The following is a 56,335-nucleotide window of genomic DNA, read 5'->3' on the forward strand; positions in this document are numbered from 1 at the left end:
TCGACCTGAGCGATCAGGAGCGCGACACCCTCGCGCGTCTCGGTGAGACGCTCCAGCAGCTGGTGGACGCATTCCCCGGGACCAAGCTCGAGGTCAAGCCGGTCGGCTTCGGCGTGCACTACCGCACGGTCGAGGGCGACCGCGGACCCGAGGTGGTGCGCCGCGCGTACGACGCGGCCGCGGCCGTCAGCGACGCGCTCACGGTGCGCGACGGCAAGGACATCATCGAGTTCTCCGTCCGTGGCGCCGACAAGGGGGACGGGATCGAGCGGCTGCGGGAGTACACCCGGGCAAGCGCGGTCCTCTTCGCGGGAGACGACGTCACCGACGAGGACGGCCTGCGCGTCCTGCGGCCTCGGGACGGCGACGTGGGCGTCAAGGTGGGCGCGGGGGAGACCGCGGCCGAGTACCGGGTGGCGGACGAGCGGGCGATCGCCACGCTGCTGACACTGCTCGCGGAGGCGCGCGCGTCCTTCACCGCCTGAGCCGCGGCCGGCCCTCTCCACCGATCCCGCGCCGCATGGTCGGAGCGGCATGCGAGAAGTCCTAGAGTTGTCCCATGCCAGAGATCGATTGGAAGCCGCGCTCGCGCGTCGTCACCGACGGAATCGAAGCCACGACGAGCCGGGGCATGCTCCGCGCCGTCGGCATGGGCGATGAGGACTGGGAGAAGCCGCAGATCGGCATCGCCAGCTCCTGGAACGAGATCACCCCCTGCAACCTCTCCCTCGACCGCCTCGCGCAGGGCGCCAAAGAAGGCGTGCACTCCGGCGGAGGATACCCGCTCCAGTTCGGCACCATCTCCGTCTCCGACGGCATCTCGATGGGCCACGAGGGCATGCACTTCTCGCTGGTCTCGCGCGAGGTCATCGCCGACTCGGTCGAGACGGTCATGATGGCCGAGCGCCTCGACGGGACCGTGCTGCTCGCCGGCTGCGACAAGTCGCTGCCGGGCATGCTCATGGCGGCCGCCCGACTCGACCTCTCCGCGGTCTTCCTCTATGCGGGCTCGATCGCGCCCGGCTGGGTCAAGCTGTCGGACGGAACTGAGAAGGATGTCACGATCATCGACTCCTTCGAGGCCGTCGGCGCCTGCAAGGCGGGCAAGATGAGCGAGGAGGACCTCAAGCGCATCGAGTGCGCCATCGCCCCGGGCGAGGGCGCCTGCGGCGGCATGTACACCGCGAACACCATGGCGTCCGTCGCCGAGGCGCTCGGTATGAGCCTCCCCGGTTCGGCCGCCCCGCCGTCGGCCGACCGTCGCCGCGACTACTTCGCGCACCGCTCGGGCGAGGCCGTCGTCAACCTGCTCAAGCTCGGCATCACCGCCCGCGACATCCTCACCAAGAAGGCGTTCGAGAACGCGATCGCGGTCGCGATGGCGTTCGGCGGCTCGACCAACGTGGTGCTCCACCTGCTCGCCATCGCGAACGAGGCCGAGGTCGAGCTCACGATCGACGACTTCAACCGCATCGGCGACAAGGTCCCGCACATCGGCGACCTCAAGCCGTTCGGCAAGTACGTGATGAACGACGTCGACCGTCACGGCGGCGTCCCGGTGGTCATGAAGGCCCTGCTCGACGCGGGACTCATCCACGGAGACTGCCTCACGGTCACCGGCAAGACCGTCGCCGAGAACCTCGCCGAGATCAACCCGCCCGCTCCGGACGGCGAGGTCATGCGCACGCTCGACAACCCGATCCACGCCACGGGCGGCATCACGATCCTCAAGGGGACGTTCGCGCCCGAGGGCGCCGTGGTGAAGACGGCCGGGTTCGACGCCCAGGTCTTCGAGGGCCCGGCCCGGGTGTTCGAGCGCGAGCGCGCCGCGATGGACGCCCTCACGGAGGGCCGCATCAACGCCGGCGACGTGGTGGTCATCCGGTACGAGGGACCCAAGGGCGGCCCGGGCATGCGTGAGATGCTCGCCATCACCGCGGCCATCAAGGGCGCGGGGCTCGGCAAGGATGTACTACTATTGACGGACGGACGATTCTCAGGCGGCACAACCGGCCTGTGCATCGGCCACATAGCACCCGAAGCGGTGGACGCAGGTCCCATCGCCTTCGTGCGCGATGGTGATCTGATACGGGTCGATATCGCGGCTCGCTCCCTCGACCTACTTGTCGACGAGTCAGAGCTGACCGCCCGCCGTGACGGCTGGGCTCCTCTTCCTCCGCGCTATACCCGTGGCGTTCTCGCGAAGTACTCCAAGCTCGTGCGTTCTGCAGCAGAAGGCGCGGTCACGGGGTAGCCCTTCGCTCTCCAGCAGTATCAACCGTTTCGTACGTAAGGGACCGATAAAGGCATGTCCTCGGATGCAACCCCCCACACCGTGTTGCCCTCCGCGACGCCCGGCAAGGCGTCGCCCGAACAGCTGACCGGATCGCAGTCGGTCGTCCGCACCCTCGAGCTCCTGGGCGTCACCGACGTCTTCGGACTCCCGGGCGGCGCGATCCTCCCGATCTACGACGCGATCGTGGACTCGTCCAAGATCCGTCACATCCTCGTCCGCCACGAGCAGGGCGGCGGCCACGCCGCCGAAGGCTACGCGGCCGCCTCGAACAAGGTCGGCGTCGCCATGGCGACGTCCGGCCCGGGCGCGACGAACCTCGTCACCGCGATCATGGACGCGCACATGGACTCCGTCCCCGTCGTGTTCATCACCGGCCAGGTGTTCTCGACCCTCATGGGGACGGACGCCTTCCAGGAGGCGGACATCGTCGGCATCACCATGCCGATCACGAAGCACTCCTTCCTGGTGAAGCGCGTCGAGGACATCCCGGCCACCATCGCCGCGGCCTACCACATCGCCGGGACGGGTCGCCCGGGTCCGGTGCTCGTCGACATCACCAAGGACGCGCAGCAGAACACCGCGCCGTTCGTCTGGCCGCCCAAGGTCGACCTCCCGGGCTACCGGCCGATCACCAAGGCACACGGCAAGCAGATCGTCGCCGCGGCCCAGCTGCTCGTCGAGAGCAAGAAGCCGGTCCTCTACGTGGGCGGCGGCGTCATCCGCTCGCGCGCATCGCAGGAGCTGCTGGAGCTCGCCGAGACGATCGGCGCCCCCGTGGTCACCACGCTGATGGCGCGCGGCGCCTTCCCGGACTCCCACCAGCAGCACCTCGGAATGCCGGGGATGCACGGCACGGTCCCGGCCGTGCTGGCGCTCCAGGAGTCCGACCTCATCGTGTCGCTCGGCGCGCGGTTCGACGACCGCGTCACCGGCAACACCTCCCTCTTCGCGCCCAACGCGAAGATCGTGCACGTCGACGTCGACCCGGCCGAGATCTCCAAGATCCGCGTCGCCGACGTCCCCATCGTCGGCGATGCCAAGGACGTCATCGTCGATCTGACCGCCGCGTTCCAGGACGCGTCCGCGTCGGCCGGTGCGCCCGACATCGTCGAGTGGTGGACCTACCTGAACGGGCTCCGCGAGGAGTTCCCGCTCGGGTACAGCGAGACGAGCGACGGCCTCCTGGCTCCGCAGTTCGTGATCAAGCGCATCGGCGAGCTGACCGGCCCGGAGGCGATCTACACCGCCGGCGTCGGACAGCACCAGATGTGGGCCGCGCAGTTCATCAAGTACGAGCGTCCCAACTCGTGGCTGAACTCGGGCGGCGCCGGCACCATGGGCTACTCGGTGCCCGCCGCGATGGGCGCCAAGGTCGCCCAGCCCGACCGCACGGTGTGGTCGATCGACGGCGACGGCTGCTTCCAGATGACCAATCAGGAGCTCGCCACCGCCACGCTCAACAACATCCCGATCAAGGTCGCGATCATCAACAACTCGTCGCTCGGCATGGTGCGGCAGTGGCAGACGCTGTTCTACGACGGTCGCTACTCGAACACCGACCTCAACACGGGGCACGACACCGTGCGCGTCCCGGACTTCGTGAAGCTGGCCGAGGCGTACGGCGCCCTCGGCATCCGCGTCACGAAGGAGGAAGAGGTGGATGCGGCCATCACACTCGCCCTGGAGACGAACGACCGCCCGGTCGTGATCGACTTCGTGGTGAGCGCCGACGCCATGGTGTGGCCGATGGTGCCGCAGGGCGTCAGCAACAGCTACGTCCAGTACGCCCGCGACCACAGCCCCGCCTTCGGAGAGGAGTGACCCCCGTGAGCACGACCGGTATCACCACCCATGTCCTGAGCCTCCTCGTGGAGGACAAGCCCGGCCTGCTGACCCGCGTCGCCGGCCTGTTCGCCCGGCGCGGGTTCAACATCCACTCGCTCGCGGTGGGCACCAGCGAGGTCGAAGGGCTCTCGCGCATCACCGTGGTCGTCGACGTCGAGGGCCTGCCGCTCGAGCAGGTCACCAAGCAGCTCAACAAGCTGATCAACGTCATCAAGATCGTGGAGCTCGACCCGGCCCAGTCGGTGCAGCGCGAGCACCTGCTCATCAAGGTGCGCGTCGACAACTCCACCCGCTCCCAGGTCCTGGAGGCGGTCAATCTGTTCCGCGCCCGCGTCGTCGACGTGGCCACGGACGCGCTCGTGATCGAGGTCACGGGCGACTCCGGCAAGACCCAGGCACTGCTCAAGGTGCTCGAGCCCTACGGGATCAAGGAGATGGCCCAGTCGGGTCTGCTCGCGATCGGACGCGGTTCGAAGTCGATCACCGAGCGCGTCTTCAAGAACTGACCCGCCTCCCCGGCGGCGGCAGAAGCAGTCCGAACTCAGAAGCAGTCAGAAACACGTACGAAGGAGAATCCCCCAGTGGCTGAGATCTATTACGACAACGACGCAGACCTCTCGATCATCCAGGGCAAGAAGGTCGCCGTCATCGGCTACGGCTCGCAGGGTCACGCGCACGCGCAGAACCTCCGCGACTCGGGCGTCGAGGTCGTCATCGGCCTGAAGGACGGCTCGAAGTCGAAGCCGAAGGCCGAGGAGGCGGGCTTCCGCGTCCTCAGCGCCGCCGACGCCGCCCAGTGGGCCGACGTGGTCGTCATCCTCGCCCCGGACCAGGTGCAGCGCCACCTGTACGCCGAGGACATCCAGCCGAACATCGAAGAGGGCAACGCGCTCGTCTTCGGTCACGGCTTCAACATCCGCTTCGGCTACATCGAGGCCCCCGAAGGCGTCGACGTCATCATGGTCGCGCCGAAGGGCCCGGGCCACACCGTGCGCCGCGAGTACGAGGCCGGCCGTGGCGTCCCCGTGATCGTCGCCGTCGAGAAGGACGCCACCGGCAACGCGTGGCCCCTCGTGCTCAGCTACGCCAAGGGCATCGGCGGACTGCGCGCCGGCGGCATCAAGACCACCTTCACCGAGGAGACCGAGACCGACCTGTTCGGCGAGCAGGCCGTGCTCTGCGGCGGAGTGTCGCAGCTCGTCCAGTACGGCTTCGAGACCCTGACCGAGGCCGGCTACCAGCCGCAGGTCGCCTACTTCGAGGTGCTGCACGAGCTCAAGCTCATCGTGGACCTGATGTGGGAGGGCGGCATCGCCAAGCAGCGCTGGAGCGTCTCCGACACGGCCGAGTACGGCGACTACGTCTCCGGACCGCGCGTCATCGACCCGCACGTCAAGGAGAACATGCAGGCCGTTCTCGCCGACATCCAGTCCGGCGCGTTCGCCGAGCGCTTCATCGCGGACCAGGACGCCGGTGCGCCGGAGTTCCTCGCACTGCGCAAGAAGGGCGAGCAGCACCCGATCGAGGCGACCGGCCGCGAGCTGCGCAAGCTGTTCGCCTGGAACGCGTCGAACGACGACGACTACGTGGACGGCGAGGTCGCGCGCTGACCCAGCGCACCGACCGCTGCCGCATGACGGCAGGCTAGCCTGAGGGGTGCCGCGTTCCTTCCGTTCCGACGGGAGCGGAGCGCGGCACCCCTTCGTCGTCGAGAGGATCCACCATGCCCCGTCCGGCCGTCGAGATCGCCGTGCAGGATGCGCCCGGCGTGCGCATCGCCCTCGCGGAGGGCGCCGACCGGGTCGAGCTCTGCTCCGCGCTCGGACTCGGGGGGCTGACGCCGTCGGCCGGCCTGCTGCGCAGTGCCGTCGAGCTGGCCGAGTCGGCCTCCCGCCCTCGCTTCGTGCACGTGCTGGTTCGCCCCCGCGGCGGGGGATTCGTCTACGCGGAGGACGAGCTGGCGACCATGCTGGCGGACGTCCGCTTCGCCCGTGAGGCGGGGGCCGGCGGCGTCGTCGTCGGCGCCCTCGACGACCGGGGCGCGCTCGACCTGCCTGCGATCGAGCGACTCGTCGCCGCCGCGGACGGCCTGGAGGTGACCTTCCACCGCGCCCTGGACATCGTGGCCGACCCCGCGACCGCCGTGGCGACGCTGGCCTCCCTCGGGGTGACCCGGGTGCTGACCTCGGGCGGTGCGCCGCGCAGCATCGACGGCGCGGCGGTGCTCGCCGGACTCGTCGCGCGGGCGGCGGGCCGCGTGCAGATCATGGCGGGCGGGGGAGTGCGGGTCGACGACATCCCGGCCCTCGTCACCGCGGGGGTCGACGCGGTGCACCTCTCGGCGCGCGACACCGTGCACGGCGCCCCCAGCGGTCCGGGCGGCGGCGACACCGCCTACGACATCACCGACCCGTCGGTCGTGCACGCCGCGGTGGCCGCCGCCGGGCTCGCGCGCGGGTAGACGGTCACGCGCAGGCACTCCGTCCCGGCACCGCGCCCACCCCTCAGAGCGCGCAGACGACGCAGAGACCGATCAGCAGCAGCTGCAGGAGCGCGCGCGGGACCAGGGGAGTCCCGAACGCGCCGAACCGTTGCGGGTGCCGGGCCGCGTAGGCGTTCGCCGGGAACACGGCGATGAGGAACACGACCAGGCAGACCGCCGCGGCGACGCGCGTGGCCGGCACGAGGAGACCGACGCCGCCCGCCAGCTCGCAGACGCCGGTGAACGCCACCAGCACCGGAGGTGCGAGCACGCCCGTCCCGCGCAGGGCCGGCGGGATCATGGCGGCCATCCCGCGCGCGGGCCCCGGGACGAAGTGCAGGGCGCCCATCACGACGAAGACCACCGCCAGAGCCACCCTGGTCACGAGTTGGACGATCTCGAACACGCTCATCGCCCCATCCTCCCCCGGGCGGCCGTAACGCGGCGAAAGCAGGCCCCGCGTGGCCGCTAGAGTTAAGCCGGACCCGCGCCCCAACGCCCGTGGCGCTCTTCATTCCCAAGCCAGCCCTGCACTCGAAGGAATCTGCCACGTGACAAAGCCGGTCGTCCTGATCGCCGAAGAACTCTCGCCCGCCACCGTCGACGCCCTCGGGCCCGACTTCGAGATCCGCTCTGTCGACGGGACCGACCGTCCGGCACTGCTCGCCGCGGTCGCGGATGCCGATGCGATCCTGGTCCGCTCCGCCACCAAGGTCGACGCCGAGGTCATCGCCGCCGCACCGAAGCTCAGGGTCGTCGCCCGGGCCGGCGTCGGGCTCGACAACGTGGACATCAAGTCGGCCACCACCGCCGGCGTCATGGTCGTGAACGCCCCGACCTCCAACATCATCTCGGCGGCCGAGCTCACCGTCGGCCACATCCTGAGCCTCGCCCGCCACATCCCGGCCGCCCACAGCGCGCTGGCGCAGGGTCAGTGGAAGCGCTCGAAGTACACCGGCGTCGAGCTGTATGAGAAGACCATCGGCATCATCGGCCTCGGCCGGATCGGAGCGCTCATCACCGCCCGCCTGCAGGCGTTCGGCACGAAGGTGATCGCGTACGACCCCTACGTCACGTCGGCGCGCGCCCAGCAGCTGGGCGTGCAGTTGGTGACCCTCGACGAGCTCCTCGCCGAGGCCGACTTCATCACCATCCACATGCCGAAGACGCCCGAGACGACCGGCATGATCAGCGACGACCAGCTCGCGCTCATGAAGGAGACGGCGTTCATCGTCAACGTCGCCCGTGGCGGCCTGATCGACGAGGACGCACTCCACCGCGCCCTCACCTCCGGCTCGATCGCCGGCGCCGGCCTCGACGTGTTCGTCAGCGAGCCGCCGACCGAGTCGCCCCTGCTCGCCCTCGAGAACGTCATCGTCACGCCGCACCTCGGCGCGTCCACCGATGAGGCCCAGGAGAAGGCCGGCGTCTCGGTCGCGCGCTCGGTGCGCCTCGCCCTCTCGGGCGAGCTCGTCCCGGACGCGGTCAACGTCGCCGGCGGCGTCATCGACCCGTACGTGCGCCCGGGCATCCCGCTGGTCGAGAAGCTCGGCCAGGTGTTCTCCGGTCTCGCCCACAGCCCGCTCACCAGCATCGATGTCGAGGTGCGCGGCGAGCTCGTCGACTACGACGTGAGCGTGCTGAAGCTCGCGGCCCTGAAGGGCATCTTCACCAACATCGTGAGCGAGACCGTGTCGTACGTGAACGCTCCGCTGCTCGCCGAGCAGCGCGGCATCGAGGTGCGCCTGATCACCGACTCGGTGAGCGAGGAGTACCGCAACCTGATCACGCTGCGCGGGGCGCTGAGCGACGGATCGCAGGTCTCGGTCTCTGGCACGCTCACCGGAACGAAGCAGATCGAGAAGGTCGTCGAGATCAACGGCTACGACGTCGAGGTGCCGATCGCCGAGCACCTCATCGTCATGGTCTACGACGACCGGCCCGGCATCGTCGCCGTCTACGGCCGCGAGTTCGGCGAGTCGTCGATCAACATCGCCGGCATGCAGATCGCCCGCACCTCGGCCGGCGGCAAGGCGCTCAGCGTCCTGACCGTCGACTCGCGCGTGCCCGAGGGGCTGCTCGAGAAGGTGCGCGTCGCGATCGACGCCGACCTCATGCAGGAGATCGACATCACCGAGTCCTGATCGCTCCCGATCGACCGTTCGACAGCCCGCCGGAGAAGTTTTTCCGGCGGGTTGTCGATTTCCGCGGTTGACTGACGTCGTACTGGTGTTCACATCAGAGCGCGCAGGCGCGCGAGACGCAAGGAGACATCATGTCCGAGGAGTACGTCCTGCTCATCCGGGAGCCCAACTGGGATCCGACGGCGATGACCGCCGAGGAGTGGGAGGCCGGGATGGCCGGCCACCGGGCGTTCCAGGAGGCGGTGGAGGCGGCGGGGGAGAAGATCCTCGCGAGCAACGCCCTCCAGCCCGTGAGCGCCGCGACGAAGATCACCCCGCGAGCCGGCGAAGCACCCCTGATCACCGACGGGCCGTTCGGCGAGACCCGGGAGGTCGTCACGGGCTTCTACGGCTTCACCGCGTCGAGCCCGGAGCAGGCGAAGGAACTCGCCGCGCTCGTCCCGACGGAGGGCTGGATCGAGCTCTACCCGGTGCTCGTCCTGGATCGCGTCAACTGATTGTGCCGGTGGTCGCAGCTTGTTTGAATGAGCTGTGACCACCGCCATCGAGCGCGCGTACCGCACCGAGGCGCCGCGCATCCTGGGCGCCGTCGCACGTTCCGTCGGCGACCTCCAGCTCGCGGAGGACGCGGTGCAGGAGGCGTTCGCCCGCGCCCTCGCGGAGGCCGCCGCGGGTCGCGAGCCGTCGAATCCCGCAGCGTGGATAACCACGGTCGCGCGGCGGATCGCCGTCGACCTGCGGCGCCGCGAGGCCACGGCGGCGCGCGCCCTTCCTGTGCTCGCGGCCGAGGAGGCGGGGCGCGAGGCGGCGGCGCGAGCGGCGGAGGCCGACATGCGGACGGACGACGTGTTCACCGGGGACGAGCGGCTCGAGCTCATCCTGCTGGTGTGCCACCCCGAGGTGGCCGAGGAGACGCGGGTCGCCCTCGCGCTGCGGTTCGTGTGCGCGGTGCCGACGGCACAGGTCGCCGAGGTCTTCCTGGTGCCGGAGCCGACGATGGCGGCGCGGCTGACACGGGCGAAGAAGAGGATCCACGACTCGCGACTGCGCTTCGCCGCGGACGATCCCCGCGAACGGAGCGCGCGGCTGCCGGACGCGCTGACCACGGTCTATCTGCTGTACACGGTCGGTCACGCCCGCGCCGACGGCCGGTTGCGGACGGACGCGATCGAGCTGGCACGCGACGCGCGACGCATCCGTCCCGGAGACCCGGAGGCTGCGGGGCTGCTCGCGCTCCTCCTGCTGACCGAAGCGCGCCAGACGACGCGGCTGTCCGCCGTCGACGAGTTCGTCACGCTCGCGGAGGCGGACCGGTCGCTCTGGGACCGCGCGATGCTCGACGAGGGCGAGCGACTGGCGACGCTCGCGCTGACCGGCACGCCCGGCGGGCTGCCCGGCCGGTTCGCCCTGCAGGCCGCGATCGCCGGCCTCCACGGCATCGCGCCGACGTGGGCCGCGACCGACTGGCCGGCCATCGCGCGCCTGTACGACGGGCTGGTGCTGGAGTGGCCGTCCGCGGTGGCGCAGCTCGGCCGGGCCGTCGCGCGGGGGTACAGCCCGGACGTCGGACCGGACGCCGCGGTCGCGGAACTGGACGCACGGCCCGAGCTGTTCGACGGCGTCGTCGCCGCCCAGACCCTCGCCGTTCGAGCGGATCTGCTGCGTGCGGCGGGCAGGGCGGAGGCGGCAGCGGCCTACGCGCACGCGATCGACGCGACGGCCGACGAGCGTGTCCGGCGATTCCTCACGCGCCGCCTGGCCGAGCAGCGGAGTACGTGAGGCCGGTCCCGGCCCGGATCAGTCGGGATCAGTCGGGATCAGTCGGCGGGGTCGTCTGCCAGCCGCTTGACCAGCTCGATCACCCGGTCGAGGTCGGTCTCGCCCCGCAGCACGGCGTTCGTGTCCGGGAGCAGGGCCGTGTTGTAGTACATCCCGTCGCCGATGAGCATGATGATCCGTGCGACGAGCGGGTCGCCCACCGAGGACTCCAGGATGCCGAGCCAGGCGCGCTGCATCGAGGCGAGTGCATCCCGCGCCCGGTTGTCCGCGCTCTGCGCCAGGCGGGCGACGGCGACGATGGAGCGCTCGAGGTCGTTGTCGGTCGGGATGGAGGTGCGGATGAAGTAGTCCACCGGTCCTTCGGGCGCCGAACGCATCCGTTCCAGGTCCGCCTCCACATGGCCGCTCAGCCGGGCGAGGACGCCGTCCACCATCGCGTCCTTGGAGGCGAAGTGGTAGAGCAGGCCGCCCTTGGAGACGCCGGCGCGCGCGGCGACGGCGTCGAGCGTCGCGGCCCGTTCGCTCTGCTCGCCGAGCAGCTCCTCGAAGGCGTCGAGGATGCGGTCGCGGGCGGAGGGGATTTCGGCCATGCCGCCATGCTAGCCGTTCGGGGTTGATTACTGTACCGTCCAGACGGTACAGTAGAGGTCATGTCCACGCCGAACTCCACCCTGCCCGCGACCACCGCCGCCCCGCGCGCCGGTGCGCGCGAATGGGTGGCGCTCGCCGTCCTGATGCTCCCCGTCCTCCTGGTCTCGGTCGACAACACCGTGCTGAGCTTCGCGCTGCCCGCCATCTCGCAGGCGCTCGAGCCGAGCGGCACAGGGATGCTCTGGATCATCGACGCCTACCCGCTCGTCCTCGCCGGCCTGCTCGTCTCGATGGGCAGCCTGGGGGACCGCATCGGCCGCCGGAAGCTGCTGCTGATCGGCGCGACCGGCTTCGCGCTCGTCTCCGTGGGCGCGGCGTTCGCTCCCACCACGGAGCTGCTGATCGCCGCCCGCGCCAGCCTCGGCTTCTTCGGCGCGATGCTGATGCCGTCCACGCTGTCGCTGCTGCGGAGCGTCTTCGTCGACCGCGAGCAGCGGCGGCTGGCGATCGCCGTGTGGGCATCGGGCTTCGCCGCCGGCTCGGCCCTCGGCCCGATCGTCGGCGGACTGCTGATCGAGCACTTCTGGTGGGGCTCCGTCTTCCTGCTCGCCGTGCCGGTGCTCATTCCGCTGCTCGTGCTCACCCCGCTGCTGGTGCGCGAGTCGCGTGACCCGAACCCGGGGCCGATCGACGTGCCGAGCATCCTGCTCTCGCTGCTCGCCATGGCTCCCGTCGTCTACGGCATCAAGTCGCTGGCATCGGAGGGGCTCTCGGTCGTCGGCGTACTCGCGATCGCGATCGGTGTGGTCGCCGGCTGGCTGTTCGTGCGTCGGCAGCTGCGCCGCCCGATCCCGATGCTCGACATGCGTCTCTTCCGGCGCGCCTCGTTCAGCGGTGCGGTGCTCATCAACCTGCTGAGCGTGGTGTCGCTCGTCGGCTACCTGTTCTTCGTCTCGCAGCACCTGCAGCTCGTGCTCGGGCTCAGTCCGATCGAGTCGGGACTCGTGCTGCTCCCCGGGCTCGCGGTCATGATCGTCGCCGGCCTCGTCGTCGTCCCGATCGCACGGCGGGTGCGTCCGTCGATCGTCGTCCCGGTCGCGCTTTCGATCTCGGCGGTCGGCTATCTGGTCATCGCGCTCTCCGGAGGCGACGCGCAGACCGGCACCCTGATGCTGTCGTTCATGCTCCTCGGGCTGGGGATCGGTGCGGCGGAGACGGTGTCCAACGAACTGATCCTGACCAGCGCGCCCGCCGAGAAGGCGGGGGCGGCCTCCGCGGTCTCCGAGACGGCGTACGAGCTCGGAGCGGTGTTGGGGACGGCGACGCTCGGCACCATCCTCACCGCCTCCTACCGCTCGGCGGTCGTGCTGCCGAGCGGCCTGACCGGGGCACAGACGCACGCCGCGGGAGAGACCCTGGGTGGTGCGACGACGGTCGCCGGCCAGCTCCCGGCCGAGCTGGGGGAGCAGCTGCTCGCCTCGGCGCGCGCCGCCTTCGACTCCGGCGTCGGCCTGACCGCCGGGATCGGGGTCGGGCTGATGGCGGCGGCCGCGGTGCTCGCGGTGGTCTCGCTCCGCCGCCTCCGCGGCTGACGGGCGGCACTCGGCGGCGCCGCCCGACGGGCGCCGTCCGGCCGGTAATGTGGGGGTGTCCGCCATCGACCACGCAGGAGTGCCATGTCCCAGACCGTCAAACTCGCCGTCATCCCCGGAGACGGGATCGGGCCGGAGGTGATCGCCGAGGCGGTCAAGGTCCTCGACGCGGTGAGCGCCGACAGCGGTCTCGCCTTCGAGAAGACGCACTTCTCGCTCGGCGCCGACCGCTACCTGGCCACCGGCGACGTTCTGACGGACGACGACCTGGCGGCCATCGCCGCGCACGACGCGATCCTCCTCGGTGCGGTCGGCGGGAAGCCCGGGGATCCGCGGCTCGCCGGCGCGAACATCGAGCGCGGCCTGCTGCTGAGACTGCGCTTCTCGCTCGACCACTACGTGAACCTGCGGCCGACCACGCTGTTCCCCGGCATCGCCAGCCCGCTGGCCGATCCCGGGGCGGTCGACTTCGTCGTCGTCCGCGAGGGCACGGAGGGACCGTACGTCGGCAACGGCGGCGCCATCCGCCAGGGGACGCCGCACGAGATCGCCAACGAGGTCTCCGTCAACACCGCGTTCGGGGTGGAGCGCGTGGTGCGGTTCGCCTTCGAGCAGGCCGCGGCCCGGCGCAAGACGCTGACGCTCGTGCACAAGACGAACGTGCTCACCTTCGCGGGCGGTCTGTGGAAGCGCATCGTCGACGAGGTCGCCACCGAACACCCTGACGTCACGGTGGACTACCTTCACGTCGACGCGGCGACGATCTTCCTGGTCACCGACCCTGCTAGATTTGACGTGATCGTCACGGACAACCTCTTCGGCGACATCCTCACCGACCTCGCGGCCGCGATCAGCGGCGGCATCGGGCTGGCAGCGTCGGGCAACATCAACCCCGCCGGCGCATTCCCGAGCATGTTCGAACCGGTTCACGGATCGGCTCCGGACATCGCCGGCCAGCAGAAGGCCGACCCCACCGCCGCGATCCTCTCCGTCGCACTCCTCCTCCGCCATCTCGGCGCCCAGGACCAGGCGACCCGCGTGGAGCAGGCGGTGTCCGCCGACCTGGCCTCCCGCAGCGGGGCGCAGCGCACGACCGCCGAGATCGGCGACGCGATCGCCGCCCGGGTGGCGCAGAATTAGATCACCCTGCTTCACCGCAGGCAGGCAGCGCAAAGGACTCTCATGACTTCTACCAGCATCTCCCTCACCAGCGGCCCCACCGAGACGAGCGGCCTGCTCTGGCAGGTCACCCGCAACGAGGCGGCGCGCGACGCCGCCGAGCGCGAGGAGATCCTCGCCGATCCCGGTTTCGGCAACCACTTCACCGACCACATGGTCGACATCTGCTGGTCGGCGAAGGGAGGCTGGCACCGGCCGCGCGTCTCCCCGTACGGCCCGATCCAGCTCGACCCGTCGGCCGCCGTGCTGCACTACGCGCAGGAGATCTTCGAGGGGCTGAAGGCGTACCGCCACGAGGACGGCTCGATCTGGACATTCCGCCCGGAGGCCAACGCCGCCCGCATGCAGCGCTCGGCCTACCGCCTGGCGCTGCCCGAACTCCCGGTCGAGCACTTCCTCGACTCGTTGAAGCAGCTCGTCGCGGTGGACGGCGATTGGGTGCCGACCGCGCCGGAGACCAGCCTCTACCTGCGTCCGTTCATGTTCGCCAAGGAGGCGTTCCTGGGCGTGCGCCCGGCGAACAAGGTCGCGTACTACCTGATCGCGAGCCCGGCGGGCGCCTACTTCTCGGGCGGCGTCGCACCCGTCTCGATCTGGCTGTCCGACCGCTGGTCGCGCGCCGGCCACGGCGGCACCGGGGCGGCGAAGACCGGCGGCAACTACGCCTCCAGCCTCCTGCCGCAGGCCGAGGCGGCCGAGCACGGCTGCGCGCAGGTGCTGTTCCTCGACTCGGTCGAGGGCCGATACCTCGAAGAGCTCGGCGGGATGAACGTGGTGCTCGTCTACAAGGACGGCACGGTGGTGACCCCGGAGTCCGACAGCATCCTGGAGGGCATCACGCTGGACTCGATTCTGCAGCTCGCGCGTGATCGCGGCCACCGGGTCGAGCGCCGCCGGGTGACGATCGACGAGTGGCGCGACGGCGTCGAGAGCGGCGACATCGTCGAGGTGTTCGCCTGCGGCACGGCCGCGGTGATCACCCCGATCGGCGAGCTCAAGTCGGACACCTTCACCGTCGGCGACATCACCGCGCCTCCCGGTGAGCTGACGATGGCGCTGCGCCAGGAGCTCACCGACATCCAGTACGGCCGCGTCCACGACCGGCACAACTGGATGACGCGCCTCGACGCGTAGCCCGGAGGCCATCGGAGGAGTCCTCGCCCGGCACGCCGGACGAGAGCAGTCAACGGAGGAGATCGCGGCCCGGACGGCCGCGGTCTCCTCCGTTGCCGTTGGATCGGGGGGATGACGCTCGGGAGTTCCTCCGATGCCGCCCGCCGATCAGCGGAGCAGGCGCAGGGCCGCCTCGACGTCGTCCGTGGTGTTCCAGAGGTGGAACGCGACGCGGGCGCGCCCGGCGCGTCCGGAGGCGCGCAGCCCGCCGGCGGTGAGGGCGGCGAGCGCCGTGCCCTCGGCATCCGGCCAGGTGACGATCGCCCGCCCTCGCACATCGAGGCCGAGCCCGTCGGCGAACGCGTCGCCCAGCCCGGTGGCGTGGGCGTGGACCTCCGTCGGGTCGAGCTCGTCGAACAGTGCGAGAGCGGCAGCGGTCCCCGGCCAGACGGGCCAGGCCGGCGAGACGTCGAAGCGGCGCGCGCTGGAGGCCGGCTCCGCCAGCGGCCCGTAGCACGAGCTCCACGGGTCCTCCCCGGCGAACCAGCCGGCGTGCACCGGGACGAGCGCGGTGCGCATCCGGTCCCCGACGGTGAGGAAGGCCGAACCGCGCGGGGCGCACAGCCACTTGTAGGCGTGGGTCGCGGTCACGTCGAAGCGGGAGGCGTCGACCGGGAGCCAGCCGAGCGCCTGCGTGAGGTCGGCGAAGGTGCGGGTCCCGGTGCGCGCGCATGCCTCGAGCAGCGCGTCGGCGTCGGCGATCGCCCCGGTCGCCGACTGCACCAGGGAGAACGCGACCAGCCAGGTGTCGTCGTCGACGGAGTCGGGCAGAGCCTCGAGCGGGACGGAGCGCACGACGACCCCGCGATGCGCCTGGGCGTGGAAAGGAGCCACCATCGACGCGAAGTCGCCGTCGGCGCAGAGCACCGTGGCCCCGTCGGGGACCGAGGCGGCGACGAGGCCCGCCAGGACGGAGACCTGGGATCCGATCGCCACCGCCTCCACCGGGACGCCGGCGAGGCGGGCGAAGGAGGCGCGGGCGCGGCGGACGGCGTCGTCGTAGTCGACGGGGGAGGACGCCCCGGCCGCCCAGCGCTCCAGGTCGGCGCGGCCGGCCGCGACCGTCTCGTGCGTCGGCAGGCCCTGCGTGCAGGCGGCGAGGTAGCCGGCGCCGGCGGGGAAGCGGTCGTGCAGTGCGGTCATGGTTCCACGGTGAGGCATCGTCATACATCGCACCAGAGCAGGTATTGAATCGAAAACATACGGATCGCTTATGATTGCCGTATGCTCCCCGACGACCTCGACTCGCACAGCCTGCGGGTGGTCCGCGCGATCGCCGACGAAGGCTCGATCACCCGTGCCGCGGACGCGCTCGGCTACAGCCAGCCCGCCATCAGTCAGCACCTGCGCCGGCTGGAGGCGCGCATCGGGCTTCCGGTGGTCACCCGCGCCGGACGCGGGGTGCGGTTGACCGAGGCGGGCCGCGTGCTCGCCCGCCACGCGCTCACGGTCACGACGGCACTCGATGCCGCGGCGGGCGAGCTCGACGACCTGCGCGGGCTGCGCACCGGCCGGGTGCGCCTCGCCGGATTCCCGTCCGCGTCGTCGTCGATCGTGCCGCGGCTGCTGAGCACGATGGAGGCGACGCATCCCGGAGTGCGCATCACCTACCTCGAGGCGGAGCCGCCCGAGGCGGTCGCCGCGGTGCGCGCCCAGACCGCCGACCTCGCGATCACGTTCGGCTATCCGGGAGACCGGGTCGACCCGCACCGCGAGAGCGCCCGCGGCCTCGCGGTCGCACCGCTCTGGCGCGACGAGATGCTGGTCGCCCTGCCGGCCGGTCACCGGCTGGCCGGGCACGAGCGCGTCGACCTGGCGGACCTGGCGGCGGAGGCGTGGATCGGCGGCTGCCCCCGCTGCCGGGGTCACCTGCTGGAGCTGACGGCCGGCCGCGGCTACGAGCCGCGCATCGCGTACGAGACCGACAACTTCGTCGCAGTGCTGCGGATGGTGGCCGAGGGGATGGGCGTCGCCCTCCTCCCGGGACTGGCCGTCGGGTCGGCGGGGGCGCAGGCGGGCGTCGTGCTGCGCTCCACGGGCAACCGGGACCACCGCACCATCAACCTCGTGGGAGCGGCGGGAGCCGACGTCGTCCCCGCCATCGCCACCACCGCCGCGGCCATCGCCGGGCTGGAGGTCGACGAGTGGCGGCTAGCATCGGTGGCATGAGCGACGACACGGTATTCGCGGTGGTCGGTCCGGGCGCCGTCGGCGGCCTGCTGGCCTGGCTGCTTCATCGGGCGGGGCACGACGTGATCGCGGTGGGCCGGCCGGCGACCGTCGCGGCACTGCGCGCGGACGGCATCGAGGTGCGCAGCGCGCAGTTCGGCGACGGCGTCGAACGGGTGCCGGCCGACACGGTCGTCCCGGCCGGAGCGAGCGTCATCCTCGCGACGAAGGCCTACGGTCTCGAGGCGGTCCTCCCCGACATCGCGGCGTCGCGGCCGGTCGAGGTCGTCTCGTTCCTGAACGGCGTCGAGCACGTCGGCCCGCTGCGTGCGGCGCTGCCGGACGTCCCGGTCGCGGGCGCCTCCGTCGCCGTCTCCGCCCTGCGGATCTCGCCGACGGTGATCGACCACCGCAGCCCCTTCGTGAACGTCGAGGCGCCGGAGGCGGCATCCGGGTTCGCCGCAGTGCGTGCGCTCGACGGAGCCGGTCCGCGGGTGCGCGCCCAGGGCAGCGAGGCCGAGGTGCTGTGGGCCAAATTCCGGATGCTCTCCAGCCTCGCCCTCCTCACCTCGTACTGGCGGCAGCCCGCGGGCACCGCCCTGAGCGAGGACCCGGAGCTCACGGAGGCGGTCGTCGCCGAGATCGCCGCCTGCTCCACCGCCGAGGGCGTGCCGGCGACGGCGCTCGACCTGATGCGGGTGCTCGGGAGCGTTCCGGGCGGGATGCGAACCTCGCTCCAGGAGGACCTCGCCGCCGGCGCCCCGAGCGAGCTCGACGCCATCGGGGGAGCGTTGCTGCGCATCGGAGAGCGCGACGGCGTGCCGACGCCCGCGATCGCCCGGATCGTGGCGGCGCTAGGCTCGTAGGGTGAAGATCGCACGATTCAGCCACGATGGCGCCATCGACTACGGGATCGTCGACGAGGACGCCCTCGTCGTCCTCGCCGGGGACCCCATGTTCGCCGGCTTCGACACCACCGGCGAGCGCGTGCCGCTCGGCAAGGTCGGCGCGCTGCTCGCGCCGGTCATCCCGCGCTCGAAGGTGGTGGCGGTCGGCAAGAACTACCGCGACCACGCCGCGGAGATGGGCGGAGAGGCGCCGGCGGAGCCGCTGCTCTTCCTCAAGCCGAACACGTCCGTGATCGGCCTCGGCGACGCCATCCTGCTGCCGCCGCAGTCGGAGCGCGTGGAGTTCGAGGGCGAGCTGGCCGTGGTCATCGGCAAGATCGCCCGCAACGTGCCGGAGGCGAAGGCCCACGAGCACATCTTCGGGTACACCGTCGCCAACGACGTGACCGCCCGCGACCTCCAGAAGACGGACGGCCAGTGGACGCGCGCGAAGGGCTTCGACACCTTCTGCCCGCTCGGCCCGGTGATCGAGACCGAGCTGGACCCGGAGGCGTTCCTGCGCACCCGCGTCAACGGCGAGCTGAAGCAGGAGGCGCGCATCTCCGAGATGGTCCACGACATCCCGTCGATCATCGCCTACGCCTCCAGTGTCTTCACCCTGCTGCCCGGCGACGTGATCCTGACCGGCACGCCGGCCGGGGTCGGGCCGATCGTCGCGGGCGACACGGTCGAGGTGGAGGTCGAGGGCGTCGGCTCCCTCGTGAACCCCGTCCGCACCCCCAAGTAGAGACGACCGGGACGACCGCTCCCCGGTAGGATTGGGAGCGGTATGTCAGACAACGCCTCGCACCCCTTCTCCACGGCCACCGGCTCGGACGTCCGCGTCCGCTTCTGCCCGTCGCCGACCGGCACCCCGCACGTCGGGCTGATCCGCACCGCCCTGTTCAACTGGGCGTACGCGCGGCACACCGGCGGCAAGCTCATCTTCCGCATCGAGGACACCGACGCGGCCCGCGACAGCGAGGAGAGCTACGGGCAGATCATCGACGCCCTCACGTGGCTGAAGCTGGACTGGGACGAAGGCGTGAACGTCGGCGGCCCGCACGGACCGTACCGGCAGTCGCAGCGCGGAGACATCTACCGCGACCTGATCGAGCGCCTGGTCGCCTCCGGCCACATCTACGAGAGCTTCGCCACCGGCGAGGAGATCGAGGCGCGCAACGTCTCCCTCGGCCGCGACTCGAAGCTCGGCTACGACAACTTCGAGCGCGACCTCACGGACGACCAGAAGGCCGCCTACCGGGCCGAGGGCCGCGAGCCCGCCCTGCGCCTGCGGGTTCCCGACGACGACCTCAGCTTCGACGACCTGGTGCGCGGCGAGATCACCTTCCCCGCCGGCTCGTTCAGCGACTTCGTCGTGGTGCGCCCCAACGGCCAGCCGCTCTACACGTTCGTGAACCCCGTGGACGACGCGCTCATGGGCGTCACGCACGTGCTCCGCGGCGAGGACCTGCTCTCGTCCACCCCGCGCCAGATCGCGCTCTATCACGCGCTGATCGATGCCGGCGTGACGACGTTCGTGCCGCGCTTCGGCCACCTGCCGTACGTGATGGGCGAGGGCAACAAGAAGCTCTCCAAGCGCGACCCCGAGTCGAACCTGTTCCACCACCGCGACCGCGGCTTCATCCCCGAGGGCCTGGTGAACTACCTCGCCCTGCTCGGTTGGTCGCTCAGCCACGACCGCGACGTGTTCTCGACGGCCGAGATGGTCGCCGCCTTCGACGTCGCCGACGTGAACCCGAACCCGGCACGCTTCGACCTGAAGAAGGCCGAGTCGATCAACGGCGACCACATCCGCCTGCTCGAGGTCGGCGACTTCGCCGAGCGCACCATCCCGTATCTGGTGGCCGCCGGCGTGCTCACCGAGCCCCTCAGTGACGCGCAGCGCGCCATCCTCGCGGAGGCCGCTCCGCTCGTCCAGGAGCGCATGCAGCTGCTCGGCGAGGCGCCGGGGATGCTCGGCTTCCTGTTCACGGACGCCGCCTCGCTGGTCGTCGAGGACGACGCCCGCGCCTCCCTGCCCGCCAACACCGGAGAGGTGCTCGCCGCCTCCCTCGGCGCACTGGAGGACATCCCCGAGGCCGAGTGGACCCACGACGCCATCGAGGGCGCCCTGCGCGACGCGCTGATCGAGACGATGGGCCTCAAGCCCCGCGTCGCCTTCGGCCCGCTGCGGGTCGCCGTCTCGGGTCGTCGCATCTCGCCTCCGCTGTTCGAGTCGATGGAGATCCTCGGCAAGGCCGACACCATCGCCCGGCTCGACCGGCTCTCGGCGTCCCTGGTCTAGGGGGAGCGGTGCCCGAGCAGAGCGAGCACGCCTCCGTCGAGGTCGTCGTCGTCGGCGGAGGCCCCGCCGGCCTCTCGACCGCCCTCAACCTCGCGCGCGCCCGCCGGCGCGTGCTCGTCGTGGACGGCAATCGCCCGCGGCACGCGGCCACGCTCATCGCGCGCGGCTTCCTCACCAGGGACGGCGTGCCGCCCCTGGAACTGCGCCGGCTCGGCCGCGAGGAGGTCGACGCCTACGACAACGCGGAGGTCGTCTTCGCTCAGGTCGGCTCGGTCGAGGTGGAGGGCAGCGGCTTCCGGGTGCGCGCGCGGGGCGTGCGCGGCGGCGCCGACGTCGACGTCGTGGCGGACACGCTCGTGCTCGCGACCGGCGTGACCGAGACCATGCCGGCCATCCCCAGCCTCCGTGCCTACTACGGCACGCAGCTGCACAGCTGCGTCGAGTGCGACGGCTTCGAGAAGGCGGACACGCCGCTCGCCCTGATCGGCGAGTCGGCCGACCTCGCCGAGCGCGCCCTGCTGCTCACCCAGTGGACCGACGATCTGGTCGTCTTCACGAACGGCGTCGCACCCGTGAGCGCCGACGAGGAGCGCGCGCTCGCCCGCCTGGGGGTCGTGGTCGAACGCCGCCCGATCGACGACGTGGTGGGCGACAAGGGCGTCATGACCGGCGTGCGTCTGGCCGACGGCGCCGTCATCGACCGCGTCGGCGGATTCGTCCGTCCCGCCTGGGCTCCGGCCCTCGCCTTCGTCGACGATCTCGACCTCGACCGAGACACGGACGGCTATCTCGTGACCGACCGGCAGGGCCGGACGTCCCTGCCGGGCGTCTACGCCGCCGGTGAGACGACGGCCCCCGGCCCGCAGCAGCTCATCGTCGCGGCGGGCTCCGGAGCGGTCGTCGCGGCCGCCGTCAACCGCGATCTGATCGGCATGCAGGTCGACGAGCGCGCCGTTTTGTAGTTCGTCGCGCGCGTAGGCTAGAGTTGTTTCTCGTGCCCGGGTCTAGGCCCGAAGCCCTTGGGGTATGGTGTAATTGGCAACACGGCGGTTTCTGGTACCGTTGTTCTTGGTTCGAGTCCAGGTACCCCAGCAAAATCAAGCTCCGGTTTTTCCGGAGCTTTTTTGCTGCCCGGCGCGACTAACCGATGGGCGATTCGTGCCGAATGTGGGGTTTGGGCGTTGCGTTGTCGACATTCGGCACGAATATGCGCGCGAAGGAGGTCCGCCGTGATCCCTCGTCCCACGAGACGTCGCCGTTCCCGTTCCGTCGCCGCGGTCCTCGCAGCGGCCGCGATGGTCGGCCTGGCCGCGTCCGCTGCGGCCCCGGCCGCCGCGGTGGACGCGACACCGGCGCCGGTCGTCCGGATGACGCCCGCGCTGCACGACGAGATCCAGCGGAGGGTGGAGGCGTTCCGCACCGACAACGGGCTCCCCGGTCTGTCCGTCGCCGTGGTCACGCCGGACTCAGACGGGCAGGGGCCGGTGATCACGACCTTCGCCGCGGGCGTCCCGACGCTGGGATCGCCGACACCGGTCGACGCCTCGACCCAGTTCGAGCTCGGCTCGGAATCGAAGATCTTCACCGCCGACCTGCTCGCCTTCCTCGTCGCGTCCGGCCGGGTGGCGCTCGACGACCCGGTGCAGGACTTCGCGCCGCCCGGGATCATTGTTCCCGAATGGACGGACCCGGACACCGGGGCGAAGACCCGCATCACGCTGCGCGATCTCGCCACCCACCAGGCGGGGCTGTCGGATCTGCCGCCGAACTTCGAGCGCGGGTGCGAACCCGCCACGACGTGCGCGAACCCGCGCCCGGGCTACACCCAGTCCATGCTCTGGGACGCGGTGCAGGGGTACACCCTGCCGTGGCGGCCGGGCACCGACTGGCTCTACTCGGACTGGGGCTTCGGCCTGCTCGGGACGATCCTGGCGAACGTGGTGCAGGCCGTGCCCGAGCCGCAGCCGCCGGCCTACCAGGCGGCGCTCGACGGCGTGTTCCTGGATGCGCTGGGGCTGTCCTCCACGATGCTCGAGACTCCGGGACCGCGCCTTGCGACGCCGTACACCGACGACGGACGGCCGGCATTCCCCTGGGATAACACCAACGCCTTGAGCGGAGGAGGCGGGCTCATCTCCGACGCGACGGACATGGGCACCTGGGTCGCCGCGCACCTCGGGTACCTCCCGGCCGGCGCACCGCTCGGCGTGCGGACGCTGGAGGACACGCTGCAGCCGGTCAGCACCATCACGCGGTCGTGCACCTCCACCATGCCGCCTCGCGGCTGCACGACGGTCGACTTCCGGATGGGCCTGGGGTGGGAGCTCAAATCGGCCGCCTCCTGGCAGGTCGGCGTTCCGTGGGCATTCAAGGACGGCGACACGGCCGGCTCCAGCACCGACACCGCCCTCGCCCCGAGCCTGCGCGCGGGTGTCACGACCATGTTCAACAAGCACCGGGAGACGGGTGAGCAGCTCGCCATCCCGCTGCTCGCCCTGCTGGTCGCCGACGGGACGCCCGGACCGGAACCGCAACCGACCACCCCGGCGACCGACCCGGCGGCACCAGCGGCGCCCGCGGAGCTGGCCGCGACGGGGGCGACGACCTCCGGGCTGATCGGCCACGCCCTCGGCGCCGTGGCGATCCTGGCGATCGGGATCGCGGTGCTCCGGCGGGACCGCAGACGGCGCGCGACGCGGGACGGCGCTTCCGCCCGTTGACGGTCGCCTAGGCTCGAGGGATGACCTCGACCTCGCGACCCCTCGCCCTCGTCACCGGCGCCTCCCGCGGCATCGGCGCCGCCATCGCCCGCGATCTCGGCCGCACCCATCACGTCCTCGTCGGCGGCCGGGATGCGGCGGCGGTGGACGCGGTGGTGGCCCAGCTGCCGTCGGGGGAGCCGTTCGTCGGTGATCTGGCCGCGGACGATCTGCCCGGGCTGCCGGAGTTGCCGGAGCGACTGGACGTGCTGGTCCACTCGGCGGGTCTCGAGGACGGCGGGACGGTGCAGGACACCGATCTGGCGACCTGGCGGCGGCTGTTCGAGGTGAACGTGTTCGCGGTGGCCGAGCTCACCCGCCGCGCGCTGCCCGCGCTGCGCGCCGCGCAGGGCCTGGTCGTCGTGATCAACAGCGGCTCCGGCCTCACGAGCGGGGCCGGAGGCGGACCGTACGCGGCGTCGAAGTTCGCGGCGCGAGCCCTGACGGATGCGCTGCGCGAGGAGGAGAGGCCGCACGGCGTGCGCGTCAGCAGCATCCATCCGGGCCGCGTGGACACGGACATGCAGCGCGCACTCGTCGCCCGGGAAGGACACGCCTACGACGCGGCGTACACCATCACGCCGGAGATGGTCGCGGCGACGGTGCGGACCGTCGTCGACCTGCCGCCGGCGGGGACGGTGGAGTCGCTCAGCGTGCGGCCGATGCGGCGCCGCTGAGCGATCCGGCCCGGCCCCGAGGGGCCGCTGTCAGCCGATCAGGCTCTGCACGGCCGCGAAGCCGCCGAACGCGATCACGAAGATCGCCAGCAGGATCCAGACGCCCATCGCGAGCAGGTTGAGGGCGATGCCCCAGCCGGCGCGGCCGCGGGCGTACGGCTCGCGACCCCGGGACGAGACGCCCAGGATCAGCCCGATGACGGGCGCGAAGAAGGTCCAGCCGACCAGCAGCGAGCAGATCCCGAGCACGAGGCTCGCGGTCCCGCGCCCGGTGCCCGGCTGGGGCGCGATGCCGGCCGGGGGCCGGGTGCCGGAGGGGGCGGATGCAGTGGGGTTGGGTGCAGTAGTGGTGGTCATGTCTTCCACGGTACGCAGGACCGCCGCCGGCCGGATCGGCCGAGGGTGCCGTCGCCGTCGTACCGGGAGACGACCGATGCGGCCGACCGCGTCATCCCGGCGATCGAGGTTCACGTCGTTGCGCCCATTCCGCGGTCATGACCGCAACGACGTGAACCTCGGGGCTAGTCCAGGTGGTCGAGGTAGCGGAGGATGACGCCTTCGCGGAGGGCCCACGGCACGACCTCCAGCTGGTCGACGCCGAAGGCCCGCATCGTCTCGCGCAGCACCACGCCGCCCGCGACGATCTGGAAGGTGCGGTCGGCGGTGATGCCCGGCAGTGCGGTGCGCGACTCGGCGTTCATCCGGGCCAGGCGCGGCACCCAGTCGGCGAGCTCCGACCGGCGCAGGACGGTGCGCTCCGTGCCGCCGGGGCCGGCGACGGTGGAGCCGGCCAGGCGGGCGAGGGAGCGGATGGTCTTGGAGGTGCCGATGACATGCTCGTCCGAGCGGCGCTGCGAGAAGAGCTCGACCGCGCCGGCAAGGGTCGCCCGGGCGTGGTCGCGGAGCGCGTCGAGCTGGTCGTCGCGGGGCGGGTCGTCGGGGAGGAAGCCGATCGTGCTGCGCCCGGCGCCGAGCGGAACCGACACCGCGACCTCCGGATACTCGTCGGAGCCGGACGCGATCTCCAGCGAACCGCCGCCGATGTCGAGGAGCAGGATGCTGCCAGACGACCAGCCCGACCAGCGCCGGACGGCCAAGAAGGTCAGGCGCGCCTCGTCCTCGCCGGAGAGCACCTGCAGGTCGACGCCGGTCTCGGTGCGGATGCGCTCGAGGAGCTCCGGGCCGTTGGCGGCCTCCCGGATGGCCGAGGTGGCGAACGGGAGGAGTTCGTCGATGCCCTCCTGCTCGGCGACCCTCATCGAGGCCGCGATGGCGTCGAGGATGGCGGCGCACCCCTCCGGGCTGATCGATCCGTCGGCGGTGATGTAGCGCATCAGCCGCAGTACCGACTTGTGCGTGGCCGCAGGGATCGGGCGCGCACCGGGGTGCGCGTCGACGACGAGGAGGTGGATGGTGTTCGAACCGACGTCGAGGACTCCGAGGCGCATGGTTCGACAGTAGTGGCCTCCCGGCATACCGAAATACATGCGCGATACGATCGAAAACATGACCCTTCCGCTCTCCGACGCCCGTCCGCCGCGCCCCGTGCGTTCGCAGCACGTGTTCGAGGTGGTGCGCACCGAACGGCTGACCCCGCACCTGGTGCGCGTGGTGCTGGGCGGCCCGGCGTTCGACGCCTTCGTGGCGCAGGCGGACCCGGCGACGCTGGCGAAGACGGACAGATACGTCAAGCTGCTGATGGCGAAGCCCGGGCTCGGGCTGCGCCCCCCGTACGACCTGGACGCACTGCGCGGCGAGCTGGCGCCGGAGGACGTCCCGGTGCGCCGCACCTACACGATCCGCGCCCTCGACCCGGTGGCGCGCACCCTTGCGATCGACTTCGTGGTGCACGGCGACGAGGGCATCGCAGGGCCGTGGGCCGCTGCGGCCCGGCCGGGCGACCTGCTCGCGCTCTCCGGTCCCGGCGGGATGTACGCGCCGACGGATTCCGTCGCGGTCGAGCACCTTCTCCTCGGTGACGAGAGCGCGCTCCCCGCGGTGGCGGCCGGGCTCGAAGGGATGCCCGCGCACGCGCGCGGCCTCGCCCTGATCGAGGTCGGCGGGGAGGGCGACCGGCTCCCGCTGGCGCGTCCCGAGGGTGTGGAGGTCCGCTGGGTGCACCGCGACGGAGCCGTCCCGGGGGAGCGGCTGGTCGATGCCGTGCGGGACCTGCCGGCACCGACCGGGGCCGTTCAGGTCTTCGCGCACGGCGAGCGCTCGGCGATGAAGGGTGTGCGCGCCGTGCTGCAGGGCTGGGGCCTCACCCGCGACGACTACTCCCTCTCGGCCTACTGGGCGCTGGGCCGCGCAGAGGACACCTTCCAGGCCGAGAAGCGGCTGCCGGTGGGCGATCTGTTCGCCTGATCGGCGTCGCGCCGCGGCGCCTCCGAGGGGAGGCCGTCAGCCGGCCGGCTCGGCGGCGTGCGACACCGCGTTGATGCGGTCCGCCGCGATGGCGACGTGGTCGGCCATGGCGGCGTCCGCGCGGGCCGGATCGCCGCTCGCGAGCGCGTCGATGAGGGCCTCGTGCGAACGTGCGTGGGCGACGAGCTCGTCGGCGGCGAGCGACCCGTTGGCCGCGCGGAGGAAGCCGTTGATGCGGCTGCGCAGCTGCGAGGCGATGGTGAGGAGGGTGTGGTTGTCCGCCATCTCCCAGAGCGTCTCGTGGAATCGGCTGTCGAGGGCGAACATGCTCTCGACCTGCTCCTTCTCGGCGGCCGCGACCATCTGCTTCACGATTCGGCGGAGCGCCTGATCCGACTTGGCGGTCCACGCCTGCTGCACGCTGCGCGCGACGTACTGCTCCAGCACGATGCGCAGACCGGTGATCTCCTGCAGCTCCTTCTCGCTGAGGGAGGCCACCCGCGCGCCACGGCGCGGCGTCCGCTCGACGAGCCCCTCCTCGCTGAGCTTGGCGAGGGCCTCCCGCACCGGGATGTGGCTGACGCCGAGACTGTCGGCGAGCTTGCGCTCGACCAGCCGTTCGCCGGGCTCGAGCCGGCCGTTCTGGATGGCGTCGCGGAGCTCGTCGGCGACCTTGGCCGAGATGTTCCGGTCGGACACGCTGCCGAATGTCATCGCGCTCCCTCCTGGTGCGAACGGGTTCCCTGGCGTGGGTGGTTCCGCTACAAGCTATAGGACGCGAGGATGGATTCGCGCAATACACCGTTCGTGTCCTCCGGCTGTGAGGCCGTTTGTTTCGAGCGGGTAAAGCTTTCCTCCTCCGCTCGTCATTTGCTACATGCTATAGCAATAATGCTATCGTGGGAGCGTTCGACGGCGAACCGCTCCCGCGAAGCCGTCGGCCCGGATCCCCGGGCACAGCACAGGAGAGAGCGCGAGGAACGATGCAGCACACGCCCGTAGTGGGCCGCCCGGTGCGGATCGCCGTCATCGGTGCAGGCAATCGCGGCCAGTCGTACGCGAAGTGGGTCCACGCCAACCCGGACCGCGCGCGCATCGTCGCCGTCGCCGACCCGCGGCCCTTCCAGCGCGCAGTGATCGCCGCCGGCGATCCCGAGGTGCGGCACTTCGACGACTGGCGCGATCTCGTCGCGGAGCCCGAGCGGGTCGCCGACCTGGTCATCGTCTCGACCCAGGACCGCCTGCATGTCGAGCCCGCGGTCGCCTGCGCCCAGCGCGGCTACGCGATCCTGATGGAGAAGCCGCTCGCGCCGACCGAGGAGGAGTCGCGGCGCATCGTCGCCGCGATCGAGTCCGCCGGCGTGCTGTTCGGCGTCTGCCACGTGATGCGGTACATGCCGTACACCGACCTGGTGAAGAGCGTCGTCGACTCCGGAGTGCTGGGCGACATCATCAATGTTCAGCATCTCGAGCCGGTCGGCTGGTGGCACATGGCGCACTCCTACGTGCGCGGCCCGTGGCGCCGCGAGGACCTCGCGACGCCGATGCTGCTGGCCAAGTCCAGCCACGACCTCGACTGGATCCGCTACGTGACCGGCAAGCGCATCGCGACGGTCGCGAGCTTCGGCTCGCGCCACCACTTCCGGCAGGAGAACAAGCCCGCCCTCGCCGCCGACCGCTGCCTCGACTGCCCGCTGCAGGAGACCTGCCCGTACGCCGCCCAGAAGCTCTACCTGCCGGTCGTCCGTACGGAAGGCGCCGTCTGGCCGGTCACCGTCATCACCGACGACGCGACCGAGGAGGGCGTGATCGAGGCGCTCCGCACCGGTCCGTACGGCGTCTGCGTCTACGGCGCCGACAACACCGTCGTGGACAACCAGGTCGTCGCCCTCCAGTTCGAGGACGGCACGGCCGGGACCTTCACGATGACGGCCTTCAGCGAGCAGGAGCACCGCAAGACCCAGCTCTTCGGCTCGCACGGGATGCTCGACGGCGACGGCGAGTGCGTGCGGGTCACCGACTTCCGCACCGGCGAGTCCACGGTCCACGAGACCGGACCGACGGGAGCGGCGAACGCCGGAGGCGACCACGGCGGCGGGGACGGCGGCGTGATGAGCGCCTTCGTCGCGGCCGTCGCCGCCGGCGACCCGGACCTCATCCGGTCCGGTCCGCGCGAGTCCCTCGACAGCCACCTGGCGGTGTTCGCGGCCGAACGCTCGCGGCACGGCGGGACGGTCGAGGCGGTCCCGCGCTACTGACAGCACCATTCACCCTGCGGCACCCGCCGCGAACCCCCACCACGCACGAAGGAGCAGCATGCGGTACACGAAGACGATCACGGCGGCCGCCGTGGCAGCCACGGCGGCGCTCGCGCTGGCCGGCTGCAGCGGCAACTCCGGCGGCTCGGACGGATCGAAGAAGACGGTCACCATGTGGATCTACCCGGTGATCGCCGACGAGGCGAAGCACAAGACCTTCTGGGATGACACCGTCAAGGCGTTCGAGGCCGAGCACAAGGACATCACGGTGAAGTACGAGATCTACCCGTGGGCGAACCGCGACGAGTCGCTGTCGACGGCGATCGCGGCCGGCAAGGGCCCCGACCTGGTCTACCTGATCCCGGACCAGCTGAGCACCTACCAGAAGTCGATCGAGCCGATGGACTCCTACCTGCCGAGCGCGCAGAAGAAGGACATCCTCGACAACGTCGCGGAGTCGATCACCATCGACGGCAAGCTGATGGCGGCGCCGATCCTCACGAGCGCCAACGCGCTGATGTGCGACGCGAAGGCGTTCGAGGCCGCGGGCGTCACCGAGTACCCGAAGACCTGGGACGACCTGGAGAAGCTCGCCCCGACCTTCAAGGAGAAGGGCATCTACGTCACGCAGTACTTCGGCTCGCCCGACGTGACGCTGAACATGACCTTCTACCCGCTCCTGTGGCAGGCGGGCGGCTCGGTCTACAACAAGGACGGCAGCAAGGTCGCCTTCGACAGCACGGCCGGCGAGAAGGCGCTCAGCATGATCTCCGACTTCGCCGCGAAGGGCTACATCGAGAAGGACCTCATCTCGACCATGCCCGCCCTGGAGCAGACCGCGCTCGCCACGAACAACGTGGCCTGCACGTGGCAGTCCGGCCCGAGCGACGTCACCAGCTTCTGGGGCGAGGACGCGATCAAGATCCTCCCCCCGCTGACCGACGAGAAGCAGGTCTCCTACGGCACGGTCGGCTCGCTCGCCATGCTCAAGGGGGCGAAGGACAAGGACGCCGCGGGCGAGTTCGCCGCGTTCGCCACGGACGCCGAGAACTCGAAGAAGTTCGACCTGGCCTCCAACTTCTTCTCCCCGCTGAAGTCGACCGGCGAGCTCTACGCCGACAACCCCATCCAGAGCGCGATCGAGAAGACGATCCCGACCAGCAAGGTCGGGGAGCTGCAGCCGAGCGCCCGCGCCGTCATGGGTGTGCTCGCACCGGAGATCCAGGCGGCCCTGCTCGGCACGAAGACGCCGGAGCAGGCGCTGAAGGACGCGGCCGCCGCCGCACAGCCCCTCATCAAGTGACGAACCGGTCCGGCCGGGGCGCCCCCCGCGCCCCGGCCGGACCGACCGAGGAGACGCACGTGACCACCACCCCCACCCAGCCGCGGCCGCCGGCGGTCGGCGGACGCCCGCAGGACGGACGCCCCGACGGCCGTCCGCCCGGCTTGACCAAGCGCGTGCTCGCCCGCAGGGAGGCGCGGATCGCGCTCTTCTTCGTGCTCCCCGCGTTCCTGCTGTTCCTGGCCTTCCGTTTCGGTCCGGCCATCGCCGGTGTCGGGCTCAGCTTCTTCGACTACGACATCTCGGGCGAGCTCGACTGGGAGGGGCTGAAGAACTTCGAGCGGATGCTCTCCGACCCGACGTTCTGGCAGGCGTTCGGCGTGACCCTGGCCTACTCGGTGCTCGCGGTGCCGATCTCCCTCGCCCTGTCGGTCGCGATGGCGCTCGGGGTGCGCCGCGCGTTCCGCGGATCGCGCTTCTTCCGTTCGGTGTTCTTCCTCCCGGTGATCACGTCCCTGGTGCTGGCGGGTGCGATCTTCAAGTGGATCTTCTCGACCGACGGACCATGGTCGGCGATCATGACCCCCCTCGGCCTCGGCGGCTCGTGGCTCAACTCGACCGTGCTCGTCATCCCTGCGCTCGTCGTCGTCGGCGTCTGGTCCCGGTTCGGCTACGGCATGCTCATCGTCATCGCCGCGCTGCAGGACGTGCCGCGCGAGCACGAGGAGGCCGCCCTGATGGACGGCGCCGGGGCGTGGAACCGGTTCCGCTACATCGTGCTCCCGCGACTGAAGCCCACCCTGTTCTTCCTGGCGGTGATCGAGACCACCGCGTCGTTCCAGGTCTTCGACCTCGTCTACGTGATGACGCAAGGCGGCCCGGCGCACGCCAGCTACTCGCTGGTCTACATGCTCTACGACCAGGGCTTCAAGTACACCGACTACGGGTACGCCGCCGCGATCGGCGTCGCCCTCTTCGTCATGACACTCGTCGTCGCGCTCATCCAGCGCCGCGTCATCGGGAGGCAGAAATGACCACCGCGACTCCGCGCCTGAAGCGCACCCGCTCGTTCCGCGCGCTCGAGCCGACCCGCGGCGGGCTCGTCGTCCGCTACATCTGGCTGTCGATCGCCGCCGTGCTGTGCTTCTTCCCCTTCTACGCGATGGTCGTGCTCAGCCTGAAGCCGGGCCTCGCGGTCCAGTTCCCGCAGAGCCTGCTGCCGTGGAACCTCTCCACCGCGTCGTACGAACAGGTGCTCGGCGGGCAGAACCTGCTGGCCTGGGTCGGCAACACCCTCATCTACGCGATCGTGAGCGTGGTGGCCGTGCTGCTGCTGTCGGCGATGGCCGGATACGCGTTCGCGAAGAAGCGGTTCCGGGGCAAGGAGACGATGTTCTGGTCGTTCCTGGCCATGGTGATGGTGCCGTTCCACGTCACCCTGATCCCGACGTTCATCGTGCTGGCGAAGCTCGGCGGCGTCGACACCTACTGGGGCCTCATCCTCCCGACCCTGGCGAACGCGCAGGCGGTGTTCCTGATGCGGCAGTTCATCGAGGGGCTGCCCGACGATCTGTTCGAGGCGGCGCGGATCGACGGTGCGGGGGAGTTCCGCATCTTCCTGACGATCGTCCTCCCGTTGTGCAAGCCGGTGCTCGCGACCCTCGGGATCTTCATCTTCCTGTGGCACTGGAACGACTTCCTCTGGCCGTTGATCATGGCCAAGAGCTCCGACATGTGGACGCTGACGGTCGGCATCGCGTCGCTCCAGCAGCAGAACGTGCCGCTGAGCGTGATGCTCGCCGGCTCGGTCGTCGCTCTCGTCCCCATCTTCTTCGCCTACGTCGTGGCCCAGCGCTACGTGCAGGAAGGCGTCACGTCCGCGGGGATCAAGGGCTGACGCCCGCCCCATCGATGCGAAAGGCAGACATGTTCAGCAGTGAGAAGGAGCTCGAGGAGGCGCTGGCGACGCCGAGCGCCGCCCTCGTCGCCGACCTGGCGGAGTCCCGGGGCGACCTGGTCGTGCTCGGCGCCGGCGGCAAGATGGGACCGAGCCTGTCGGTGCTCGCGCGCCGCGCCCTCGATGAGGCCGGGCGCGGTTCCGACACGGTCTACGCCGTCTCGCGGTTCTCGAGCGACGAGGCCCGCAGGCGCCTGGAAGTGGAGCGGGTGGAGGTCGTGCCCTTCGACCTCCTCTCCGACCGCGACCTGGCGGAGCTGCCGGATGCGCCGAACGTCGTGTTCATGGTGGGCGCCAAGTTCGGTGCGGCCACCAACGCCTCCTGGGCGTGGGAGGTCAACGCCGCACTGCCCGACCGCGTCGCGCGCCGCTACCGCGACAGCGCGATCACGGCGATGTCCACGGGCAACGTCTACCCCTTCGTCGCGCCGGGCTCGGGCGGCTCGGTGGAGTCGGACGTGCCGGGACCCGTCGGCGAGTACGCGATGTCGTGCCTGGGGCGCGAGCGCGTCTTCGAGTTCGGCGCCGTGACGCGCGGGACCCGGGTGTCGATCGTGCGCCTCAACTACGCCGTCGACCTGCGCTACGGCGTGCTCGCCGACATCGGGTCGACCGTGCTGTCGGAGGCGCCGGTCGATCTGACGACGGGTGCCGTGAACGTCGTGTGGCAGGGCTACGCGAACGAGGTCGTGCTGCGGTCGCTCGGGCATGCCAGCGACGCCGTCTTCACCGTCAACCTGACCGGTCCCGAGCTGCTGAGCGTCCGCGGCATCGCGGAGCGCTTCGGCGCCCTGTTCGACCGCGAGGTCTCGTTCGTGGGGGAGCCGGCACCCTCCGCGCTGCTCAACAACGCCGGTCGCTGCTTCGAGCTGTTCGGCTACCCGACGGTCCCCGCCGGGACACTCATCGAGTGGCAGGCCGACTGGCTGCGCGCGGGGCTGCCCACCTCCGGCAAGCCGACCAAGTGGGCCGTCCGCGACGGGAGGTTCTGATGGGCGCGGAGCTCCTGGCCGAGGGCCTCGTCATCCCGGCGCACCCCCTCGCTCTCACCGCGGAGCGCCGGCTCGACGAGCGCCGCCAGCGCGCCCTGACGCGGTACTACCTGGCGGCCGGTGCGGGCGGGATCGCGATCGCGGTGCACACGACGCAGTTCGAGATCCACGAGCCGGAGCGCGGGCTCCTGGAGCCGGTGCTCGCCCTCACCGCCGATGTCCTCGACCGGGAGGCGGACCGCGACCTGGTGCGCATCGCCGGCGTGGTCGGTCCGACCGCGCAGGCCGTGGCCGAGGCGGAGCTCGCTGCCGGTCTCGGCTACGACGCGGTGCTGGTGAGCCCGCGCCTGGCCGGGGCGACGGAGGACGCGCTGATCGAGCGCGCCCGCGCGGTCGGCGAGGTGCTCCCGGTGATCGGCTTCTATCTGCAGGAGGCCATCGGCGGCCCGGTGCTCTCGCGCGCCTTCTGGCGGCGCTTCGCCGATCTGCCCGCGGTGGTCGCGGTGAAGGCCGCGCCGTTCGACCGGTACCGCACGATCGAGCTCGTCCGCGGGGTCGGGGAGTCGGACCGTGCGTCCGACGTCGCCCTCTACACGGGCAACGACGACGCGATCATCGCGGACCTCACCGCGGTGCACCGGGTGCAGACGGCGAGCGGTGTGCGCGAGCTGCGCTTCCGCGGCGGACTGCTCGGCCAATGGGCGGTCGGCACGCGAGCGGCGACCGGCGTGCTCGACCTCGCCGCACGGGCTCGGACCGGAGACGGCGCCGCGGCGCTCGAGCTCGCGGACCTCGCCGCCGATCTGACCGACCTGAACGCGGCGGTATTCGATCCCGGCAACGGGTTCGCGGGTGTGATCGCGGGTGTCCACGAGGTGCTGCGCCAGCAGGGCCTGCTCGAGGGGATCTGGTGCCTGGACCCGGAGGAGACGCTCTCGCCGGGACAGGCGGCGGAGATCGAGCGCGTGCGCGTGGCGTACCCGCGGCTCAGCGACGACGCCTTCATCGCCGAGCACCGGGATGCGTGGCTGAGCTGATGTCCGCTCCCGTCGTCCTCATCGCGGTCCCCGCCGGATTGCGGCCGCAATTCTTCGCCGACGGCGACGAGCGACGGCTCACGGACGCGGCGGCGCTGCTCGGCGGCGACCTCGTCGTGACCGAGTCGCTCGGCGACGCCCTCGCGGCGCTCGACCTCGCGGCCGTGCGCGTGCTCGTCGTGGCGTGGGGCGTCCCTCCGCTGGACGGGTCCGTCCTGGACCGGATGCCGGCGCTCGAGGTCGTCGCGCACTGCGGCGCGAGCATCCGGCCGTTCGCGACCCCGGAGCTGTTCGCACGCGGCGTGCTCGTCACCCAGGCGGGTGCGGCGATGGCGCGGTCGGTGGCGGAGGTGTCGCTCGCCTTCACGCTCGCGCTGCTGCACCGCCTCCCGCGCTTCGACCACGCCCTGCACGCCGGTGCCGAGTGGGAGGTCGCCGAGAGCGCGCCGACGCAGCACGAGCTGCTCGGTGCGCCGATCGGGGTGGTCGGCGCCTCCCGCACTGGCCGCGCCTACCTGGCTCTGCTCACCGCGCTCGGAGCGCGACCGCTGCTCGCCGACCCGACCATCGGAGCGGGCGAGGCGCGCGCCCTCGGCGCGGAGCCGGCGACGCTCGACACGCTGCTCGCGGAGAGCCGGATCGTCGCGCTGCACGCACCGAGCCTGCCGGAGACGCGCCGCATGATCGGGGCGCGCGAGCTCGCCCTGATGCCGGACGGCGCGGGCCTGGTCAACACCGCGCGCTCGTGGCTGGTGGATGAGGCGGCCCTGCTCGCCGAGCTGCGCACCGGCCGACTCGATGCCGCGATCGACGTCTTCGACGACGAGCCGCTGCCGGCCGACAGCCCGTTCCGCTCCCTGCCGAACGCGTTGCTCGTCCCGCACAAGGCCGCCGGGACGCGGGAGGGCCGGCTGCGCCAGGGCGCGACGGTCGTGGCCGAGGTCGAGCGGCACGCCGCGGGCCGTCCCCTCGAGCACGCGGTCACCGAGCAGGACCTGGAGCGGATGGCATGAGCGGGCCGACGGTGGCGTTCGCGGGCGCGGCGCACTCCCATCCCTTCGCGGACGCGGCGAACCTGATCGCGCGCGGCGCGGAGGTGACGGGCGTGTGGGAGCCGGACGATCCCGGCCGCCGCCGTGACTTCGCGGCGCGGTTCGGGGCGACCGAGCACGACGCGCTCGATCGCCTGCTCGCCGACCGTCCCGGCCTCGTCGTCGCCACCCCGCGCACGCCGCGCGCCCCGATGGTCCTGGCGGCGTGCGCCGAAGCGGGGATCCCGGTGTTCTTCAACAAGACCGTCGCCGCCTCCACCGACGCGCTGGCGGCGTTCGACGCGGCGGCGGCCTCGGGCACGCGCGTGGCGTCGTCATCCGTGCTGCGCTTCGCGCCGGCCGTCCTGGCGTTCGCCGCAGGCCTCGCGCGCAGCCGCGTGCGGGCGGTCGAGGTGATCGCCCAGCACGACATCTCCGGATTCCTGGTGCCCGAACGTGCCTGGCAGGACGACCCGGCGAGCGGAGGCGGCACCCTGATCTCGATCGGCGTGCACGCCGTGGACCTCGTCGACGCGGTGCTGCCCGCCGCGGAGCCCGCAGCGGCATCCGCTGTGCTCGCCGCCGCGACCCTCGTGGACGTCCACTCCACCGCCGGCGGCCTGCCGACCCGGTCGGAGTCCGTCGCCGTGGTGCGCGCGGACACGGCCGACGGAGTCCCCGTGACCGCCACGATCAGCGGCGTGCCCGGACCGGACCGCTACGCGATGCGCGTCGCGGCCGACGACGGCCTGCACGAGCTGGCGCTCGGCGACGGCGACGACCTCGGCTACGCCGGTCTCGCCGACGCGCTGATCGCCTTCGCGACGGGCGGGCCGGCGCCCGTCCCGTGGCACCGGACCTCGGCCGGCTACCGGCTGCTGCTGGCGGCGGGGACCCGCACGCGTGGAGCGGAGGGGGGCGTATGACCGGGATCCGCGTCGCGACCGCCGCCGACGAACCGGGGATCCTGGCCGTCTGGGACGAGGCCTTCGGCGAGCCGGACATGGCCCCGCGCTGGCGTCTCGACCCGAACCGCCGCTCCTGGACCCTCGTCGCCGTCGACGGTGAGGACGTGCTCGGCGCGGTCTCCCTCGTCGACCAGAGGAGGCGCACCGCGCACGGCAGGATCGCCCCGGTGCTCGGCCTCGCCAATGTCGGTGTCGCCGTGCGCGCCCGTGGCCGCGGGCTCGCGCGTGCCCTCACGGACGCGTCCGTCGCGTTCGGGCGGCGCGCCGGCTACGACTGGTCCCTGCTCTTCACCGGGACACCCGGGGTATACGCCCCGAGCGGCTACGAGCAGTTCGGCCAACGCCGTCGGCGTGTCGGCTCTCTGCTCGCGACCGCGGAGTCGTCGGGCAGGCCCGCCCGGCTGCGGGCGGGAGGCGCCGAACTGCTCGCCGCTGCCGGCATCGCCGCCCTGCACGACCGCGACGCGGACCGGCCGCTGACCGTCGTCCGCGACGCGCTCGCCTGGCGCCGGACCCGCTCCTGGTACGCGGCCTGCCGGGTCCACGTGCTCGACGGCGCGGACGGCCTGCCGGTGGCGTATGCGGTCACGCGGACCGGCGACGAGCCGGCTCTGCTGGAGGCGGCGGGGGACCGCGCAGCGCTCGCGGCGCTCGGGCAGGTGGTCCGGGACGGACTCCGACGCTCCGGAGCAGTGTCCGTGTCCATCGAGGTCCCGAGCGGCGAGCCGTACGACGACCTCGTCGCCGCGCTCGTCGTCGACCCGGTCTCCGTCCCCGACGACACCGGGATGTTCCACCCCCTCGACGGCGACGCCCCCACCGTGCGCGAGACGCTCGAGCATCCTCGCGCCTTCCACTGGACGGGGGACTACCTGTGACCGGCACCGCAGCCGCCTCTTCCGCCATCGATCGAACGGAGCACGCATGACCGAGCTGGGCGCACGCCTCGCCGTCCCGCGCACCGACGCCCCGGTGGGCGTCGCCCGGCGGGACGTCACACCGCCGACGGGCATCCGGGCGAAGAACTGGGGACCGGCCGACTGGGAGCGTTCCGAAGGTGCGCACCGGCCCTTCACCGCGACGGCCCTCGCGCTCGGCGCGGACGACCCGCTCGTGCTGGTCGCGGTCGACGGGACGTGGTGGCGCCGCGTCGACGACGAGCGCGCCGTGCGCGGCCGGGTGCTCGACGCGCTCGGTCTGAGCGAGGAGCGCCTGATCATCGCCTTGTCGCACACCCACGCCGGAGCCGTGCTCTGCAGCGCCGACGCCGGCCTCCCCGGCGGGGAACTGATCCCCGGCTACCTCGAGTCGCTCGCCGACGGCATCGCGGCCGCCGCGCGCGAGGCGCTCGAGAACCGCGTGGCCGGCCACGTGGACTGGACGACCGGCCGCTGCGCGCTCGCCGCCGACCGCGAGCTCGACATCGACGGCCGTGCCCTGGTCGGCTACAACCCCGAGGCCGCTCCGGCCGACGACACGGTGCTGGTCGGCCGGATCACCGACGCCGCCGGACGACCCCTCGCGACGATCGTCAACTACGCGTGCCATCCCACGACACTCGCCTGGCAGAACCGGCTCGTCTCGCCGGACTATGTCGGGGCGATGCGCGAGCTGGTGGAGGCGCAGACGGGCGCACCCGTGCTCTTCCTGCAAGGGGCGTCGGGCGAGCTGGCCCCGCGCGAGCAGTACACGGGCGACACAGGTGTCGCCGACCGTCACGGGCGCGCACTCGGCCACGCCGTGCTCGCCGCGCTCGAACTGCTGCCCGCGCCCGCGGCCGAGCTCGAGCTGAGCGGCGTGGTGGAGTCGGGTGCACCGCTCGGGATGTGGACCGAGGCGGAGCAGGAGCCCGCCACGGCCATCGCGGCCGTGCGGGCGGAGGTCGAGCTGGAGTTGAACGAGCTCCCGACTCTCGACGAGCTCGCCCGCCGCTGGGCGGACATCGACCCGCGCAGCCGCGAGGAACGCCTCGGCCGCGCACGCAACCTCCGCGACGGCTACATCGACGGTCCGACCGTGCAGCATCCGTTCTGGGCCTGGCGGCTCGGCGATGCCCTGCTCGTGGGTCATCCCGGGGAGGCGTACTCGGCGTTCCAGACCGGCGTGCGTGCTGCGGCCGGCGCCCACCCCGTCGTGGTGCTGAACCTCGCGAACGGGCCGGGCTTCGTCTACCTCCCGACCGACGAGGCCTACCGCCGCGGGGCCTACCAGGCCTGGCAGACGCCGCTCGCACCGGGCGGCCTCGACCGTCTCACGGCCGCCGTGTCCGCGACCCTCCACGAGATCGCGGGAGCAGAGCGATGACCGACGGCACACGTCGGGGCCTCCTCGTCGGCCTCGGCGCGGTGGCGCTGGGCGGCGCCGGACTCCTCTCCCAGGGAACGGCCGAGCCCGCAGCGGCCGCGGCGCCCGCCTCCGACGGGGGAGGGGGATCGCCGAGGATCGTCCGCACGGTCGCAGACCTCGGCCGTCATAAAGCGCAGACCGGCCAGCTCGCGATCGCGTCCGGCTACCGATCGCCCGGCGACGCCGGGACGCTCGTCTACGTGGGAGCCCAGCGCTCAGAGGCACATCCGAACGGCGGCACGATCGTCGCCGGACGCAGCGGCACCGTGTGGCGGCTGCTGCACGACGGTACGGTCGACTTCCGCGTGTTCGGCGTGCTCGGCCCCGAGACCCCGGCCGACGACGCTCTCGACGCCCTGCTCGCCGACCCCGCGGTGCAGCGGATCGAGGCGCGGACCGATCTCCGCTTCGTCCGACGGCACACCTCCAGCCGTTCGGGGATCGAGCTCGACTTCGGCGGTCACCTCGTCACGACCGACGGCATCGAACCGAACACCCACGACAACCCGTTCGGCGCGGTGCTGTTCTTCACGGGGAAGCCGTCAGGAGCCGCCGTCGAGTACGCGCTCCCGGAAGCGTGGGCCGAGCTGACCGACGCCGTCGCCGTGCCCGACGCGAGCGCGTTCCCGATCGACTCGTGGTGGGCCGTCCAGTGCGACGAGGTCGCGGGAGGCGGTGCCGACGAGCGCGAGCTCCAGCGGTTCGTGCGCGTCACCCAGCGGATCGACGGGACGCACATCCGGGTCGACTATCTCAACGGCTGGCCGCTGGAGAAGGGCCGCCGGCTGCGCTGGCGCGGGATCGCACCGGTCGAGCGGGTGCGCATCCACCGCATGCGCTTCCTCGGCGCCGGCCCGTTCGACGGGCCGACCGACGGCTCGCTTCCCGACCCCCGCGAGATCACCGGTTCGCATCCCGTCGCGTTCGAGTACGCCGTGCACTGCGACGTCGCGGACATCCACGCCTCGCAGACCTGGTGGCAGGTGATCATGCGGCGCTGGAACAGCCACTTCGTCACCGAGCGCTGCTCGCTGGAGAACCCGCCGACGGTCTTCTACGGCGGCGCCGGCTACCTCACGCAGCAGATCTACTGCCTCTACGGCACGGTGCGCGACTGCCGCAGCTCGAACGCGCGCCACCTCAACGACCTGACCGCGAGTGCGTACTGCCTGGTCGAGAACTGCCACGGCGACGGCGACGACCAGGGCGGCAACCCGTTCACGACGCACGGCCAGTACGAGCACGACCTCACCTTCGTCGGCAACTCCGGCCTGATGGACATCGCCAACTCCGGCGCGCAGTGGGGGACGAGCGCCAAGCGGATCACCGTGCGCGACCACACCTGCTCGTGGTTCGTGGCGAGCACCAAGATCACCGACCTGACGCTGGAGAACGTGCACGTCCTCCCGCGCAGCACGTTCGACCCGCAGGCGACGCTGACGATCAACGCCGACGGCGCCCAGCTGCGCGGCTGCATCGCCGGGCTCTTCGCTGTCGGCCAGCGCAGCAGCAGGTCCGCCCGTCCCACAGTGATCGAGGACTGCACGTTCTCGTTGCCGAAGGGCCAGGTGCTCGTGCAGACCCCCGTCACCGCCACGGTCACCTTCTCGGGCTGCCGCATCGACGGCGTGGACGGCACGGTGGCCCGCGGATCCGGTGCGTTGCGGTTCGTCGACTGCGCCCTGAGCGGTCCGGCGGCGGGCGACCCGTTCCAGATCGCGAGTGCCGACCTGACGATCCGGGGCGGGAGCGCAGAAGGCGTCGCCCTGGTCGCGACCGCCGTGCGCGACCAGCGCGTGACCCTCGACGGCACCCGTTTCGCGACCACCCGCACGTCCGCGCCGACCGTCGCCCGCGGCGACGGTCCCGGCACGGTCTCCTGGCGGATCGACGGGATCGCGTCCGACGCGCCCGCCGGGACGCCGCATCTCGCGATCGAGCGCGGGACGAACCACCTCCGCCTCACGGGCGCCGAACTCACCGGCGGCGCTCTGAGACTCCCGGCGGCGGGGTTCGGCTCCGGCTCGACCCTGCTCTACGACGGTGCGACCGAGCGCCGCGTCGAGCGGACCCTACCCGAACCGACGAACCGCATCCTCGTCGGCGACGTCGTCGTCGCCGACTGATCGAAAGGACCCTGCTCCATGACCAGCTCCTCGGTTCCACCCACCGGCGCCCGCCGCTCCCGCGGCGACCGTCGCGCCGACGCCACGCCCGCCGTGGACGCGCCCCGCTCCGGCAGTCGTCGCGGCCTCCTCGTCGGCCTCGGCGCCGCCGCCATCGGCGGCGTGACCGCGGTCGGCGGCTTCGGACCGGGCGACCCGGCCACCGCCGCCGCGGTGCAGGCGACCGCCGCCTCCTCCGGCTCGCTCCGTCAGGTGCGCGTCGCCGGCGACCTCGCGACGGTCAAAGCGAAGGACGGCGAGATCGCCATCGCCTCCGGGTATCACCAGCCCGGCGACGTGGGCGGCCTGATCTACCGCGGAGCCTCCGGCCAGGGCAAGACGCCCAACGGCGGGACGGTGCTGGCCGGCAAGAACGGCACCGTGTGGCTGCTCGTGCACCAGGGCACGGTCGAGTTCCGCCAGTTCGGGATCATGGGACCGGACGCCCCCGCCGACGCCGCACTGGAGGCGATGGTCGGCGACGCCTCCATCGCCCGGATCGAAGGGCACACCGACCTCAACTTCGTGAAGCGACACAAGCTGGTCCGCTCGCACCTCGAGCTCGACTTCGGCGGCCACCTGATGACGACCGAGGGCATCGAGAACGCCGGGAACGACGACCCGTTCGCGGCGGTGATGTTCTTCCAGGGCGTCCTGTCGTCCGAGACGCAGACCGCGACGCTGTCGGCGGCCGTCCCCGATCTCGGCGACATCTTCGAGGTCGCCGACTCGTCGTGGTTCGCGGTCGACTCCTGGTACACGGCCGAGGTGAACGCGCTCAGCGGACGCTGGGAGCGCGAGCTGCAGAAGCTCGTGCAGGTGACCCAGATCGTCGACGCGACGCACATCCGCGTCGACTACAAGAACGGGTGGCCGCTGGCGAAAGGCCGCACGATCACCTGGACGCGGGTCACGCCGGTCGAGGGCGTCCGGATCGCCAATCTCGTCTTCCGCGGCAAGGGGACCGACCAGTTCACCGGCTCCCACCCGATCGCGTTCGAATTCGCGGTGCGCTGCGACGTCGAGAACATCGTCGGCTCGCTGACGTTCTGGCCGCTGATCATGCGGCGCTGGAACACCTTCTACTCGACGATCGGCTGCACCCTGTCGAACCCGACCTCCGTGACCTACGGCGGCGCCGGCTACCTGACCCAGCAGATCTACTGCCTCTACGGCTACGTGGCCAACTGCCACACCTCCAATGCCCGGCACCTCAACGACTTCACGGCGAGCGCGTACTCGATGGTCGAGAACTGTCACGGCGACGGGGACGACGAAGGCCCCTTCGTCACGCACGGCCAGTACGAGCACGACCTCACCTACACCGGCAACTCGGGCCTGATGACGTTCGCCAACTCCGGCGCGGCGTGGGGTTCGGCCGCCAAGCGCATCACCGTGCGCAAGCACGTCTGCTCGTGGTTCGTCGCCCGGGTGAAGGTCACCGATCTGACCCTCGAGGACGTGCGTGTGATCGGCAAGCCCAGCCTGGCCGGCTCCGGGATGCTGTGGATCAACGCCGACGGCGCCCGGCTCACCGGGTGCACGGCCGACAGCACCCTGGTGATCACCCAATCGTCGACGGCCTCCACCCGGCCGACCGTGATCCGCGACTCCTGGTTCGGATTCGCCGCGCCGGGCAGCCTGACGGACGCGAGTGTGAAGGTCCCGGTGACGTTCGAGAACACGACGCTCGAGAACGTCGGCGGCATGAAGATCCTGGGCGCAGGCGAGGTCACGTTCCGCGGGTCGACGCTCCGGGCGCCGGCCGGGTCGGATGCGGTGCAGACGGCCTCGGCGCGCACCCGGCTCACCGGCACGACGCTCGACAACGTGTCGCTCCAGGCGGTCGGGACCGCCGAGCAGACCATCGAGGTCACCGCGGGAAGCGTCGTCACCGGCGCCGGCGGGACCGCCATCGGGCGCGGCGGGGACAAGGCGCTCACCCTGCTGCTGGCCGACAGCTCGTTCGCCCGCTCGGAGTCGGGCGGCAAACACGTCTCGCTCACCGGCGGCTCGAACCACTACCGTGCCACGGGCTGCCGGTTCGAGGGCGGTGCGATCGAGCTCACGTCCGGCGGGTTCGGCGGGTCGTCGACCCTGCTGCACACCGTGAACGTGGAAAGCTCGGTGACGCGCAGCGGATTCCCCGCGGACTCCGCACGCATCGTGACCGCCGGCAACCTCACCGTCTGAACCACCGCTCCGACCGCGGCCTGAATCGCCGCACCACGGCACCACTGGAAGGAACCCCCATGCCCGCATCCGCATCCGAAACGGCCGCCCCCGCTCCCGTCGCCCTCGTCACCGGAGGCGCGGCCGGCATCGGCTGGGAGATCGGCAAGCGCCTCGTGGCCGACGGCTACCGCGTCGTCGCCGCCGACCTCGTGCCGGGGCTGACCGCGACCGAGCCGGAGGCGGGGATCGTGCACCGCCGGCTCGATGTCACCGACCCGGCGGACGTCGACGCCGTGTTCGGCGGCGTCGTCGCCGAGTTCGGCAGGCTCGACGCCGTGGTCAACAACGCCGGGATCCAGCGTCACCGAGCGATCGAGGATCTCGCGTGGGACGAGTGGAAGGCCGTGGTCGACGTGAACCTGCACGGGGTCTTCCTCTGCCTCCAGGCCGCCGGCCGGCACATGCTGGCGGCCGGGGGCGGCCGGATCGTCAACATCTCGTCGATCTCGTCCCGCGGCTCGGCCGGCCGGGCGCCCTACGCCTCGACCAAGGCGGCGGTGATCGGTCTGACCGCGACGGCGGGCGCAGAGTGGGCCGCGCGAGGCGTGCGTGTCAACGCGGTCGCGCCGGGCTACGTCGACACCGGGGTGTTCCGGCAGGGCGTCGCGGCCGGGACGCTGAGCGAGGAGACCATCCTCGCCCGCATCCCGGCCGGTCGGCTCGCGCAGGCGGCCGAGATCGCCGCGACGGTGTCGTTCCTGCTCTCCGACCAGGCGAGCTACTTCGCCGGGCAGACCCTGTACGCCGACGGCGGCTTCATGGTCGACTACGGCGTGCCGCTCGCGTCGGTGCCGAAGCCGTGACGCGGGACCTGCGCACCGCCACGACCGCGCTGCCGCTGCCCGCCCCGCTCCAGCTCGGGGCCATGACGGTGACGCGCCGCGAGTTCGCCGCGGTCCGGGTGGAGGAGGGCGGCGAGGCCGGCGTCGCCTACGGCCTCACGCGGGAGGCGCCGATGGCGGAGATCGTGGAGCGGCTGATCGCTCCGCACGTGCTCGAGGGCGACCTCGACCCGGAGGCGCTCTGGGACCGGGCGTTCCGCGGCAGCGCGATCGTCGGCCGGGTCGGCCTGGTGCGTCGCGCGCTGGGACTGGTGGACGTCGCGTTGTGGGACCTGCACGCGCGTCGGCTCGGCGTCCCGGTCTGGAGCCTCCTTGGTTCCGGAGACGCGCCGCGCCCGGTGATGCTCGTCGCCGCCTATCCGACGCCGGGCCGGACCGTGGGCAGCCTGGTGGAGGAAGTCGTCGGCCAGGCGCGGGACGGCTGGCCGCAGGTGAAGATCTCCCGCTCGCCGGATCGTGCGCTGATGCGCGCCCTGCTCGCCGAGCTGGACCGGGAGCTGCCGGACGGCTGCGGTCTCGTGGTCGACGTGGGATTCGGCTGGCGCGATGCCGACGAGGCCCTCGAGGAGATCGCGGACTGGGGGAGCCCGCGGCTCGCCTGGCTGGAGGACCCCCTGCTCCCGGAGGACGTCGCGGGCTGTGCGCGCATCCGCCGGGAGACCGGACTGACGGTCGCGGTCGGCGACGAGGTCACCGACCCGACCGTCCTGCAGGCTCTCGCCGAGGGCGGTGGCATCGATCTGGCGCGACTCGATGTCGTCGCCCTCGGCGGGATCACCCCGTCCCGGGCGTTCCTCTCCTGGGCGGCGGACCGGGGCCTCCCGGTCTCGTGCCACATCGGGCCGGAGATCAGCGTGCACCTGCCGGGGGTGCAGATCGAGACGTTCGCCCGCGGACCGCTGCCGAACCCGTACGACCCGTCACCGGTGCTCGTCACGGGCGGCCCGGCGTTCTCCGGTGGGCGAGCGACGCCGCCGCCCGGCGCCGGACTCGGTTTCGGTTTCGCGCCCGGTACGTTCGACTTCGGGAGGTCGTCATGAGCAGCAGTGCCGCGCAGCCGCGCAGCGTCGTCGTCACCGGGAGCGGCAAGGGGATCGGCCGCGGGATCGCGGAACGGCTCACCGGCGACGGCTGGATCGTCGTGGGGATCGAGCGCTCCGCCTCGGACACGGTGGACGCCGGGCTCTGCGCCGCGGTCGTGCACGGTGACTCGGCCGAGCGCGACGTCCACACGCGGGCGGCCGACCGGGCGATGGAGCTCGCTCCGCTCGCGGGCTGGGTCAACAACGCCGGCATCACCGTCCGCACGCCGCTGCACGCCCTCGACGAGCGGGAGGTGCGACGCGTCGTCGAGACGAACGGTCTCGGCTACCTGTGGGGCTGCTCCGCCGCGGTGACCGCGTTCACCGGGCAGACGGCGGGCGGCGCGATCGTGAACGTGGGCTCCATCCACGGCCGGGCCAGCTTCGTCGACCACGCGGCGTACGAGTTCACCAAGGGCGGGATCGACGCGCTCACCCGCAGCGTCGCCGTGACCTACGGCCCCTTCGGCATCCGCGCGAACACCGTCGCCCCGGGCGGTGTGCGCACGCCGCACCTCGACGCCCAGATCGCCAACGCCGCGGACCCGGCGGCGGAGGAGCGCGGTCTCGCCGAGGGGCCGCCGCTGCGTCGTATCGCCACGGTCGCCGAGGTCGCGTCCCTCACGGCGTACCTGCTCGGCGACGAGGCGTCGTACATCAGCGGTCAGTCCATCGCGGTGGACGGCGCCTGGACGTCGGCGTTCGGCCGCCCGGAGGCCGACGCCGAGCTGGCGGAGCGGTACGGGCTCGGGCGCTGAGGCGCCTGCGCCTGCTGCGACGCGCTCAGGCCTTGACCATGGATGCGCGGCGGATCAGCCCGTCGCGCACGTCGAAGGTCGCGATCGTCTCGGTCGCGACGCCGTCGCGGACGACGTACTCCTGCGCGACCACCCAGCGATCGCCGAACAGCGCGTGCGTGGCGACGGTGCAGCTGAGCCCGGGGGAGGAGAGCCGGTCGGCGTAGAACGCGCGGATCGCGTCCCGGCCCGCCACGGGGGCGTCGCCGACGCCGGTCACGACGGCGTCCTCCGCGTACGTGGCGACGAAGGCGTCGAGGTCGTGGGCGTTGAACGCGTCGACCTGCTCGGTGACGACGCGGAGAGCGTCCAGTGCGGTCATAGGGTCCTCCTGAGGGGTGCGGCGGATCGAGGGGTGCGGCGGATCGAGGGGCGCGGCGGATCGAGGGATTCGGGCGGGACGGGCGACGTCAGTCGATCCGGACGCCGCCATTGACGTCGTAGGTGGCGCCGGTGACGAACCCGGCACGCTCGGAGGCGAGCGACGCGATCGTCCAGGCGACGTCGGCGGGGACGCCGAACCTCCCGAGCGGGATGGACGACTCGAGCGCATCGTGCCCCTCCGCGGTCAGCTGGTCGGTGATCGCGCTCGACACCGGGCCGGGCGTGACCGCGTTGACCCGGATGCCCTCGGCGGCGAGGTGCCGGGCGAAGCTGCGGGTGAGGGCGAGCAGGGCACCCTTGCTGGCGGCGTAGTGCATTCCGGTCTGGAGGGCGCCGAGCTGCCCGGCGATCGAGGAGAGGTTGACCACGCTGCGATCGCCGGATGCGGCGCGCAGCAGCGGCAGCATCCCGCGCGTGAGCAGGAAGGTGCCGCGCACGTTCGTCTCCATGACCGCGTCCCACTCGTCGAGCTCGATGTCGTCGTAGTGGCGGTAGGGGCAGACGCCGCCGTTGTTGATCAGCACGTGCAGCTCGCCCCAGGTGTCGGCGACCTCGGCGACGAGGGCGGCGACGGAGTCGGGGGAGCGGAGGTCGAGCCGGCTGACACGCACGTCGGCGGCGCCTGCGGCGCGGCACTCCTCCGCCACGCGCTCCGCGGCGGAGCCTCCGGAGGTGAAGGTGAGCCAGACCGCGTGGCCCGCGGAGGCGAGCTCGACGGCGGTGGCGGATCCGATCCCGGAGCTTGCGCCGGTGATGAGGCTGCGTCGGAGAGTCATGAGGGAAACGCTATAGCAATTCGCTGCCAAACCGGGAGTGGACTGGCTCGAAAACGCTAGATGCTATAGCGTTTTGGTCATGACTTCCGATCTCGTTGTGATCACCGACTGCGATCTGCCCGGCACCGCCGCCGACGACGCCCTGACCGCGGCCGGCCTCCGGGTGCGCCGCGCCGCTTCGCCGTCCGCCGACGACATCGTGGCGGTCGCCGCCGACGCCTCCGCCCTGATCGTGCAGTGGGCGCCGATCACCGCCGACCTGCTCGACCGCCTCCCGAACCTGCGTTTCATCAGCCGGCTGGGGATCGGCTACGACATGATCGACGTCGACGCGGCGACCGAGCGCGGCATCCTGGTGGCGAACACCCCGGCCTACTGCCTGGACGAGGTGGCGACCCACACACTGGCGATGATCCTCGCCCTGGGTCGCGGCCTGATCGGCTACGACCGTGCCGTCCGTGCGGGGGCGTGGTCGGCGGTCGACGCGCGTCCTCTCGCGTTCCGCCCCGCGGCGACCACGGTCTCCGTCATCGGCTACGGCCGCATCGGGTCGCTCGTCGCCCGGCGCTGCGCCGCCCTCGGCTTCCACGTCGTCGTCGCGGATCCGATGGTCCCGGACGTGGACATCCTCGCCGATGGCCTCGAACCGGCTCCGCCGGCCGAGGCCATCGCCCGGGCGGACGTTCTCACCCTGCACGCGCCGCTCACGGAGCAGACCCGGCACCTCGTCGACGCGGCGGCGCTCGCGACGATGAAGCCCAGCGCGGTGCTCGTCAACACCTGCCGCGGGCCGCTGGTGGACGAGGAGGCGCTGGCCGACGCGCTGGCGGCCGGGTCCCTCGCGGGCGCCGCGATCGACGTGTTCGAGAGCGAGCCGCTGCCGAGGAGCAGCCGTCTGCGCGGACTCGACAGCGTTCTGCTGACCCCGCACGCCGCCTGGTACTCGCCGGAGGCCCTCGTCGACCTGCCGCTGCATGCGGCCGACAACGTCATCGACCACTGGGCCGGCCGCGCCGTCCCGGCGATCGTCAACCGGGTCGCCGCCGCGGCCGACTGAGAGGAGCACCATGCGCTTCCTGCGCCTCGGCCCCGCCGGCGCCGAACGACCGTTCGTCCGTGCCGGCGGCCGTCTGCACGAGCTCGACCTGATCACGCCGGACATCGACCCGGCCTTCTTCGCCTCCGACGGCATCGCACGCACCGCGGCCGCCCTCGCCGCGGGCGACCTGCCCGAGGCCGCCCCGGGCGCAGCAGGCCTGCGGGTCGGGCCGCCGGTGACCCGGCCCGCGGCGATCGTCTGCATCGGTCAGAACTACGCGGCGCACGCGGCCGAGTCCGGCTCCGCGCCGCCCGAGCACCCGATCGTGTTCTTCAAGCATCCGAACACGCTGGTCGGGCCGAACGACGACATCCTGCTGCCCCCGGCCGCCGAGCGCGTGGACTGGGAGGTCGAGCTCGCCGTGGTGATCGGCCGCCGCGCCCGCTACCTGGAGTCCGACGACGAGGCACTGGCGTGCATCGCCGGCTTCGCCGTCTCGGACGACGTCTCGGAACGCGCCTGGCAGCTCGACGTCTCCGGCGGCCAATGGTCCAAGGGCAAGAGCGCCGAGACCTTCAACCCGTTCGGGCCCGAGCTGGTGACGCCCGACGAGGTCGATCATGCCGCCCTGCGGCTCGCCTCCTGGGTGGACGACGCGCCGCGGCAGGACTCGTCGACGGCCGATCTGATCTTCGGCGTCCCATCGCTCATCCGCGACCTGAGCCAGTACCTGGTGCTGGAGCCGGGGGACATCGTCAACACCGGGACGCCGCAGGGCGTCGCGCTCTCCGGGCGCTTCCCGTATCTGGTGGACGGGAACACCGTCCGTGTCGCGATCGAGGGCCTCGGGGAGCAGCGCAACCGCGTGCGGCGCGCCACGCGCTGACCCGGGCGCTACGCCGCGCGGTACTCCGGCTGCGGGAGGCCACGTGCCTCCACGGCGACGGTGAACAGCGCACCGGAGGCCGGGGCGGCCGCGAGCCGGTCGGCATCCAGGCCCTCGCGGGCGGTGGTGATCACGAGCGTTCGCAGGTCCGGTCCGGCGAACGCCACGCTCGACGTGTGCGGGGCGTCGACGGCGACCGTGTCGACCACTGCCCCGGAGGCGTCGAAGCGGCGCACCTCGCTCCCGCCCCAGAACGCGATCCAGAGCATCCCGTCGGTGTCGGCGCACATGCCGTCGGGCATCCCGCTCCCCAGCTGCGGTGCGACGAGGTGCTCCCGTCGTGGTCCGGTCGCACCCGTGCGGGCGTCGTAGTCGCGTGCCCACACCGTGGAGGTGAGGGTGTCGACGGAGTAGAGGGTCCCCCCGTCCGGCGCCCAGCACAGACCGTTGGACAGCCGCAGATCGTCGTCGAGGACGCGCACCCGCTCGCCCTCGATCTGGACCAGGCGTTCCGGCCCGGTGCCGTCGTCGAGCGGATGGGTGCCGACCAGGAGGCGACCGGCCGGGTCGACGGCGGCGTCGTTCGTACGGCTCCGTGCGCCCGCCGGGACGACGATCGGGCCCGGTCCGAGGGAGCCGTCGTCTCCGGCGAGCAGGACGCGGTCCCGGCCGACGACCGCCCATCGGCCGTCCCGCGAAGGCAGCACGGCCCCGACGGGTTCGCCGAAGGAGCGGCTCCCCGTGACCGTGATGCCGTCGTCGTCGAGGCGCCCGGTCAGCACGGTGCCGGCGAGGATGTCGACCCAGAGGAGACGGTCGCGTGGGGCGTCCCAGACGGGGCCCTCGGCGAGCGTGTAGGTCTCGGCCGTGGCGCGGTGCGCCCGGTAGCGCGTCATCCTCCGATCCTGGCAGAGCGGGGAGCGCGGCCGACGGCGCCCGGCGGGGTCAGGCGGAACCCGTGACGAATTCGAGCAGCGCCGGCGCGATCGCGTCGGGCTGGACGTCATGGGTCTGGCCGGGCAGCTCCACGTATCGGCCGTCCGCGGCTCCCGCCGCGATCTCGTGCGCGCCGTAGTGGAGGAACGCCGGACTCGCGCCGCCGGCGATCCCGAGCACCGGGACGCGCAGGGCGGCGACGACCTCGTCCGGTACGAGGGAGTCGCCCAGCGCCGCGTCGTCGTAGGCCAGTGTGGGGGCGAGCGCCATCGTGCCCGCCCAGTGCGGCGACTGCCGGATCCCGGCGATCTGGTCCTCTGGCACACCCACACGGCGGAAGAACAGCTCGACGGCCGCATCCCGGTCGTCGCGTGCGAGGGCGTCGCCGAGAGCGGCCGTGTACTCGAGCGCCGGAGCCTGGGCCTCCTCCGGGAGGTACGGCGGCTCGTACACGGCCAGCCGGTTCACCGTCTCGGGTCCGAGGGCGGCTGCCGCGGTGAGGGCGAGCGCACCCCCGGACGAGAAGCCGACGAGGGTGGCGGAGCCGCCCGCTGCGTCGACCAGGGCGGCGATGTCCTCGATCTCGCGGGCGACGGCGAAGGGGAGCGTGTCACCGCTCTCGCCGCGGCCACGGCGGTCGTAGACCACGACGGTGAGGCGGTCGGCGAGGGCGGCCGCGATCTCGCGGGACCGCCCGCCCGCGCGGTGCGCCGAGGCGCCGTCCACCAGGACCACCACCGGGCCGGAGCCCGAGGTCTCGAAGGCGATCGTGGTGCCGTCGGACGACGAGACGGTGGACATGGGTGCTCCCTCCGGAAGGCTCCGCGCGTGCGCCGCGCGGACATGGCCGAGTCTAGGCAGCCTCCGATCGTACCGCCAGGACTGTCGGGAATCGGACCTCCCGCGTTCCGTCGGGCGCGGGTAGTGTTGGCCCACACAGTCCGTCCGCGCACCCGGGCGACGGACGGATGGGGGTGTCGATGAGGTTCTTCCCCGAGCGCGAACAGCGTCCTGTGGACAGCCGCGACCCGTCGCGGTACCGCGCCCCGCGCTGGTCGCGGCCGCCCGAGGACGAGCTGCCGCACGCGCTTCCCGAGACGGCCGTGCTCGGCACGACCGACAACCTGGCGCTGCTGCTCAGCGGGGTGCGGGCCTACTCGGACGGGGCGCTGTTCCTGGTCGAGTGGAGGCTGCGCCGCCTGCACGAGGACGATGCGACCTGGGCCGCTCTCGTGCGCCGGGTGGGCGGCCCGCGCCTTCCCGGGGAGCAGGAACTCGGGTCGCTCCGCCTCGGCGTCGAGCTGGCGGACGGGGAACGGCTCGTGGCCGACGGCGATTCGTGGTGGCTGCCCGGTGAGCTCACCGAGCCCGACCGGCACGTCCTGGGGATGGCGAACTGGAGCGGCGGAGGCAGCGACGAGACGCAGCTGTTCGCGGGGGAGCTGTGGCTGTGGCCGTTGCCGCCGGACGGGCCGTTGACCCTGGCCTGGGAATGGCCCGCGTTCGGGCTGACCGAGGGCACGCACGAGCTGTCGGGCGGCAGGATCCGCGCGGCGGCGGGGGAGGCCCGCCCGATCTGGAGTTGACGGCCGGACGGCCTGACGCCATCAAGCCCTGACGCCATCAAGCCCTGACGCCATCACACCCTGACGGCATCACATCCGGGCCGCCGGAAGTCCTGGCGTCCTGTCAGTCCCGGTGGAGGCGTGCCCGGCGACGGGCGGCGACCGCGGTCCCCGCACCCGCGAGCGTGAGCAGGGCCGCGAGTCCGAGGAGCGGTGAGGCGTCCGTCGAGCCGGTGTCGGCGAGGACGCCGGTCGTCGAGGTGCCCCCGCCCGACGGGGTCGGTGTCGGCGTCGGTGTCGGTGCCACCGGGACGGCCGTGAGCGCGAAGTCCGCACCGGTGACGGCGTCGCCGGCGGCCGTGATCGTCACCGTCCGGGTGAGCGGACCGGAGGCCGTGTAGCCGTCCGGGACGGCGAGCGTGATCGTGTAGTCCCCGGGCGGGAGTCCGCCCAGGTCGTACTGACCGCCGTCCGCGGTGGTGAGGGTCGTTGGCGCGCCCGGGCCGGCGACGACGACCGTCGCCCCGTCGACCGGACCGGTGTCGGCCGTGACGACGCCGGCGACGGAACCGGTCTTCGCCAGCGCGAAGTCGATGCCGGTGACGTCGTCCGTCGCGACGGTCGCGTCCCGCTCGGCGGGACCGCTGGCGATGTACCCGTCGGGAGCGGTGACGGTGACGGCGTACCCGCCTGCGTCGAGCCGGGGCAGCGTGTACGTGCCGTCGGCCCCGGTGACGGCGCCCACCGTTCCGCTCGGGCCGACCGCGGTGATCACGGCGCCGGCCACCGGCCCGGCGGCGTCGGTGACCGTACCGCTGAGGCTCGGGTTCTCGCGCACCTGGAAGTCGACGCCGAGGATCGGGGTCTCCGATCCGGACGGCACGGTGACCGGCTGTCCCGGGGTGACGACCGTGTAGCCCGCCGGGACGCCCGTGACCTGCACCGTGTACGAGCCGACATCCGCGTGGTCGAACAGGTAGGAGCCGTCCGGGCCGGTGACCGTGGTCACTCCGGGTGCGAGCTGGACGGTCGCACCCGGGACGGGGTCGCCGTGGGTGTCGCGCACCGTGCCTCCCACGGCCACGGGAACGATGACGTGCATCGAGAAGTCCGCGACGGCGTCCGCGGAGGAGAGATCGGCGGGCCGCGACCGCGGCGCGTCGGCGATCCAGCCGGACGGCGGTGTGATCGACACGGTGTAGCCGGCGCTCGCCTGGACGCCCGGGAAGGAGTACGTGCCGTTCGCGGCCGACGTGGTGGTGGCGACGACCCGGCCGTCGGCATCGGTGAGCGTCAGGGTCGCCCCGGCGGGACTGCTGGCGTCCGTCGTCGAGACCGTGCCGGTGACATCACGGGCGAGGGAGGCGAACCAGGTCTGGTAGACGGGGGCGCCGGAGCGCTGCGTGTAGACGAACGTCAGGGTGGAGATGGGGGCGTTCGGCTCGAACCATCCCGCCGCGCCTGCCGTGTCCGTCGCGGCCGCGTTGCCGGTGAGGGTCTGCGTGGACGCGTCCCACGTCGGCACGTCCGTCGCCGACCCCGTGCACGACGGCTTGCCGACGATGCCGGGGGCGCAGTAGTTGAATCCGCCGTTGTAGCCCAGCTGGGCGGCGGTGAGTGGCGTGCCGTCCGGGCCGATCGCGCGCACCTGGACCTTGTCCGCGTCGATGTCGCCGAGCACGAAGGTCCAGCCGGAGGTCGGCGTCGGTGCGGCGAACGCATACGTCGTCGTCGACGGGGAGGCCGCGTTGTCCGCCTTGGGCCGCAGGTTGAGGTACGGGCGGTTCAGGCTCGAGCCGTACTTCGCACCGACAGGGGTTCCCTGAGCGAGCCAGGTGGACGATCCCGTGATCACACCGACACCGCCTCCTCCGCGCGAGTCCGTGGTCACGTCGGCCGTCATCGCCGGGGTGTTCGCCACCTGCACGGAGTACGACGACGGACCTGTCGCCGTCCATCCCGCCCACAGGCCGGTGGTCGCGGCGGTGGCCGGAGCGGCCGAGGCGAGCGGCAGCAGGGTGAGGGCGGCGATGGCTGTGAGGACGATCGGCAGGCGAGAGCGCACGACGCGACGGTACGCCCGGCCGCGAGGGCTGTCCAGATGGCCCAGGGACGACCTCAGCGGCCGTGACGGCGCCGGATCCCGAACCCGAGGAGCACTGCCCCGCCGATCGCCACGATCACACCGGCCCCGCGGACCAGCCACTGGACCTGGCCGGTCGCCGCGTCCACGAGCAGCGGCACGGCCAGGCCGAGGGCGATCAGCGCGATGCCCGCGATGAAGAACCAGGGGGAGCCGTTCGTGCGTTCGACCATCCCCTCAGCCTACCGAGCGGGCGGCCCGTGCACCCGCCTCAGGCGCTCCGGGCCGCTCGCGTGCGCCGGGTGAGCGGGGCGCGCAGCCCCAGGTTCTCGCGCAGGGTGGCCCCGGCGTACTCCGTCGGATAGATGCCGCGCTCCTGCAGCTCCGGCACGAGCAGGTCGACGATGTCGTCGAGCCCCGAGGGGATGAGCCACGGGGTGATGTTGAACCCGTCGACCACCCCGGCGTCCGCGTAGCGCTGGAGCGTCGCCGCCACGGTTCCGGCGCTGCCCACGAAGCCCCGGGTCGAGTTCAACGCGATGACCAGCTCGCGGATGGACAGTCCCTCCGCCTCGGACCGCGCGCGCCAGGCGTCCGCGGTCGTCTTCGCCTGCGCCGCACGGAAGGCCGTCCCACGGGTCTCGCCCGTCGTCTCCTGCACCGGATCGAACGCCGGGAGCGGACCGTCCGGGTCGAGCGAGGAGAGGTCGGTGCCCCAGATGTTCTCGATGAAGGCGATCGCGGTCTGCGGCGAGATCTGGGCGCGACGCAGCCAGCGGGCCTTCTCCTCGGCCTCGGCGTCGGTGTCCGCGATGACGAACTCCTGGCCGGGGAAGATCTTCAGGTCGTCCGCCGGTCGCCCGGCACGCAGGGTGCGCTGCCGGATGTCGTCCGCGAACGCCGCCGCGTCGTCGAAGGCGCTGTGGGCGGAGAAGATCACGTCGGCCTGACGGGCCGCGAAGTCGCGGCCGTCGGGGGAGTCCCCGGCCTGGAACAGGACGGGGTGGCCTTGCGGGCTGCGGGGGAGGCGAGACACGGCCGCGGCCGTGTAGTGCAGGGTGCGCACCTCGGCGCCTCCGTCGCCGGTGCCGCGGCCGGCACGTGACCAGGCCGCCGCGTCCGACGTCTCGGCGATCTCGTCCTCCCACGCGTCCCAGAGCGCCTTGGCCGCCACGACGACAGCCTCGGCGTGGGTGTACCGGTCGGCGTGGTCGAGATAGCCGCCGCGACGGAAGTTCGCCCCCGTCCAGGCGTTGTCGGTGGTGACGATGTTCCACGCCGCCCGTCCGCCCGACAGCAGATCGAGGGTGTTCAACCGATGCGCCAGGTCGAACGGGTCGTTGTACGTCGTGTTCTGGGTGGCGACGAGCCCGATCCGGCTGGTCACCGCGGCCAGCGCGGCGAGCTGGGTCTGGGCGTCCGGGCGTCCCGCGACATCGAGCTGGTGCAGCTGCCCCAGGTGCTCGCGCAGACGCAGGCCCTCGCCGAGGAAGAACGCCGAGAACAGGCCGCGCTCGGCGGTCTGTGCGACGCGCCGGAAGCTCTCGAAGTCGATCTGCGACCCGCTGGCCGGATCGGACCACACGGTGCTGAAGTTGACGCCCTGGAAGAAGACGCCGAAGCGGAGGACGGTGGGGGCGGTCATGCGGACTCCTCGAGACGGTCGGCGGTGCGCGGGCCGGCCGGAGCGTCCGGGAGCCCGAGGGTGGTGCGGAGGCTGTCGCCGGACCGCGGCGTGGCGACGGGGATGCGCTCGCGCAGGGCCGGGAGGACGGCGCGGCCGAGCTCCTCCAGCTCCACGTCGAGCACGGCGGGGTGGAGCCGGACGCCGTCGACCACGGTCGCGAGCGCTGCGAGCAGCTCGACCAGCGCCGAGGCCGTCCCGGTGAAGCGCGCGCGGGTCCGCGGCCACGCCGTATGGCTGTCGAGCGCCGCGACGCGGGACTCGGCCGGCACACCCGCCGAGTCGAGCGCCACCTCCAGGTCGAGCACGGCGAGGGCCGCGCCGCGCGAGCGCAGCGTCGAGGCGAGCGCGGCGGAGGCCGCCACGAGTTCGCCCGGCTCGATGGAGGCGACATCGAAGAGGGCGACGTCGAGCTCGACGCGCTCGGCGAGGGCGGCCCTGCCGAGCACCGGGAGCAGACCCTGGGGAGGTCGCGGAACGATCGACGGCCCGGTCACGCGGTAGTCGTCGCCGGCGAAATCGATGTGGTGCACGCGGTCCCGGTCCAGATAGCGACCGGTGGGCACGTCCGCGACGACCGCGTCCGCCTCCCACGACAGCCAGAGCCGACGCGAGACCTCCACCGCGTCGGCGGCCCGATCGGCCGCGACCGGGGCGGAGACCGCGGGGCGTCCGAACACGGCGGCGGCACGGGCGTCGGGGTCGGCCTCGACGAGCCAGCCGGCGCGTCCGTGCGAGGCGTAGTCGAGGCTGGCGAGCTGGGTGCCGACGTGGAACGGCTCGCCGTACACGCCGTGCACCGTCGGTACGAGGCCGATCGCCGCGGTCAGGGGTGCCGCGTAGGCCGCGCGGAGCACCGCGTCGAGACGCGCCTGCGGGCCTCCGCGGTGGCCGGGCGGCGTGGGAGCGTCGGCGAAGGTCGCGAAGGCGAACCCCGCGCGCTCGGCGAGTTGCGCACGCCGGGCGACCGCTCCGCCGGAGAGGACCCCCTGCGGGCCGAAGGCCGAGGCCCGCCACGCGGCGGGATGCGCGCCGTCGCCGTCCAGCTCGACGCCGAGCACGAAGCCGGTCATGCGTCGACCCGCTCTCCGCCGCGCTCGACCGGGATGCGCTCGCCCGCCGTCACGGCGAACGGCAGCCGGTTGCCGGCCGGAGGCAGCGGGCAGGTCGCGAAATCGGTGTACGCGCACGGGAGGTTGACGGCGCGGGTGAAGTCCAGGACGACCGCACCGTCGGCCGTGGGCGCCGCGACGGCGAGCGAGCGGTTCGCGGCATACGTGGTGACGCCGCTCGTCGCGTCCAGGAACAGCACGAGGAGGGAACCGGGGGTGCGGCCGTCGAAGGCGATCAGCCGGTGCTCGGCGCCGTCGTGCTCGAAGACGACCTCGCCCGGTGCGGCGTAGACGTGCTCCAGGCCCTCGGCCACCGAGCCGACCGTGACCTCCCGCGGCTCGGCGAACGGCTCGAACCGGCCGGGGATCACCCAGCGGTCCTCGGGCGCGTACGTCGGGGTCCCCGCGTACGCGGTGCGAACGGGGGCGTCGGGATGCCGCGGCCGCACGATGTCCGACCCGCCCCGGCGGGCGACCTCGACGACCGCGTCGCCGAAGGAGACGATCCGCTGATCCCGCTCCGCGATCGGCCCGAACGCGTGCCGCCCGGTGACGACCGCGCCGTCGACGATCAGCTCCTCGCCCGCGTCGAGCACGACGATCGGCCCCTCAGCGCCCGTCGACCACGCGCCG

Annotated in this window: 53 protein-coding genes and 1 tRNA gene (2 of these 54 cut by a window edge); 39 read left to right on the plus strand and 15 right to left on the minus strand. The window is 72.2% G+C overall.

The window, feature by feature from the left end:
• The 6 genes from otsB to U870_RS0110510 all read left to right on the plus strand — a co-directional run.
• Positions 1-485: the 3' portion of a trehalose-phosphatase gene (otsB, locus tag U870_RS0110485; RefSeq protein ID WP_025157341.1), read on the plus strand. The gene continues 328 nt to the left of window position 1, outside the view; the window shows 485 of its 813 coding nt (coding positions 329-813); the start codon falls outside the window, past its left edge; it ends in the stop codon at positions 483-485.
• A 74-nt stretch (positions 486-559) separates the two neighbouring features.
• Positions 560-2,254, plus strand: a complete 1,695-nt coding sequence (gene ilvD / locus U870_RS0110490) for a dihydroxy-acid dehydratase (protein ID WP_025157342.1) — start codon at positions 560-562, stop codon at positions 2,252-2,254.
• A 54-nt stretch (positions 2,255-2,308) separates the two neighbouring features.
• On the plus strand, positions 2,309-4,117 hold the full coding sequence (locus U870_RS0110495) for an acetolactate synthase large subunit (protein WP_025157343.1): 1,809 nt from the start codon (positions 2,309-2,311) through the stop codon (positions 4,115-4,117).
• Positions 4,118-4,137: 20 nt separating this feature from the next.
• Positions 4,138-4,647: an acetolactate synthase small subunit gene (ilvN, locus tag U870_RS0110500; RefSeq protein WP_025157344.1), complete on the plus strand. Its 510-nt coding sequence runs from the start codon at positions 4,138-4,140 to the stop codon at positions 4,645-4,647.
• A 75-nt stretch (positions 4,648-4,722) separates the two neighbouring features.
• Positions 4,723-5,751 (plus strand): ketol-acid reductoisomerase, encoded by a 1,029-nt coding sequence (gene ilvC / locus U870_RS0110505; protein ID WP_025157345.1) that lies wholly within the window; start codon positions 4,723-4,725, stop codon positions 5,749-5,751.
• 113 nt (positions 5,752-5,864) lie between these two features.
• Positions 5,865-6,602, plus strand: a complete 738-nt coding sequence (locus U870_RS0110510; RefSeq protein WP_025157346.1) for a copper homeostasis protein CutC — start codon at positions 5,865-5,867, stop codon at positions 6,600-6,602.
• A 43-nt stretch (positions 6,603-6,645) separates the two neighbouring features.
• Here the strand turns inward: U870_RS0110510 and U870_RS0110515 are convergent, their stop codons facing one another.
• Positions 6,646-7,035, minus strand: a complete 390-nt coding sequence (locus U870_RS0110515) for a DoxX family protein (protein ID WP_025157347.1) — start codon at positions 7,033-7,035, stop codon at positions 6,646-6,648.
• Positions 7,036-7,174: 139 nt separating this feature from the next.
• Here U870_RS0110515 and serA point away from each other — a divergent pair, with 139 nt between their 5' ends.
• The 3 genes from serA (at position 7,175) to U870_RS0110530 (ending at position 10,546) form a co-directional block, all read left to right on the plus strand.
• Complete coding sequence (gene serA / locus U870_RS0110520; protein ID WP_025157348.1) at positions 7,175-8,767, plus strand: phosphoglycerate dehydrogenase; 1,593 nt, start codon at positions 7,175-7,177, stop codon at positions 8,765-8,767.
• A 131-nt stretch (positions 8,768-8,898) separates the two neighbouring features.
• A complete protein-coding gene (locus U870_RS0110525) occupies positions 8,899-9,264 on the plus strand; it encodes a YciI family protein (protein ID WP_025157349.1) in 366 nt (121 codons plus the stop codon).
• Positions 9,265-9,298: 34 nt separating this feature from the next.
• Positions 9,299-10,546: an RNA polymerase sigma factor gene (locus U870_RS0110530; protein WP_025157350.1), complete on the plus strand. Its 1,248-nt coding sequence runs from the start codon at positions 9,299-9,301 to the stop codon at positions 10,544-10,546.
• A 38-nt stretch (positions 10,547-10,584) separates the two neighbouring features.
• On the opposite strand, the gene U870_RS25055 is transcribed toward U870_RS0110530, so the two are convergent.
• Positions 10,585-11,136: a TetR/AcrR family transcriptional regulator gene (locus U870_RS25055; RefSeq protein WP_025157351.1), complete on the minus strand. Its 552-nt coding sequence runs from the start codon at positions 11,134-11,136 to the stop codon at positions 10,585-10,587.
• Positions 11,137-11,196: 60 nt separating this feature from the next.
• Between U870_RS25055 and U870_RS0110540 the strand changes: the two genes are divergently transcribed.
• The 3 genes from U870_RS0110540 (at position 11,197) to U870_RS0110550 (ending at position 15,042) form a co-directional block, all read left to right on the plus strand.
• Positions 11,197-12,729 (plus strand): MFS transporter, encoded by a 1,533-nt coding sequence (locus U870_RS0110540; protein ID WP_025157352.1) that lies wholly within the window; start codon positions 11,197-11,199, stop codon positions 12,727-12,729.
• Between the two features lie 84 nt (positions 12,730-12,813).
• Positions 12,814-13,869: a 3-isopropylmalate dehydrogenase gene (locus U870_RS0110545; protein WP_025157353.1), complete on the plus strand. Its 1,056-nt coding sequence runs from the start codon at positions 12,814-12,816 to the stop codon at positions 13,867-13,869.
• A gap of 42 nt (positions 13,870-13,911) precedes the next feature.
• Positions 13,912-15,042 carry a branched-chain amino acid aminotransferase gene (locus U870_RS0110550; RefSeq protein WP_025157354.1) on the plus strand — a complete coding sequence of 377 codons (1,131 nt, stop codon included), beginning with the start codon at positions 13,912-13,914 and terminating at the stop codon, positions 15,040-15,042.
• A gap of 147 nt (positions 15,043-15,189) precedes the next feature.
• Here U870_RS0110550 and U870_RS0110555 read toward each other — a convergent pair whose 3' ends face one another.
• On the minus strand, positions 15,190-16,224 hold the full coding sequence (locus U870_RS0110555) for an aminotransferase class V-fold PLP-dependent enzyme (RefSeq protein ID WP_025157355.1): 1,035 nt from the start codon (positions 16,222-16,224) through the stop codon (positions 15,190-15,192).
• An 81-nt stretch (positions 16,225-16,305) separates the two neighbouring features.
• Here U870_RS0110555 and U870_RS0110560 point away from each other — a divergent pair, with 81 nt between their 5' ends.
• From U870_RS0110560 to U870_RS0110595, 8 genes are all read left to right on the plus strand, one after another.
• The gene (locus U870_RS0110560) at positions 16,306-17,250 is read left to right on the plus strand and encodes a LysR family transcriptional regulator (protein WP_025157356.1); all 945 of its coding nucleotides are present in this window, start codon (positions 16,306-16,308) and stop codon (positions 17,248-17,250) included.
• Positions 17,247-18,116, plus strand: a complete 870-nt coding sequence (locus tag U870_RS0110565) for a ketopantoate reductase family protein (protein WP_025157357.1) — start codon at positions 17,247-17,249, stop codon at positions 18,114-18,116. The genes U870_RS0110560 and U870_RS0110565 overlap by 4 nt, the downstream gene beginning before the upstream one ends.
• A 1-nt stretch (position 18,117) precedes the next feature.
• Complete coding sequence (locus tag U870_RS0110570; RefSeq protein WP_025157358.1) at positions 18,118-18,885, plus strand: fumarylacetoacetate hydrolase family protein; 768 nt, start codon at positions 18,118-18,120, stop codon at positions 18,883-18,885.
• Between the two features lie 42 nt (positions 18,886-18,927).
• Positions 18,928-20,445 carry a glutamate--tRNA ligase gene (gltX, locus tag U870_RS0110575; RefSeq protein ID WP_025157359.1) on the plus strand — a complete coding sequence of 506 codons (1,518 nt, stop codon included), beginning with the start codon at positions 18,928-18,930 and terminating at the stop codon, positions 20,443-20,445.
• 8 nt (positions 20,446-20,453) lie between these two features.
• Complete coding sequence (locus tag U870_RS0110580) at positions 20,454-21,407, plus strand: NAD(P)/FAD-dependent oxidoreductase (protein ID WP_025157360.1); 954 nt, start codon at positions 20,454-20,456, stop codon at positions 21,405-21,407.
• Between the two features lie 58 nt (positions 21,408-21,465).
• A tRNA-Gln gene (locus U870_RS0110585) sits at positions 21,466-21,537 on the plus strand.
• Between the two features lie 137 nt (positions 21,538-21,674).
• A complete protein-coding gene (locus U870_RS23145) occupies positions 21,675-23,165 on the plus strand; it encodes a serine hydrolase domain-containing protein (protein ID WP_025157361.1) in 1,491 nt (496 codons plus the stop codon).
• A 20-nt stretch (positions 23,166-23,185) separates the two neighbouring features.
• A complete protein-coding gene (locus U870_RS0110595; protein ID WP_025157362.1) occupies positions 23,186-23,881 on the plus strand; it encodes an SDR family oxidoreductase in 696 nt (231 codons plus the stop codon).
• 30 nt (positions 23,882-23,911) lie between these two features.
• Here U870_RS0110595 and U870_RS0110600 read toward each other — a convergent pair whose 3' ends face one another.
• Positions 23,912-24,238 (minus strand): hypothetical protein, encoded by a 327-nt coding sequence (locus tag U870_RS0110600; protein ID WP_025157363.1) that lies wholly within the window; start codon positions 24,236-24,238, stop codon positions 23,912-23,914.
• A 164-nt stretch (positions 24,239-24,402) separates the two neighbouring features.
• The gene (locus tag U870_RS0110605) at positions 24,403-25,329 is read right to left on the minus strand and encodes a Ppx/GppA phosphatase family protein (protein ID WP_025157364.1); all 927 of its coding nucleotides are present in this window, start codon (positions 25,327-25,329) and stop codon (positions 24,403-24,405) included.
• A gap of 58 nt (positions 25,330-25,387) precedes the next feature.
• On the opposite strand from U870_RS0110605, the gene U870_RS0110610 reads away from it, so the two are divergent.
• Positions 25,388-26,245, plus strand: a complete 858-nt coding sequence (locus U870_RS0110610) for a siderophore-interacting protein (protein WP_025157365.1) — start codon at positions 25,388-25,390, stop codon at positions 26,243-26,245.
• A gap of 36 nt (positions 26,246-26,281) precedes the next feature.
• Here the strand turns inward: U870_RS0110610 and U870_RS0110615 are convergent, their stop codons facing one another.
• Positions 26,282-26,959 carry a GntR family transcriptional regulator gene (locus U870_RS0110615; RefSeq protein WP_025157366.1) on the minus strand — a complete coding sequence of 226 codons (678 nt, stop codon included), beginning with the start codon at positions 26,957-26,959 and terminating at the stop codon, positions 26,282-26,284.
• 269 nt (positions 26,960-27,228) lie between these two features.
• Between U870_RS0110615 and U870_RS0110620 the strand changes: the two genes are divergently transcribed.
• The 15 genes from U870_RS0110620 to U870_RS0110690 are packed head-to-tail and all read left to right on the plus strand — an operon-like array spanning position 27,229 to position 45,198.
• On the plus strand, positions 27,229-28,503 hold the full coding sequence (locus U870_RS0110620; RefSeq protein WP_029947463.1) for a Gfo/Idh/MocA family protein: 1,275 nt from the start codon (positions 27,229-27,231) through the stop codon (positions 28,501-28,503).
• A gap of 58 nt (positions 28,504-28,561) precedes the next feature.
• Positions 28,562-29,806, plus strand: a complete 1,245-nt coding sequence (locus U870_RS0110625) for an extracellular solute-binding protein (protein ID WP_025157368.1) — start codon at positions 28,562-28,564, stop codon at positions 29,804-29,806.
• A 59-nt stretch (positions 29,807-29,865) separates the two neighbouring features.
• Complete coding sequence (locus U870_RS0110630) at positions 29,866-30,819, plus strand: carbohydrate ABC transporter permease (RefSeq protein ID WP_240183670.1); 954 nt, start codon at positions 29,866-29,868, stop codon at positions 30,817-30,819.
• Positions 30,816-31,682: a carbohydrate ABC transporter permease gene (locus tag U870_RS0110635; protein ID WP_025157370.1), complete on the plus strand. Its 867-nt coding sequence runs from the start codon at positions 30,816-30,818 to the stop codon at positions 31,680-31,682. The genes U870_RS0110630 and U870_RS0110635 overlap by 4 nt, the downstream gene beginning before the upstream one ends.
• Before the next feature lie 29 nt (positions 31,683-31,711).
• Complete coding sequence (locus U870_RS0110640) at positions 31,712-32,734, plus strand: NAD-dependent epimerase/dehydratase family protein (RefSeq protein ID WP_025157371.1); 1,023 nt, start codon at positions 31,712-31,714, stop codon at positions 32,732-32,734.
• Positions 32,734-33,771 carry a dihydrodipicolinate synthase family protein gene (locus U870_RS0110645; RefSeq protein WP_025157372.1) on the plus strand — a complete coding sequence of 346 codons (1,038 nt, stop codon included), beginning with the start codon at positions 32,734-32,736 and terminating at the stop codon, positions 33,769-33,771. The genes U870_RS0110640 and U870_RS0110645 overlap by 1 nt, the downstream gene beginning before the upstream one ends.
• The gene (locus tag U870_RS0110650; protein WP_025157373.1) at positions 33,771-34,784 is read left to right on the plus strand and encodes a hydroxyacid dehydrogenase; all 1,014 of its coding nucleotides are present in this window, start codon (positions 33,771-33,773) and stop codon (positions 34,782-34,784) included. Before U870_RS0110645 ends, U870_RS0110650 begins: the two co-directional genes overlap by 1 nt.
• Complete coding sequence (locus U870_RS0110655) at positions 34,781-35,728, plus strand: Gfo/Idh/MocA family protein (RefSeq protein WP_025157374.1); 948 nt, start codon at positions 34,781-34,783, stop codon at positions 35,726-35,728. Before U870_RS0110650 ends, U870_RS0110655 begins: the two co-directional genes overlap by 4 nt.
• Entirely contained in the window at positions 35,725-36,648 is a 924-nt protein-coding gene (locus U870_RS23150; RefSeq protein ID WP_025157375.1) for a GNAT family N-acetyltransferase, read from the plus strand. Before U870_RS0110655 ends, U870_RS23150 begins: the two co-directional genes overlap by 4 nt.
• A 46-nt stretch (positions 36,649-36,694) precedes the next feature.
• Positions 36,695-38,074, plus strand: coding sequence for a hypothetical protein (locus U870_RS0110665; RefSeq protein ID WP_025157376.1), 1,380 nt, complete (start codon positions 36,695-36,697; stop codon positions 38,072-38,074).
• Positions 38,071-40,242, plus strand: coding sequence for a hypothetical protein (locus U870_RS0110670; protein ID WP_025157377.1), 2,172 nt, complete (start codon positions 38,071-38,073; stop codon positions 40,240-40,242). Before U870_RS0110665 ends, U870_RS0110670 begins: the two co-directional genes overlap by 4 nt.
• An 18-nt stretch (positions 40,243-40,260) precedes the next feature.
• A complete protein-coding gene (locus U870_RS0110675) occupies positions 40,261-42,474 on the plus strand; it encodes a peptidase C14 (protein ID WP_240183671.1) in 2,214 nt (737 codons plus the stop codon).
• A gap of 59 nt (positions 42,475-42,533) precedes the next feature.
• Complete coding sequence (locus U870_RS0110680) at positions 42,534-43,319, plus strand: SDR family NAD(P)-dependent oxidoreductase (protein WP_025157379.1); 786 nt, start codon at positions 42,534-42,536, stop codon at positions 43,317-43,319.
• Positions 43,316-44,398 (plus strand): enolase C-terminal domain-like protein, encoded by a 1,083-nt coding sequence (locus tag U870_RS0110685; RefSeq protein ID WP_025157380.1) that lies wholly within the window; start codon positions 43,316-43,318, stop codon positions 44,396-44,398. Before U870_RS0110680 ends, U870_RS0110685 begins: the two co-directional genes overlap by 4 nt.
• The gene (locus U870_RS0110690) at positions 44,395-45,198 is read left to right on the plus strand and encodes an SDR family NAD(P)-dependent oxidoreductase (protein WP_025157381.1); all 804 of its coding nucleotides are present in this window, start codon (positions 44,395-44,397) and stop codon (positions 45,196-45,198) included. Before U870_RS0110685 ends, U870_RS0110690 begins: the two co-directional genes overlap by 4 nt.
• A 25-nt stretch (positions 45,199-45,223) precedes the next feature.
• On the opposite strand, the gene U870_RS0110695 is transcribed toward U870_RS0110690, so the two are convergent.
• Both U870_RS0110695 and U870_RS0110700 read right to left on the minus strand, forming a co-directional pair.
• Entirely contained in the window at positions 45,224-45,559 is a 336-nt protein-coding gene (locus U870_RS0110695; RefSeq protein WP_025157382.1) for a nuclear transport factor 2 family protein, read from the minus strand.
• 88 nt (positions 45,560-45,647) lie between these two features.
• The gene (locus tag U870_RS0110700) at positions 45,648-46,397 is read right to left on the minus strand and encodes an SDR family NAD(P)-dependent oxidoreductase (RefSeq protein WP_025157383.1); all 750 of its coding nucleotides are present in this window, start codon (positions 46,395-46,397) and stop codon (positions 45,648-45,650) included.
• A 79-nt stretch (positions 46,398-46,476) separates the two neighbouring features.
• On the opposite strand from U870_RS0110700, the gene U870_RS0110705 reads away from it, so the two are divergent.
• The gene (locus U870_RS0110705) at positions 46,477-47,454 is read left to right on the plus strand and encodes a C-terminal binding protein (protein WP_025157384.1); all 978 of its coding nucleotides are present in this window, start codon (positions 46,477-46,479) and stop codon (positions 47,452-47,454) included.
• 10 nt (positions 47,455-47,464) lie between these two features.
• Positions 47,465-48,322 carry a fumarylacetoacetate hydrolase family protein gene (locus tag U870_RS0110710; RefSeq protein ID WP_025157385.1) on the plus strand — a complete coding sequence of 286 codons (858 nt, stop codon included), beginning with the start codon at positions 47,465-47,467 and terminating at the stop codon, positions 48,320-48,322.
• 8 nt (positions 48,323-48,330) lie between these two features.
• Here U870_RS0110710 and U870_RS0110715 read toward each other — a convergent pair whose 3' ends face one another.
• Entirely contained in the window at positions 48,331-49,218 is an 888-nt protein-coding gene (locus U870_RS0110715) for an SMP-30/gluconolactonase/LRE family protein (RefSeq protein ID WP_025157386.1), read from the minus strand.
• A gap of 49 nt (positions 49,219-49,267) precedes the next feature.
• Positions 49,268-50,059 (minus strand): alpha/beta fold hydrolase, encoded by a 792-nt coding sequence (locus tag U870_RS0110720; RefSeq protein WP_025157387.1) that lies wholly within the window; start codon positions 50,057-50,059, stop codon positions 49,268-49,270.
• 179 nt (positions 50,060-50,238) lie between these two features.
• Here U870_RS0110720 and U870_RS0110725 point away from each other — a divergent pair, with 179 nt between their 5' ends.
• On the plus strand, positions 50,239-50,844 hold the full coding sequence (locus U870_RS0110725; RefSeq protein ID WP_162819134.1) for a hypothetical protein: 606 nt from the start codon (positions 50,239-50,241) through the stop codon (positions 50,842-50,844).
• Positions 50,845-50,947: 103 nt separating this feature from the next.
• On the opposite strand, the gene U870_RS0110730 is transcribed toward U870_RS0110725, so the two are convergent.
• The 5 genes in view from U870_RS0110730 to U870_RS0110750 are tightly spaced (at most 53 nt apart) and all read right to left on the minus strand, a layout consistent with a single transcriptional unit that may run on beyond the window.
• The gene (locus tag U870_RS0110730; RefSeq protein ID WP_025157389.1) at positions 50,948-52,888 is read right to left on the minus strand and encodes an MSCRAMM family protein; all 1,941 of its coding nucleotides are present in this window, start codon (positions 52,886-52,888) and stop codon (positions 50,948-50,950) included.
• A 53-nt stretch (positions 52,889-52,941) separates the two neighbouring features.
• A complete protein-coding gene (locus U870_RS0110735; RefSeq protein ID WP_025157390.1) occupies positions 52,942-53,139 on the minus strand; it encodes a hypothetical protein in 198 nt (65 codons plus the stop codon).
• 38 nt (positions 53,140-53,177) lie between these two features.
• Positions 53,178-54,551 carry an NtaA/DmoA family FMN-dependent monooxygenase gene (locus U870_RS0110740; protein WP_025157391.1) on the minus strand — a complete coding sequence of 458 codons (1,374 nt, stop codon included), beginning with the start codon at positions 54,549-54,551 and terminating at the stop codon, positions 53,178-53,180.
• The gene (locus tag U870_RS0110745) at positions 54,548-55,663 is read right to left on the minus strand and encodes an LLM class flavin-dependent oxidoreductase (RefSeq protein ID WP_025157392.1); all 1,116 of its coding nucleotides are present in this window, start codon (positions 55,661-55,663) and stop codon (positions 54,548-54,550) included. Before U870_RS0110745 ends, U870_RS0110740 begins: the two co-directional genes overlap by 4 nt.
• On the minus strand, positions 55,660-56,335 hold the 3' portion of the coding sequence (locus tag U870_RS0110750) for a DUF1684 domain-containing protein (RefSeq protein ID WP_025157393.1). Its footprint extends 158 nt past the window's final position; 676 of the gene's 834 nt are visible here — the last part of the coding sequence; the start codon falls outside the window, past its right edge; it ends in the stop codon at positions 55,660-55,662. The genes U870_RS0110745 and U870_RS0110750 overlap by 4 nt, the downstream gene beginning before the upstream one ends.

It is taken from the genome of Leifsonia aquatica H1aii, from assembly GCF_000633535.1.
GTDB lineage: Bacteria > Actinomycetota > Actinomycetes > Actinomycetales > Microbacteriaceae > Leifsonia > Leifsonia aquatica_A.

What these genes read in the sequence shown, in the direction of transcription:
- U870_RS0110680 (WP_025157379.1), top strand. Translation starts at nt 42,534, where the DNA reads ATGCCCGCATCCGCATCCGAAACGGCCGCCCCCGCTCCCGTCGCCCTC.
- U870_RS0110595 (WP_025157362.1), top strand. Translation starts at nt 23,186, where the DNA reads ATGACCTCGACCTCGCGACCCCTCGCCCTCGTCACCGGCGCCTCCCGC.
- U870_RS0110610 (WP_025157365.1), top strand. Translation starts at nt 25,388, where the DNA reads ATGACCCTTCCGCTCTCCGACGCCCGTCCGCCGCGCCCCGTGCGTTCG.
- U870_RS0110735 (WP_025157390.1), bottom strand. Translation starts at nt 53,139, where the DNA reads ATGGTCGAACGCACGAACGGCTCCCCCTGGTTCTTCATCGCGGGCATC.
- U870_RS23150 (WP_025157375.1), top strand. Translation starts at nt 35,725, where the DNA reads ATGACCGGGATCCGCGTCGCGACCGCCGCCGACGAACCGGGGATCCTG.
- U870_RS0110665 (WP_025157376.1), top strand. Translation starts at nt 36,695, where the DNA reads ATGACCGAGCTGGGCGCACGCCTCGCCGTCCCGCGCACCGACGCCCCG.
- U870_RS0110705 (WP_025157384.1), top strand. Translation starts at nt 46,477, where the DNA reads ATGACTTCCGATCTCGTTGTGATCACCGACTGCGATCTGCCCGGCACC.
- U870_RS0110690 (WP_025157381.1), top strand. Translation starts at nt 44,395, where the DNA reads ATGAGCAGCAGTGCCGCGCAGCCGCGCAGCGTCGTCGTCACCGGGAGC.
- U870_RS0110745 (WP_025157392.1), bottom strand. Translation starts at nt 55,663, where the DNA reads ATGACCGGCTTCGTGCTCGGCGTCGAGCTGGACGGCGACGGCGCGCAT.
- U870_RS0110675 (WP_240183671.1), top strand. Translation starts at nt 40,261, where the DNA reads ATGACCAGCTCCTCGGTTCCACCCACCGGCGCCCGCCGCTCCCGCGGC.
- U870_RS0110510 (WP_025157346.1), top strand. Translation starts at nt 5,865, where the DNA reads ATGCCCCGTCCGGCCGTCGAGATCGCCGTGCAGGATGCGCCCGGCGTG.
- U870_RS0110615 (WP_025157366.1), bottom strand. Translation starts at nt 26,959, where the DNA reads ATGACATTCGGCAGCGTGTCCGACCGGAACATCTCGGCCAAGGTCGCC.
- U870_RS0110605 (WP_025157364.1), bottom strand. Translation starts at nt 25,329, where the DNA reads ATGCGCCTCGGAGTCCTCGACGTCGGTTCGAACACCATCCACCTCCTC.
- U870_RS0110555 (WP_025157355.1), bottom strand. Translation starts at nt 16,224, where the DNA reads ATGACCGCACTGCACGACCGCTTCCCCGCCGGCGCCGGCTACCTCGCC.
- U870_RS0110670 (WP_025157377.1), top strand. Translation starts at nt 38,071, where the DNA reads ATGACCGACGGCACACGTCGGGGCCTCCTCGTCGGCCTCGGCGCGGTG.
- U870_RS0110655 (WP_025157374.1), top strand. Translation starts at nt 34,781, where the DNA reads ATGAGCGGGCCGACGGTGGCGTTCGCGGGCGCGGCGCACTCCCATCCC.
- U870_RS0110700 (WP_025157383.1), bottom strand. Translation starts at nt 46,397, where the DNA reads ATGACTCTCCGACGCAGCCTCATCACCGGCGCAAGCTCCGGGATCGGA.
- U870_RS0110715 (WP_025157386.1), bottom strand. Translation starts at nt 49,218, where the DNA reads ATGACGCGCTACCGGGCGCACCGCGCCACGGCCGAGACCTACACGCTC.
- U870_RS0110645 (WP_025157372.1), top strand. Translation starts at nt 32,734, where the DNA reads ATGGGCGCGGAGCTCCTGGCCGAGGGCCTCGTCATCCCGGCGCACCCC.
- U870_RS0110720 (WP_025157387.1), bottom strand. Translation starts at nt 50,059, where the DNA reads ATGTCCACCGTCTCGTCGTCCGACGGCACCACGATCGCCTTCGAGACC.
- ilvD (WP_025157342.1), top strand. Translation starts at nt 560, where the DNA reads ATGCCAGAGATCGATTGGAAGCCGCGCTCGCGCGTCGTCACCGACGGA.
- U870_RS0110650 (WP_025157373.1), top strand. Translation starts at nt 33,771, where the DNA reads ATGTCCGCTCCCGTCGTCCTCATCGCGGTCCCCGCCGGATTGCGGCCG.
- U870_RS0110495 (WP_025157343.1), top strand. Translation starts at nt 2,309, where the DNA reads ATGTCCTCGGATGCAACCCCCCACACCGTGTTGCCCTCCGCGACGCCC.
- U870_RS0110545 (WP_025157353.1), top strand. Translation starts at nt 12,814, where the DNA reads ATGTCCCAGACCGTCAAACTCGCCGTCATCCCCGGAGACGGGATCGGG.
- U870_RS0110600 (WP_025157363.1), bottom strand. Translation starts at nt 24,238, where the DNA reads ATGACCACCACTACTGCACCCAACCCCACTGCATCCGCCCCCTCCGGC.
- U870_RS0110565 (WP_025157357.1), top strand. Translation starts at nt 17,247, where the DNA reads ATGAGCGACGACACGGTATTCGCGGTGGTCGGTCCGGGCGCCGTCGGC.
- U870_RS25055 (WP_025157351.1), bottom strand. Translation starts at nt 11,136, where the DNA reads ATGGCCGAAATCCCCTCCGCCCGCGACCGCATCCTCGACGCCTTCGAG.
- U870_RS0110740 (WP_025157391.1), bottom strand. Translation starts at nt 54,551, where the DNA reads ATGACCGCCCCCACCGTCCTCCGCTTCGGCGTCTTCTTCCAGGGCGTC.
- U870_RS0110560 (WP_025157356.1), top strand. Translation starts at nt 16,306, where the DNA reads ATGCTCCCCGACGACCTCGACTCGCACAGCCTGCGGGTGGTCCGCGCG.
- U870_RS0110515 (WP_025157347.1), bottom strand. Translation starts at nt 7,035, where the DNA reads ATGAGCGTGTTCGAGATCGTCCAACTCGTGACCAGGGTGGCTCTGGCG.
- U870_RS0110540 (WP_025157352.1), top strand. Translation starts at nt 11,197, where the DNA reads ATGTCCACGCCGAACTCCACCCTGCCCGCGACCACCGCCGCCCCGCGC.
- U870_RS0110550 (WP_025157354.1), top strand. Translation starts at nt 13,912, where the DNA reads ATGACTTCTACCAGCATCTCCCTCACCAGCGGCCCCACCGAGACGAGC.
- U870_RS0110620 (WP_029947463.1), top strand. Translation starts at nt 27,229, where the DNA reads ATGCAGCACACGCCCGTAGTGGGCCGCCCGGTGCGGATCGCCGTCATC.
- gltX (WP_025157359.1), top strand. Translation starts at nt 18,928, where the DNA reads ATGTCAGACAACGCCTCGCACCCCTTCTCCACGGCCACCGGCTCGGAC.
- U870_RS0110695 (WP_025157382.1), bottom strand. Translation starts at nt 45,559, where the DNA reads ATGACCGCACTGGACGCTCTCCGCGTCGTCACCGAGCAGGTCGACGCG.
- U870_RS0110710 (WP_025157385.1), top strand. Translation starts at nt 47,465, where the DNA reads ATGCGCTTCCTGCGCCTCGGCCCCGCCGGCGCCGAACGACCGTTCGTC.
- U870_RS0110625 (WP_025157368.1), top strand. Translation starts at nt 28,562, where the DNA reads ATGCGGTACACGAAGACGATCACGGCGGCCGCCGTGGCAGCCACGGCG.
- U870_RS0110640 (WP_025157371.1), top strand. Translation starts at nt 31,712, where the DNA reads ATGTTCAGCAGTGAGAAGGAGCTCGAGGAGGCGCTGGCGACGCCGAGC.
- U870_RS0110525 (WP_025157349.1), top strand. Translation starts at nt 8,899, where the DNA reads ATGTCCGAGGAGTACGTCCTGCTCATCCGGGAGCCCAACTGGGATCCG.
- U870_RS0110725 (WP_162819134.1), top strand. Translation starts at nt 50,239, where the DNA reads ATGAGGTTCTTCCCCGAGCGCGAACAGCGTCCTGTGGACAGCCGCGAC.
- U870_RS0110635 (WP_025157370.1), top strand. Translation starts at nt 30,816, where the DNA reads ATGACCACCGCGACTCCGCGCCTGAAGCGCACCCGCTCGTTCCGCGCG.